This is a genomic window from Novibacillus thermophilus, assembly GCF_002005165.1.
Taxonomy (GTDB): domain Bacteria; phylum Bacillota; class Bacilli; order Thermoactinomycetales; family Novibacillaceae; genus Novibacillus; species Novibacillus thermophilus.
In genome coordinates, this window is record NZ_CP019699.1 from 1,497,358 (window position 1) to 1,555,028 (window position 57,671).

At 44.2% G+C, this 57,671-nt stretch carries 61 protein-coding genes (2 of these 61 only partly in view); 49 read left to right on the forward strand and 12 right to left on the reverse strand.

Translation table 11 applies throughout. The features are described 5' to 3' along the window. The 36 genes from B0W44_RS07505 to B0W44_RS07690 form a co-directional block, all read left to right on the forward strand. A protein-coding gene (locus tag B0W44_RS07505; protein WP_077719522.1) for a hypothetical protein crosses the window boundary here: on the forward strand, nt 1–541 show its 3' end. Its footprint begins 1,667 nt before the window's first position; only the last 541 of its 2,208 coding nucleotides appear in the window; the start codon falls outside the window, past its left edge; the stop codon is at nt 539–541. Nucleotides 542–558: 17 nt separating this feature from the next. After that, the gene (locus tag B0W44_RS07510) at nt 559–1,773 is read left to right on the forward strand and encodes a peptidoglycan DD-metalloendopeptidase family protein (protein ID WP_077719523.1); all 1,215 of its coding nucleotides are present in this window, start codon (nt 559–561) and stop codon (nt 1,771–1,773) included. After that, on the forward strand, nt 1,773–2,141 hold the full coding sequence (locus tag B0W44_RS07515; protein ID WP_077719524.1) for a hypothetical protein: 369 nt from the start codon (nt 1,773–1,775) through the stop codon (nt 2,139–2,141). Before B0W44_RS07510 ends, B0W44_RS07515 begins: the two co-directional genes overlap by 1 nt. Before the next feature lie 12 nt (nt 2,142–2,153). Further along, nucleotides 2,154–3,350 carry a hypothetical protein gene (locus B0W44_RS18070; protein ID WP_169835471.1) on the forward strand — a complete coding sequence of 399 codons (1,197 nt, stop codon included), beginning with the start codon at nt 2,154–2,156 and terminating at the stop codon, nt 3,348–3,350. Next, a complete protein-coding gene (locus B0W44_RS18075) occupies nt 3,302–4,036 on the forward strand; it encodes a CpaE/TadZ family protein (protein ID WP_169835472.1) in 735 nt (244 codons plus the stop codon). Before B0W44_RS18070 ends, B0W44_RS18075 begins: the two co-directional genes overlap by 49 nt. A gap of 239 nt (nt 4,037–4,275) precedes the next feature. Next, a complete protein-coding gene (locus B0W44_RS18325) occupies nt 4,276–4,974 on the forward strand; it encodes a hypothetical protein (RefSeq protein ID WP_179947369.1) in 699 nt (232 codons plus the stop codon). 58 nt (nt 4,975–5,032) lie between these two features. Further along, nucleotides 5,033–7,828, forward strand: a complete 2,796-nt coding sequence (locus B0W44_RS07530; RefSeq protein WP_077719526.1) for an outer membrane protein assembly factor BamB family protein — start codon at nt 5,033–5,035, stop codon at nt 7,826–7,828. A 311-nt stretch (nt 7,829–8,139) separates the two neighbouring features. Next, nucleotides 8,140–8,655 carry a hypothetical protein gene (locus B0W44_RS07535; protein WP_077719527.1) on the forward strand — a complete coding sequence of 172 codons (516 nt, stop codon included), beginning with the start codon at nt 8,140–8,142 and terminating at the stop codon, nt 8,653–8,655. 17 nt (nt 8,656–8,672) lie between these two features. Continuing rightward, nucleotides 8,673–9,071, forward strand: a complete 399-nt coding sequence (locus tag B0W44_RS07540; RefSeq protein ID WP_077719528.1) for a hypothetical protein — start codon at nt 8,673–8,675, stop codon at nt 9,069–9,071. A gap of 103 nt (nt 9,072–9,174) precedes the next feature. Continuing rightward, the gene (gene cpaB / locus B0W44_RS07545; protein WP_169835473.1) at nt 9,175–9,885 is read left to right on the forward strand and encodes a Flp pilus assembly protein CpaB; all 711 of its coding nucleotides are present in this window, start codon (nt 9,175–9,177) and stop codon (nt 9,883–9,885) included. Nucleotides 9,886–9,903: 18 nt separating this feature from the next. Further along, complete coding sequence (locus tag B0W44_RS07550) at nt 9,904–11,202, forward strand: CpaE/TadZ family protein (protein WP_077719530.1); 1,299 nt, start codon at nt 9,904–9,906, stop codon at nt 11,200–11,202. 14 nt (nt 11,203–11,216) lie between these two features. After that, nucleotides 11,217–12,578: a TadA family conjugal transfer-associated ATPase gene (locus B0W44_RS07555; RefSeq protein WP_077719531.1), complete on the forward strand. Its 1,362-nt coding sequence runs from the start codon at nt 11,217–11,219 to the stop codon at nt 12,576–12,578. Between the two features lie 4 nt (nt 12,579–12,582). After that, nucleotides 12,583–13,482: a type II secretion system F family protein gene (locus tag B0W44_RS07560; RefSeq protein WP_077719532.1), complete on the forward strand. Its 900-nt coding sequence runs from the start codon at nt 12,583–12,585 to the stop codon at nt 13,480–13,482. 23 nt (nt 13,483–13,505) lie between these two features. Then, nucleotides 13,506–14,315, forward strand: a complete 810-nt coding sequence (locus tag B0W44_RS07565; RefSeq protein WP_077719533.1) for a type II secretion system F family protein — start codon at nt 13,506–13,508, stop codon at nt 14,313–14,315. 125 nt (nt 14,316–14,440) lie between these two features. Continuing rightward, on the forward strand, nt 14,441–14,662 hold the full coding sequence (locus tag B0W44_RS07570) for a hypothetical protein (protein WP_077719534.1): 222 nt from the start codon (nt 14,441–14,443) through the stop codon (nt 14,660–14,662). A 98-nt stretch (nt 14,663–14,760) separates the two neighbouring features. Further along, nucleotides 14,761–15,168 (forward strand): DUF4320 family protein, encoded by a 408-nt coding sequence (locus B0W44_RS07575; RefSeq protein WP_077719535.1) that lies wholly within the window; start codon nt 14,761–14,763, stop codon nt 15,166–15,168. 230 nt (nt 15,169–15,398) lie between these two features. Beyond that, the gene (locus tag B0W44_RS07585; RefSeq protein ID WP_077719537.1) at nt 15,399–15,647 is read left to right on the forward strand and encodes a hypothetical protein; all 249 of its coding nucleotides are present in this window, start codon (nt 15,399–15,401) and stop codon (nt 15,645–15,647) included. 66 nt (nt 15,648–15,713) lie between these two features. After that, the gene (locus B0W44_RS07590; protein WP_077719538.1) at nt 15,714–15,941 is read left to right on the forward strand and encodes a hypothetical protein; all 228 of its coding nucleotides are present in this window, start codon (nt 15,714–15,716) and stop codon (nt 15,939–15,941) included. Next, nucleotides 15,938–16,417, forward strand: coding sequence for a DUF488 family protein, N3 subclade (locus tag B0W44_RS07595; protein ID WP_077719539.1), 480 nt, complete (start codon nt 15,938–15,940; stop codon nt 16,415–16,417). The genes B0W44_RS07590 and B0W44_RS07595 overlap by 4 nt, the downstream gene beginning before the upstream one ends. Continuing rightward, the gene (locus B0W44_RS07600) at nt 16,414–17,097 is read left to right on the forward strand and encodes a hypothetical protein (protein WP_077719540.1); all 684 of its coding nucleotides are present in this window, start codon (nt 16,414–16,416) and stop codon (nt 17,095–17,097) included. The genes B0W44_RS07595 and B0W44_RS07600 overlap by 4 nt, the downstream gene beginning before the upstream one ends. Continuing rightward, entirely contained in the window at nt 17,078–18,160 is a 1,083-nt protein-coding gene (locus B0W44_RS07605) for a ParM/StbA family protein (RefSeq protein ID WP_077719541.1), read from the forward strand. The genes B0W44_RS07600 and B0W44_RS07605 overlap by 20 nt, the downstream gene beginning before the upstream one ends. Before the next feature lie 242 nt (nt 18,161–18,402). Continuing rightward, on the forward strand, nt 18,403–18,801 hold the full coding sequence (locus tag B0W44_RS07610; protein ID WP_077719542.1) for a hypothetical protein: 399 nt from the start codon (nt 18,403–18,405) through the stop codon (nt 18,799–18,801). Between the two features lie 13 nt (nt 18,802–18,814). Continuing rightward, nucleotides 18,815–19,420, forward strand: coding sequence for a hypothetical protein (locus tag B0W44_RS07615; protein WP_077719543.1), 606 nt, complete (start codon nt 18,815–18,817; stop codon nt 19,418–19,420). A gap of 344 nt (nt 19,421–19,764) precedes the next feature. After that, nucleotides 19,765–20,787: a replication-relaxation family protein gene (locus B0W44_RS07620; RefSeq protein ID WP_077719544.1), complete on the forward strand. Its 1,023-nt coding sequence runs from the start codon at nt 19,765–19,767 to the stop codon at nt 20,785–20,787. Between the two features lie 127 nt (nt 20,788–20,914). Continuing rightward, complete coding sequence (locus B0W44_RS07625; RefSeq protein WP_077719545.1) at nt 20,915–21,127, forward strand: hypothetical protein; 213 nt, start codon at nt 20,915–20,917, stop codon at nt 21,125–21,127. Nucleotides 21,128–21,130: 3 nt separating this feature from the next. Continuing rightward, nucleotides 21,131–21,643, forward strand: a complete 513-nt coding sequence (locus B0W44_RS07630; RefSeq protein WP_077719546.1) for a hypothetical protein — start codon at nt 21,131–21,133, stop codon at nt 21,641–21,643. Nucleotides 21,644–21,652: 9 nt separating this feature from the next. Next, nucleotides 21,653–23,302, forward strand: a complete 1,650-nt coding sequence (locus B0W44_RS07635; protein WP_228441588.1) for a type IV secretory system conjugative DNA transfer family protein — start codon at nt 21,653–21,655, stop codon at nt 23,300–23,302. A 137-nt stretch (nt 23,303–23,439) separates the two neighbouring features. Continuing rightward, complete coding sequence (locus tag B0W44_RS07640) at nt 23,440–24,285, forward strand: S1 RNA-binding domain-containing protein (RefSeq protein WP_077719547.1); 846 nt, start codon at nt 23,440–23,442, stop codon at nt 24,283–24,285. A gap of 44 nt (nt 24,286–24,329) precedes the next feature. Then, on the forward strand, nt 24,330–25,121 hold the full coding sequence (locus tag B0W44_RS07645) for a hypothetical protein (RefSeq protein ID WP_077719548.1): 792 nt from the start codon (nt 24,330–24,332) through the stop codon (nt 25,119–25,121). 902 nt (nt 25,122–26,023) lie between these two features. Further along, nucleotides 26,024–26,923, forward strand: a complete 900-nt coding sequence (locus B0W44_RS07655; protein ID WP_077719550.1) for a hypothetical protein — start codon at nt 26,024–26,026, stop codon at nt 26,921–26,923. Nucleotides 26,924–27,258: 335 nt separating this feature from the next. After that, nucleotides 27,259–28,011, forward strand: a complete 753-nt coding sequence (locus B0W44_RS07665; protein ID WP_077719552.1) for a hypothetical protein — start codon at nt 27,259–27,261, stop codon at nt 28,009–28,011. Between the two features lie 53 nt (nt 28,012–28,064). Next, a complete protein-coding gene (gene ssb, locus B0W44_RS07670) occupies nt 28,065–28,481 on the forward strand; it encodes a single-stranded DNA-binding protein (protein WP_077719553.1) in 417 nt (138 codons plus the stop codon). 129 nt (nt 28,482–28,610) lie between these two features. Further along, entirely contained in the window at nt 28,611–28,874 is a 264-nt protein-coding gene (locus B0W44_RS07675; protein WP_149026955.1) for a hypothetical protein, read from the forward strand. 93 nt (nt 28,875–28,967) lie between these two features. Further along, on the forward strand, nt 28,968–29,633 hold the full coding sequence (radC, locus tag B0W44_RS07680; protein ID WP_077719555.1) for a RadC family protein: 666 nt from the start codon (nt 28,968–28,970) through the stop codon (nt 29,631–29,633). A 34-nt stretch (nt 29,634–29,667) separates the two neighbouring features. Next, nucleotides 29,668–29,991 (forward strand): hypothetical protein, encoded by a 324-nt coding sequence (locus B0W44_RS07685; RefSeq protein WP_077719556.1) that lies wholly within the window; start codon nt 29,668–29,670, stop codon nt 29,989–29,991. A 195-nt stretch (nt 29,992–30,186) separates the two neighbouring features. Beyond that, complete coding sequence (locus tag B0W44_RS07690; RefSeq protein ID WP_077719557.1) at nt 30,187–30,507, forward strand: hypothetical protein; 321 nt, start codon at nt 30,187–30,189, stop codon at nt 30,505–30,507. A gap of 17 nt (nt 30,508–30,524) precedes the next feature. Here the strand turns inward: B0W44_RS07690 and B0W44_RS07695 are convergent, their stop codons facing one another. Continuing rightward, nucleotides 30,525–31,376, reverse strand: coding sequence for an ISNCY family transposase (locus tag B0W44_RS07695; protein WP_228441654.1), 852 nt, complete (start codon nt 31,374–31,376; stop codon nt 30,525–30,527). 559 nt (nt 31,377–31,935) lie between these two features. On the opposite strand from B0W44_RS07695, the gene B0W44_RS07700 reads away from it, so the two are divergent. The 5 genes from B0W44_RS07700 to dnaN all read left to right on the forward strand — a co-directional run bounded on the left by B0W44_RS07700 (nt 31,936) and on the right by dnaN (nt 38,565). Continuing rightward, nucleotides 31,936–32,199, forward strand: coding sequence for a LysM peptidoglycan-binding domain-containing protein (locus tag B0W44_RS07700; protein ID WP_169835474.1), 264 nt, complete (start codon nt 31,936–31,938; stop codon nt 32,197–32,199). Continuing rightward, entirely contained in the window at nt 32,199–33,230 is a 1,032-nt protein-coding gene (locus B0W44_RS07705) for a DUF6094 domain-containing protein (protein ID WP_077719559.1), read from the forward strand. Before B0W44_RS07700 ends, B0W44_RS07705 begins: the two co-directional genes overlap by 1 nt. 101 nt (nt 33,231–33,331) lie before the next feature. Continuing rightward, nucleotides 33,332–36,430: a DEAD/DEAH box helicase family protein gene (locus B0W44_RS07710; protein WP_077719560.1), complete on the forward strand. Its 3,099-nt coding sequence runs from the start codon at nt 33,332–33,334 to the stop codon at nt 36,428–36,430. A gap of 91 nt (nt 36,431–36,521) precedes the next feature. After that, nucleotides 36,522–37,343, forward strand: a complete 822-nt coding sequence (locus tag B0W44_RS07715) for a hypothetical protein (RefSeq protein WP_077719561.1) — start codon at nt 36,522–36,524, stop codon at nt 37,341–37,343. 103 nt (nt 37,344–37,446) lie between these two features. Continuing rightward, a complete protein-coding gene (gene dnaN, locus B0W44_RS07720; RefSeq protein WP_077719562.1) occupies nt 37,447–38,565 on the forward strand; it encodes a DNA polymerase III subunit beta in 1,119 nt (372 codons plus the stop codon). 123 nt (nt 38,566–38,688) lie between these two features. Here dnaN and B0W44_RS18080 read toward each other — a convergent pair whose 3' ends face one another. Next, nucleotides 38,689–38,892 (reverse strand): hypothetical protein, encoded by a 204-nt coding sequence (locus B0W44_RS18080; protein ID WP_169835341.1) that lies wholly within the window; start codon nt 38,890–38,892, stop codon nt 38,689–38,691. A gap of 31 nt (nt 38,893–38,923) precedes the next feature. Here B0W44_RS18080 and B0W44_RS19200 point away from each other — a divergent pair, with 31 nt between their 5' ends. Beyond that, on the forward strand, nt 38,924–39,160 hold the full coding sequence (locus B0W44_RS19200; protein WP_169835475.1) for a helix-turn-helix domain-containing protein: 237 nt from the start codon (nt 38,924–38,926) through the stop codon (nt 39,158–39,160). Nucleotides 39,161–39,395: 235 nt separating this feature from the next. On the opposite strand, the gene B0W44_RS07730 is transcribed toward B0W44_RS19200, so the two are convergent. The 5 genes from B0W44_RS07730 to B0W44_RS07750 form a co-directional block, all read right to left on the reverse strand. After that, the gene (locus B0W44_RS07730) at nt 39,396–40,265 is read right to left on the reverse strand and encodes an IS1380 family transposase (RefSeq protein WP_077719564.1); all 870 of its coding nucleotides are present in this window, start codon (nt 40,263–40,265) and stop codon (nt 39,396–39,398) included. Between the two features lie 62 nt (nt 40,266–40,327). After that, on the reverse strand, nt 40,328–40,618 hold the full coding sequence (locus tag B0W44_RS07735) for a hypothetical protein (RefSeq protein WP_022738242.1): 291 nt from the start codon (nt 40,616–40,618) through the stop codon (nt 40,328–40,330). Continuing rightward, nucleotides 40,609–41,064: a hypothetical protein gene (locus B0W44_RS07740; protein ID WP_022738244.1), complete on the reverse strand. Its 456-nt coding sequence runs from the start codon at nt 41,062–41,064 to the stop codon at nt 40,609–40,611. Before B0W44_RS07740 ends, B0W44_RS07735 begins: the two co-directional genes overlap by 10 nt. Before the next feature lie 107 nt (nt 41,065–41,171). Then, nucleotides 41,172–43,301, reverse strand: a complete 2,130-nt coding sequence (locus tag B0W44_RS07745) for a heavy metal translocating P-type ATPase (protein ID WP_077719565.1) — start codon at nt 43,299–43,301, stop codon at nt 41,172–41,174. Then, nucleotides 43,282–43,659 carry an ArsR/SmtB family transcription factor gene (locus B0W44_RS07750; protein WP_022738247.1) on the reverse strand — a complete coding sequence of 126 codons (378 nt, stop codon included), beginning with the start codon at nt 43,657–43,659 and terminating at the stop codon, nt 43,282–43,284. The genes B0W44_RS07745 and B0W44_RS07750 overlap by 20 nt, the downstream gene beginning before the upstream one ends. Nucleotides 43,660–43,935: 276 nt before the next feature. Between B0W44_RS07750 and B0W44_RS07755 the strand changes: the two genes are divergently transcribed. Both B0W44_RS07755 and B0W44_RS07760 read left to right on the forward strand, forming a co-directional pair. Further along, nucleotides 43,936–44,877 (forward strand): tyrosine-type recombinase/integrase, encoded by a 942-nt coding sequence (locus B0W44_RS07755; protein ID WP_169835476.1) that lies wholly within the window; start codon nt 43,936–43,938, stop codon nt 44,875–44,877. 27 nt (nt 44,878–44,904) lie between these two features. Further along, nucleotides 44,905–45,219: a DUF4158 domain-containing protein gene (locus tag B0W44_RS07760; RefSeq protein ID WP_077719567.1), complete on the forward strand. Its 315-nt coding sequence runs from the start codon at nt 44,905–44,907 to the stop codon at nt 45,217–45,219. Nucleotides 45,220–45,427: 208 nt separating this feature from the next. Here B0W44_RS07760 and B0W44_RS07765 read toward each other — a convergent pair whose 3' ends face one another. Beyond that, nucleotides 45,428–46,750 (reverse strand): IS1380 family transposase, encoded by a 1,323-nt coding sequence (locus B0W44_RS07765; protein ID WP_077719568.1) that lies wholly within the window; start codon nt 46,748–46,750, stop codon nt 45,428–45,430. A 197-nt stretch (nt 46,751–46,947) separates the two neighbouring features. Between B0W44_RS07765 and istA the strand changes: the two genes are divergently transcribed. The 5 genes from istA (at nt 46,948) to B0W44_RS07790 (ending at nt 53,013) form a co-directional block, all read left to right on the forward strand. Then, nucleotides 46,948–48,189, forward strand: a complete 1,242-nt coding sequence (istA, locus tag B0W44_RS07770) for an IS21 family transposase (protein ID WP_077719569.1) — start codon at nt 46,948–46,950, stop codon at nt 48,187–48,189. Next, nucleotides 48,186–48,755, forward strand: coding sequence for an ATP-binding protein (locus B0W44_RS07775; RefSeq protein WP_077719570.1), 570 nt, complete (start codon nt 48,186–48,188; stop codon nt 48,753–48,755). The genes istA and B0W44_RS07775 overlap by 4 nt, the downstream gene beginning before the upstream one ends. Before the next feature lie 117 nt (nt 48,756–48,872). Then, nucleotides 48,873–50,156 carry an IS110 family RNA-guided transposase gene (locus B0W44_RS07780; RefSeq protein ID WP_077719571.1) on the forward strand — a complete coding sequence of 428 codons (1,284 nt, stop codon included), beginning with the start codon at nt 48,873–48,875 and terminating at the stop codon, nt 50,154–50,156. A 408-nt stretch (nt 50,157–50,564) separates the two neighbouring features. Next, nucleotides 50,565–51,167 carry a YdhK family protein gene (locus tag B0W44_RS07785; protein ID WP_418304079.1) on the forward strand — a complete coding sequence of 201 codons (603 nt, stop codon included), beginning with the start codon at nt 50,565–50,567 and terminating at the stop codon, nt 51,165–51,167. 343 nt (nt 51,168–51,510) lie between these two features. After that, nucleotides 51,511–53,013, forward strand: a complete 1,503-nt coding sequence (locus tag B0W44_RS07790) for a multicopper oxidase family protein (protein ID WP_077719573.1) — start codon at nt 51,511–51,513, stop codon at nt 53,011–53,013. Nucleotides 53,014–53,417: 404 nt separating this feature from the next. Here B0W44_RS07790 and spoIIP read toward each other — a convergent pair whose 3' ends face one another. The 4 genes from spoIIP to B0W44_RS07810 form a co-directional block, all read right to left on the reverse strand. Next, nucleotides 53,418–54,470 carry a stage II sporulation protein P gene (spoIIP, locus tag B0W44_RS07795; RefSeq protein WP_228441590.1) on the reverse strand — a complete coding sequence of 351 codons (1,053 nt, stop codon included), beginning with the start codon at nt 54,468–54,470 and terminating at the stop codon, nt 53,418–53,420. Nucleotides 54,471–54,906: 436 nt separating this feature from the next. Further along, complete coding sequence (locus tag B0W44_RS07800; RefSeq protein WP_077719575.1) at nt 54,907–55,815, reverse strand: F510_1955 family glycosylhydrolase; 909 nt, start codon at nt 55,813–55,815, stop codon at nt 54,907–54,909. Between the two features lie 28 nt (nt 55,816–55,843). Beyond that, on the reverse strand, nt 55,844–56,521 hold the full coding sequence (locus tag B0W44_RS07805) for a response regulator transcription factor (protein WP_077719576.1): 678 nt from the start codon (nt 56,519–56,521) through the stop codon (nt 55,844–55,846). Between the two features lie 3 nt (nt 56,522–56,524). After that, nucleotides 56,525–57,671: the 3' portion of a sensor histidine kinase gene (locus tag B0W44_RS07810; RefSeq protein WP_418304089.1), read on the reverse strand. 230 nt of this gene lie beyond the right edge of the window; only the last 1,147 of its 1,377 coding nucleotides appear in the window; its start codon lies beyond the right edge, outside the window; its stop codon occupies nt 56,525–56,527.

The window sequence follows — 57,671 nt, forward strand, 5'->3', positions numbered from 1 at the left end:
ACAAAAAGCCATTCAAGAATTGTTCCCAAGAGTCCAGTTCAATAACCGGTCACCGAATGCCGTCGCATCTCAGCTGGCAAGCGAATACAGAAACGCGTCACCGGACATTCAAAAACAACTGGCTCACATGATTCCGGCATTAAACGACTATGGGCAATTACCTGAAAAAACGCAATCACGTATTGCGGCTGACTTGCTCAATACAGATAGTGCCCGTGAGGATGTGGCAGATAAAGCTGTCATGTCTTTTAAAGAAATGACACCAGAGCAACAACAACGTGCGGTTCACTTGATCCCGTCATTGAAAGAACATGTAATGCCAAAGGGACAAGAAAATGCAGAAAATGTGGCGGAACCAACCCATTACCGGCCAACAGGACCTAGTGTTAAACAACAGCAAACTCAGAGAGGGGTATCGCAACGCAATCAACCGGATGTAATAGATGAGCCGCATTATAAAGACGCGCAAAAACATATTGACATACAACCACCATTTCCCGATCAGACGGTGGATCGTTCTCATCCACCTTCCAAGCGTTAGAAGGAGGTGGGTGAACGGTGGAACAAACGGATACCAAACAACGGGAGCGCGCCAAAAAAATCGCGAAAAAAGGCGCGTCGTTTGCTGTTCGGAAAGTCGGAAAAAAACTGATGGCCAAAGCAGGAGGATCTGTTCTTGCTGCGGCAGGTCCAATTATTCTGGTGATTTTGGGTGTTTTACTCCTTCTCCTGATCGTGGTCATGCTGGTGTCTGTTGCGGTGCTCTCTTTTTCTTCCCCTTTTGAGGGTGAAGAGTATGCGGGATACGAAGAGGTGATGTATCTCTATTACACCATTTATTTGGAGGCGGAAAAGGAGTACGGCATCCCGTGGACGGTTCTGGCAGGAGTGCATAAGGTAGAATCTGATTTTGGCCGGAATCGAAATGTTTCCCCTGCAGGGGCTATTGGACATATGCAATTCATGCCCTGCACGTGGGTGGGATGGAAATATCCGGGGTGTCAAGGAACAAAAGGGAGTCCGAAAGGAGGGATACCGTCACACCAATTAACTGATCCTGAGTTGATTAAACGATATGGCGGGATTGGCATGGATGCCAACGGTGACGGAAAAGCAGACCCGTGGGATGCATATGATGCAATCTTTACGGCGGCGAAATACTTAAAATCCCTTGGGTATGACCGTGATCCGTCAGGTGCTTTAGCGGCATACAACGCAGGAAGCGCAAATAGTCCAGCTGGACAGGAATACGCACAAAATGTCATGGGATATGCGACTGTATTTGCCGCGAGTATCGGGAATATGGAGGGGATACCCGTATTTGCCGGAGGAGCGATAGGGAGTTATCCAGTCCAAAATGGAGGGGATGTCATTTCATCACCTTTTGGCCGGCGGACCGATCCGGTAACGGGAGAGCCGGGAAGAATGCATCGCGGTGTGGATTTTGCTGTTCCCGTCGGGACTCCTGTTTACGTACCGGCTGACGGTGAAGTGATCTTGGTCGGGTGTGACACTCAGGGGTGTTCAAAAGGGTACGGCAAAAGAATTTATATCAAACACGACGGGTTCTATACGCTGTACGGGCATCTCTCTCATTACACCGTGAAAAAAGGGCAAAAAGTGAAGGCAGGTGACATGATCGCACTAAGCGGCAATACAGGGAAGAGTACGGGTCCGCACTTACATTGGGAAGTGCGGGTCGGAAACAATCTTGCTCAAAATGCTGTTGATCCGCTCCGGTTTTTTTCATTATTAGCGAAGGGAGAATCGTGATGACAAAAAAATGGCTGCTCTGTGCATGGATATGTGCGCTTTTTTTATGGTCTTTATCGGGTGTTGCGTTTGCTGAGGGGATAAATGTTTCGCCGCAAGACCCGAGTAAAGCGGCGGAAGGATTTCAACAAATGAGTCGAGACTTAGATACATTGAGTTCCGGTATGGCTCCAGTGTTAGCGTTTGGTGGATTTTTGATTGGGGCTGTCATGGTCATTCTAGGATTGATTTTCTCTAAACGCATGGCAAAAGGCGGATTTTTTCTTTCCATTGCATCCGGGTTTGTTTTCTTTTTACTTTCTGATCTCAGTACGGCCGTGGGGTGGACAAAAGGATTTTTTGAGCATCTAGCTTCTTATTTTAAATAGGAGGTTGATCGTGTGAGAATCGCAATGGTGTGTCATGAAAAAACGTATGAGGCTCTGATTAAAGTGGTGAAGGAGGCAGGTGGGGAGGTATCGCCGCCGCTAACAAAATGGGATCAAGCCATAGATTGGGTAGAATCAGGCGCTCAGTTGCTTGTCATAGACATGAGTATTCCATTTGCGGATACCATCTCCAGCTTGCCGCTCCCAAAAGTCGTGTATAAGGGAAGCATCCGAGACTTTAGGTCAGATTTTGAACATTGCCTAAAGGATCTTCAAGAAGAGCTCTCGAGAGCAGAAAAAGAACACGTGAAGAGCGAGCCGACAGTGGACGAAGATGAGGAAATGTTTACCATTAATGAAAATGAAATTCAACCCGTGAAAGAATTAAGTAGAGTATCTAGAGAAAAACCAGCACTCATACAAAACAAAGGGAAATTAGAAAACCGGAAAAAAGAAGGGATGGATTTTTTCGGGAAAATGAGCAAAGTCAAGGGGGTGAAAGATTGGTTCCCGAAAGAATTGAGAAGGGAGAAAAGATCGAACAGTTGGATGCTCATCCCGAACCGTCTCGTCATTTACGCACCGAAAGCGAGCACACATTCCGTCATGCTCAGTTGGACTATCGCGCAGTCAGCGGGGACGAACGGGGCTTTAGCGGAGATCACATATCCGTACAGCGAACTGGCAGCTTTTCTCCAATCCATTCCTCCTGTGACGCTTATGCCACCGGAAGAGAGGGTCAAGCAAAACCCGGTTTGGGAAATGGAGGGGGTACCGATCATCAGTTCGCCAGTCGTTTATCCCGTGCGTCAGAAGTGGAATTCGGAGGTGGTCAAGGAATGGTTGAAAATCATCGAGGACTATTTTCGGGGACGGATGATCGTGCTTCACTTGGGAAGACAAATGCCGATACCCGTACTCAAAGAAGTGATGAGCTGGTCGAGCGCAAATATTTGGATGGTACAGGATACGGAAGTGGACTTGGGGATGGCCGACGTACAGATAGAGACTTTGGTCAAGCAGGGAGTATTACTGGAGGATTCAGTCCTTTTGGTGGAGGACATACACGGGAAGAAACTTCCGTGGGAGGTACTGGACATTCCGGTACTCACGAAGATGAATATTGGAGAAATAGAGAGAACCGTCCATCAGATCGGAGCATGGCTGGAGGCGAAGTCTGGGCCGTCGTTGGTCCGAAAGGAGGTGTAGGGAAAACGACCATTGCTGCCAATTTAGCAGTGGCACTTAATCGGCCGGTTGGGCTTGTGGATTTGGATGTACCGTTTGCGAATATGGCCAGTTTATTCCGGTATAAACCGACGTTTACTTGGGAGGATTGGGATCCTGAAGACTCGATAGTGCGCAGAAGTAATCGGATTCGGGAGAATGTTTATTTGATGAGTGCACAGAACGAACCGAATATGAAACCAAAGTCTCCTTTGGTGGAGAAAGCGATTGACGGAATAGAGGCTATGCGGCGTGAATGCGGGTTTGTCATTGTGGATAACGGGTCATGGTTAAGTGACTATTTAGAGGAAGTGTGCCGATTAGCAAATCGGATTTTGCTCGTGACAACGCCTGATCAAATGAGCATCATTAACAGTTTAAACTTCTTGAAATGGATAGATAATCAAGAGGCGCAGGTGGATATTGTCTTAAACCGTTCAAGCCGAAAATTGCCGTACAAAGTATCTGAATTGGAAGAAGTGACGGGATGTCCGGTGAGTATGGTTTTGCCTGAAACACCGAAGGTGACCCGTTTATCCTGGCAAGGAAAACTCATGGTCGAGGTAAAAAAACGGCATGCGTGGAGTAAGGAAATCTATCAGTTTGTGCGGGATCAAGTTCCAAATAAGAAGCATGTCAGAGAGATGTCGCCAGTTGCGACAGTGTGAGTGAGAACTAACCCAAAAAAATGCAAAAAAAATATGGAAGAATACGGTGTGTTCGCGCACTTTTGTATTTCGAGTATATGATGCCACGTGATATGTCGATATACAAAAATAGGAAGTTTTATTCGTGTATGGCAGAGAAAGCGCTTGATTTTTGGAGAATCCGTGTTTTGATTGAATAAAAACCTTTGGAGGTGAATTTTACCAATGAAACGAAAAGAGGATAGGCAAAAGGAGAGTCTTTGGAAGAGACTATCGCCAAAGAACTGGACGCAACTGACGTATGTTGTCGTGTTTTCGGTGATCGGTGTGTTGTTTATCGGGGGACGGCATTAGTATTCGGCAATGATGACTTGGATAGAATGGGTTTTCCCGATGAGAAAGATACTGTTGAAATTGACGACAGCAAAGTAAAAGATGCCCTCAACAGTGAGGACGACGGTGTTAAAACGGGTGACGACGGAAAAAAAGACGATGGGGTTCAGTCCGTTAGTGATGACGGGGCCGATAAGGATAACAGCGGGAAGTTAGAGGACCGTGATGACACGAAGGACAAAGATGCGGCTGTAGGTAAGAAGGCCAGTGATAAGGCAAACAGTAGTGCGGTGAAGAAAGATTCTGGAAAGAGTACATCTAAACAGTCATCCTCTAAATCAACGTCATCTAAGTCGGACAGTAATACCAAATCGAAGTCAGAAAGTAAACCAAAGTCTAAACCAAAACAAGACAAGCCCAAAGATAAGAATAAAGGAACAGTGAAACCGCCGAAACCACCGAAACAACCTGAGAAACCGAAGAAGCCGGAAAAACCAAAGCCGAAGCCTCAGCCGAAGCCACCGAAGGACGATGATGTGTTAGAGCCTACGGTGCCGAAAGAGAAGGATTATCCTCTTGGGGATGATAGTGATGCACCGGTAGAATATGACGACATCGGTTTATAATAGTTACGAAGTCTCTCTAGAATGAGGGGCTTCTTTTTTATGGAAGGAGGATTGAGATTTGAAAAAAAAATCATTTTTTAGTGCCGTACTACTGTGTTTGTTTCTTTTACTTTCTACGTTACCGTTTGAAGCTTTTGCTGCGGGTACAAATTGGTACAATTTTGGACAGAGTAGAGAACGACACAGGTTGGCTGACGACGGAGTAACGAAACCCCCATTATATTTTAAATGGGCTATCAAAGCTGGGTGGAGTATCTCCCAACCGATATATCGAGATGGGTTCTTTTATCATATTGCGGGAGGTAGAGTATATAAAATACCTGAAAATATGGACTTTCATCCAGAGGGAACTTCACAATCGGTTATACGACAAGATTTGATTTCTAAAGGAGGAATCATTAAAGAAATTACATCTGCTTATGAGGGACGAAGTCAGCCCTCTCATTCTATTGCTTATGATACATTGTTTATTGGGATGGGAGATCAAAGGGTATACGCACTTGATCCAAGAACACTTAAGATAAGAGGTGCAATTCAAACAACAGGTGGACGGTTGGTATCAGCACCAACTCCATTATCAAACGAAACAGTGGCAATTGCAGATAACAATGCAAATGTGCGTATATATAAAGGATTGCACCGTGGAATAACAAATAATTATGTAATACGACGCTTAGGAGGTAGTGATCCTTCCATTACAGTTACAGGATCTCCTGCTGAAAAAAACGATCGACTTTTCGTTCCAGTTAGTTATGCTGGTAAAAATAAAGAAGGAGCAGTTGTAGCAGTTGACGTTAATACAAGCGGCGCGAGACAAACTACAAGTATTGCTTGGGTGTTTAAAACCAGAAACGGTGTTGCAACCAGTACCGTCTATCGAGACGGTGTTGTTTATTTTAGCGATAAATCAGGTGGCATGTACGCAGTAAATGCGAATAACGGTAAACTAATATGGCAAAATCAGCAACACCAAACAGGAAATAATACCGTCACGTTAGTCAATAACTCTCCGTCCATAGTAGGCAATTACATTGTCGTGCCTTATCGCTATGTGAACGGGAGGGGAAGCGGTCGAATTATTGCTTTTGATGCTCGCAATGGCAGAACCCGTTGGATTCATAATCCCGGTGTCGAAGTCGCGAACTCGCCAACGATTATTAGAGAAAGCAGGAATGACTATTATGTCCTATTTGGAACAACTGACGGTTATCTCCATGTATTAGATTTATTTACGGGTAACCGGAGAACGATTACGCATGATTATAATGGGAAACCACAACAGAAAGTGCGTGTAGTGAGTTCAAGCGGAGAAGGTTCATTCTTCCCCGGTATGGGGTTAGCGACTGAAACAATGCCTGCGGCCCAACATTTGTTAGTTGGAGGGAACTCAGGTTCACTGCCAAATTCGAGTGGTACTAACGGCTATTTGTTTGCGTATTCGGCAGGTCTTCCAAACCTTAAAATTCACGATATTCGTACTCGACCATCTGAGCCTAACAGGGAAGAGGACATCATAATCGAGGCGCAAGTAGAAAATGAATCAGGGCGTGCAATGACGACTAACATGGGATGGAGGATACAGAACGGGTCCATTCAAAAGACAGGAAACTTCACATTACAGGCGAACGAAAGGAAATGGGTACGAGGGCCAACCATAAGGGCAGGAACTTTATCAGATGACGCAACTGTCTTACAGGTATGGGCAAAAATTAATCCGGACGAAAACAAACCGGATAATGAAGAAACATACAGTGATAATGCCATGACCAAAAACTTCCCGTTATACGGTGGTATTGATCTTTATACGGATTCGGTTACGGGTGGTAAATATTTTGAGACACAAAAACTACTGACGCGGGTAAATGTCGGACGCATGAACAAAGGAGAAGCGCCGAATACTGACACAAAAGTGCGACTCACACTCCGTAACAAAGAAAACGGCAGCACCAGAACATTGGGAGAACAGTCTGTTTCACTTGTCCGTGGACAAGCACGTTCATTGTACTTTGAATGGACAGCCGATCGTGCGGGAGATTATGAGTTGATTGCGGAAATTAATCCGAGTAGAAGCATTAAAGAGACGACGTACAGCAACGATATTGCCCGTGCGCCGCTTACAGTTTGGGATAAGCAAAGCGCAGCATTGTGTGGAGTGAGCCCCAGTGGGACTTACGGTATCACGGGGACGTTCCAGTATCAAGGAAACGCCAGGTGGAATGAGGACAGAGAACGATGGGAGTATGAAACGATCACAGGTTACTATTACGAACATCTCCACGCCTCATACAAGAACAAACCGGAAGGAAGTTTTGTCGATGACGACGGAAATATTGAACGGCAAGGGACTAATGTAGTAGAAGCCGGCCAAGGATTTAACTTTGAAATCGAAAGCGAATATGTTGATGAAAGTGGTCGTTACAGCGGACCAAGAAAAGCCCATATGGAAGTGCCTGACGGAACGCGTTCCGACATGGATCACGTGTACCCTGCCGGCTCTGATTATAACGAGTGGCGTCTTTCCCAAGCATGGGTTGAACGGAACGGGTATGAAGTGAAGTATCAACAAAATAAACCACATGGAGAGTGGCTCGATGGAGGACGAGCGTTCTATACACCGATGGACACACAAGACGGTCCCTATCCGTTTACTGTCAAAGTGTACGAAGCGGGGAGAAATAATTTGGAAATGTGTATGGAGGGGGAAGTCATTGTGGACGGCATGTTGTACGATGATTTCTATGTCCGGCGTGTGTATCCGGGCAATCCGTTTCCGTTTGGTGTAACCCCCATGTGGGAAGGTCACGAACATCTCCTGACGGATCTTCTGGATTGGTATGAAGGCAGAGAAGATTAAGGACTGGAAGGAGGGAAGAAAGGGGTGATTCCTGATGGTCAAAGGGACACTCCGGTGGCGAAGGGAGGTGTATATTTCTACTTTACTTGACTTGCCCCGAATGCTACCTTTGGCACGTCGAAACTCGGCGTGTGTGAAGTTCGTTAGGCGTGGCTAAATCCATCGTGCGAGCATTTTTGTTTTGCATGATGTAGAAAGTGCATAGAAACAGCCCTTCCGACAAGGAATCGTCGGGAGGTTTTTTTTGTTTGTCTATCATGCTTCTTTTTCCCCTAGGGTAGAGGTGCTTATTTTGGAAAGGAGGTTGTCGTTTGATATGGCCGCTTCTGCTTTATAACGTGGTGAATGTTTATACCGATGTTCGCTGGCGAAGAACAAAAAACTTGTGGCATTTGCTGTTTTTTTCAATATCGTTTTTGTCTTTGATGGTGATCGGGCCGCCCTTTTGGAGTGTTGAAATGCTTCAACTTTTATTCGTAGCTATAATCGCATGGCTGCTGGTGGGGTTGTTTTTTGAAGCGTTTCACTTGTTTGCACCAGGGGACACAAAGATGCTTGTCGTCAACGCGTCTTGGGTGTCCTTTTTAGCATATCACGCCAGCGGGTGGGAAGTCTTGATCAAGGTGTTGTTGTACTTCTTCGGGGCGGCGGTACTTTCTTTTTTGATGGGAAGCATCTTACTCACGATTAGGCAATTTGGGTGGAAGGCGTTCTTTATGTCACTTTACACGCGCCAAACACTCAAGATGTCGGATGGACAAAATTTAAGCATGCCAGGTGCTGTTCCTATTTCCTTGGCCGTTTTCGTAACGACATTCATGCTTTAGAAAGGAGGTCTTTTGGATTGGATGCACCTAAAATACTGCTGTTTACTTTGGCGCTCGTTATCCTTGCGTTTTTTGGTGGAGACGTTCTCCATTTTGGGGTAAAGGCTGACCAGACAAGAAACGGAATAAGAAAAAGTGCCAACTCCGTACTGCAACAATCCGTTTATGAAGGGGATTTACGGACTAAGAAACAAATAAGGGTGAATCCGGATGAGGTTGTAGAAAACTTACCATTCTGGGTTCAATTTAATATTTCTAAACATGGAACAATTAAAATGCAAGAATTCCATCCGGATCATCCATCAATTGCTTTTATGGTGGAATCGCCGATCGAGAGTAAGGCTCTAAAAATGATGAAACAGCCACATCGAACGAAAGTGCGTGATCGTGTTGTTGTGATATGGGATCAAAAATGACTTTTTAGGAAAGGAAAGTGAAAAAATGACCAATCGGATAACTGTCGCAGCCATCCTCGCAATAGGGATAAGCCTGCTTTTGTATGGTGCGACACAGTGGAAAGTGAAGGCAGAAATGAAACCAACTCCGGTTATCGTAGCAAAAGAGGACATACCACCTCACACCGAGATTACCGAGGATATGCTGAATACGTCAGTGGTTGTACCGAGGGAGGGTGTGCCACCAAACGCCATTCTTAATAAAGAGGAACTTATTGGAAAGTACACACAGGTGGATTATGGCGTTTCCAAAAATAGCTACTTTTATCGACACAAAGTGGTAACCGCTGAAGAGTTGCTTGATGCCGAGCGCATGAAGTTAAAAGACGGTGAACGCCTTTGGACGCTGCAAGCGGATATTGTCGCCAGTGCCGCAGGAAATTTGGTGCCCGGCGTTCTCGTCGATATATGGTTCACGGGAACCGATGAAAATGGGAAAGTCGTAAGTGGAAAACTCTATGAAGATGTAAGGGTTGTCGGGGCTAAAAATAAAAAAGCGGAAGATATTGTGACGATGAATACGACGGATGTTGATGACGATAAACAAAAAAGTACAGATTTATATGCGTCTGTCATCCAGCTTGCTTTGTCAGATGAGCAGGTTCAAGTCATGCAAAAAGCGGTTGAAGTAGGGAAGTTGCGTTACATCCCAAAAAGCGGCTCGCTCATTGATATAGATTCGGAGGACTCCGATGAGACAGACGATGCCAGACAGGAGGAACTGGAGGAGAGCGAAGAACAAGCAGAGTTGCTTGAATGGATCAAGGATCAATAATAGAAAGGAGTTTCTTTAATGAATCTCACCATTGCAACGGGAGTTCCGGCACTCGATCAAAAAATTGCCGAGAAATATCCGCAATCGGTAAATGTGAAGACAGAGAACGAATTGAGAAGTGTTCAGACACAGGTTGTTGTATGGAGTTCTTTTTTGCTGGCAGGACAAAATAATAGTGAAAAGAAAGCCCGTCTCAAACAGTGGTTGACATTCTTTCGGTATGAAAACATTCAGTCTGTTTTCCTCACGCCTTATGAAGATTGGATGACGGAATTGAGGCAAGAGGGATTTGAGGGATTTGTTCCAATTACGAATAACAATGTACCGCTTAAACGGTTGTTCAACACAATCGACGGTTTACTACAAGAGCCCATACAGGACGCGAGTCCTTCCTTAACCTTCCTTGACGATGAAGGGGATGAGATGGATCGGATAAAAAAACCGACAAAGGTATGGGCGTTTTGGTCAGCCAAACCCGGGATGGGCGTATCCACCCTTGTGCAATCGCTTGCGGTTGAACTTGCAAGGGCGGGACATCGAACACTCTTAATTGAATGGGATACAGTGTACCAGTCCGTTCCGTACTCACTTGGCTTGTCCGATCCAAAACGTTGCATAGAGCAGTGGGTGACTGATGCAGAAGCCGGTTTAGACCCCCGGCTGGAAGATTACCTCTTAAATAAAACAATATGGTTGCAAGAACACAAAGATAAAGGGATTAAAAAAGCGGTTGAAGCATTACCGGATCATCTTTATGTACTTGCTCCATCCAATCAAATAAAGCCGTGGGACATGATGTCATTTGAAATAACAACGGTCAAAAAGACGCTGGATCGTTTAACTGATTTAAACTTTTCAGTTGTACTTATTGATGTCCCTTCTGAAATTACTCATGGCGCAACGGCAGCGACACTACAGAGAGCGGATACAGCATTCGTTGTGGTAGATGGTAAAGGGTCACATGGGATGATAACAAAAAAGGGCGTGGATTTTATAGAGAAGGAATTGGACATTTCTTTCGATCTGATTTTAAACAATGTGGATGATGCGGCCATTAAATATATTGAAAAAGGAATGGGGAAAAAGTCACGATTTGTTCTACCCTATGATGGCACACTAAGTGATCGATCTATGCGATTTAACCCAATAGGCGGTGAGGAATATCAAAGTGTTCTTTTAAGTTTCTTAACGGAACAAGGATATTTAGAAGAAAATAGACAAAAAAGGAAAATGTTTCGCAAGAGAAAGATTGAGAGGCCAGTAAAAAAGGTAAAGCCACGTGAAAATAAGTTAGTGAACTTTATAAACTTTTCATAGGGAGGGGATGACACTTGAAAGATTGGGATGCAATTAGAAAAGAGCTAACGAGCAACGAAGCGATGCAAGAGGAACAAAACGCAATCAATGCTCGTATCTTCAATCAATTATTAAGTGAGACAAGAGAGTATTTAAGCCGCAATCATCGGCAGTTATTTGGGGAAGCGATCATGAATCCTGAACGGCAAGACCAGCTGAGGGTGATTGTGCAACGGTTCTTGCGTGAACGACGTGGGGAGCTATCTGGGCTGGGACTGGAGACAACAGTGAGGCGCATTGTGGATGACCTTGCCGGGGTGGGTCCACTTGCGCCATTGTTTGAAGATGACACGGTTACGGACATTCTTGTCAACGGTGCTGATGAGGTGTATGTCAAGCGGAGTGGACGAACTGAGTTGGATGAAACGGTACGTTTTCAAGATGAAGAAATGCTTCTAAATATTGCTCGTAAGATGCTAAATGCCGCGGGAAAGCAAGTCACCACAGCGGAGCCGATTGCGGATGCGAGATTGCCGGGAACGCGCATTAACGCTGTCATTCCCCCCGTGGCTCGCACAGGGACGTCATTGTCAATTCGACGGTTTCCAAAAGTCAATTTAACGGAAACCAAATTGGTGGAGAGTGGTCTGTTAACAGATGAGATGATGACGTTCTTAAAATTGTTAGTCCGCGGCGGTGCAAACATCGTGACGAGCGGGGCAACCGGAAGTGGAAAAACAACACTCATTCGGAAATTAACGGAGTACATTCCGAAGGGGGAACGAATGGTAACAATTGAAGATACGGAGGAGCTTCGTGTCAAGGATCACTACACGGATAAAAACGTCGTAGCAATGGAATGCCGAATTACGGATAACGAGAGTACGACAATCACGATGTCACGTTTGGTGCGAAACGCGCTTAGGCAACAGCCAAACCGAATTATTATTGGGGAGGTTAGAGGTCCAGAAGCGTTTGACATGATTGAAGCCATGAATACGGGGCACACAGGTTCGATGACCACTCTTCATGCAAACAGCGCACAGGATGCAGTGAAACGGCTCGTACAAATGATCTTACGTGGCGGTTTGCGTCTGTCGGCTGAACTCATCAGAGAACTCGTGATGGATACGATCAACATCGTCGTATACCAAGAAGAAATGCTTGATGGTGTGCGAAGGATCACTCAAATAGCTGAAGTGACTCCAGAAGGGATTTTTGATATTTACCGTTTTGAAATCGATGGAATCCGCGACGGGAAACCATTTGGGGTGCATCGGAGAGTACCAGAACAAAGCTTAAGTAAGGCATTAGCAGAACGATTGTTCAAAAAAGGGATCTCCAAAAGAGAACTCGCTCCTTGGTTGCCTGCTCAAGAAAGAAGGGGGACTGTTTGAACGCATGATTGAAATGATGTTTGTGATCGTTGCGATAGGTTTGTTCTTGCTTGTGTTCCTACTCGTACCTCGGGATAGAAAGAATATTTGGAAGACGGTTGCGCGTCCCGAAGGGAAAAGGAATAAAAGAAATTCGCGACTTGTGTTACCCATCAGCCTTTTGCGATATGTGAATGCCGGTGAATTGATACTGGAAGCTAAAAAGGTGGGGTGGAACATCTCTATGTTCGCCCCACTTTTGTTATACGGAAGTGCATTTGCCGGAGGTTTGTTTGGTTTTATTCTGGGAAGTGCGATGGCGACTGTCATGGGTGCCTTTATAGGGTTGTCTTTTCCTTGGTTTTTGCTCAGGGAGAAACAGTACAAACATCGTGACTATATGGAACAACAGGTGGAACAACTTATTACATCTGTTGCCAGTATATACAGCTTAAATCAAAATGTTGCGATGTCGTTGTCACAAGCAAGTCATGATGTTGACGAACCGCTTAGAAGCATGGTAGAGCGGGCAGCTCTTGATTACCGCAGTGGTCGGCCATTAAACGATATTTTAGATGAGATGCAACAGGAAGTTGAAGTTAAGGGTTTTGACACATTTGCTACAGTGATGAAAATCATTGAGCGATCCGGCGGAGATGCAAGTGACGTCATAAAAAATACCGCCCATGTGATTCAACAAAACCGATTACTTCGTGCGGAAATGCGAACGGAACTTGCCGACTCAAGGCAGGAACACAAATTCTTGTTAATTGTGGCAGCTGTAGTCTTATTGCTCTTTCGGTTTACTCAACCGGATTTTTACTTGTCTTTCGCTGGAACGATTTTAGGTGAGATTGTGATAGGTGGAATGCTCTTGTATATGGCGTGGAGTGTTTACCGTGTCGATAAAATTACGCAGGTATAGGTTAAGAAAGGGGGGATGAACACATGTTTTGGATTGCCATTGTTGTGCTTCTTACCGGGCTATTGGCTCTGTATATTCAACCTAAACAAGCGGAGTCCCACAAAGAGATTTATAAATGGGTTAAAAATAGAGTTCAAGTAAAACAGAGTTTCAAAGATGAGCTAGAGTGGGAATTTGAAAGACTTGGAATAGACGATACCCCGGAGGATTTAAAAGCGCGTCAATGGTTACTCGCTGGAGTATCCCTTGTGAGTTTCATTGTATTGGCTCTTGTTTTTTGGCATCCGATTTGGTTGCTTTTTGGCGGGGGGATTGCCGGCTTCTTTTACTATTTCCCCATTCTCCATATAAACAAGGCGATTAAAGCTAAGAGGGAAGCACTGTATGAGGAATTACCCGAGTTCATTGATCTGATTATCTTGCTGTTACGTGCAGGATTGACTCCATACCAGTCCATCAAACAGGCGGTTAGTCAGACACAATTTAAGGCGTTGCAAAACGATTTGGAACGACTGTCAACAGACATTGACACGATGAACGAAGAGGCTGCCTTGGAACGATTTGCGGCATATGCGGGAATTCCCGAAGCCAAGCAATTTGTACGGGCGATGTGGCAGGCAACGGCAACGAACCCTGATCAGGCAGATGAAATATTTACAACCCAATCCAACGTGATGCGTCAGATGAGGGAGTTTCAAAATAGAAGGACGATCAAAGAAAAGCCACTCAAGGTACGTTTTATCTCGCTCGGTATCTTTGGGTTCATTTTGGCTATTCCTTTAGGTGTGTTTGTTATCAACTTTATTCAGATTTTTAGTGGGTTTTCTAGTTAAAAGGAAGGTGTATTGAAAATTGAATAAAGATATTTCGAACAGTCGTTCACCTCCGTCAATCCGGTCTGGTGTAACGGCTTTTTTTTTAGTTAGTTTGAGTATACAAAATTAAAGGAGTGACATTAATGAACAAAGTATTAGCTTGGGTGCGGGCGGAGGACTCTGTTTCCGAAGTAACCGCGACAGCGATGATGATTTTGGGAGGATTACTCGCAGCGATTGGAGTTGTGTGGTTAGTCATGACCTACACAAAACCGGCAGCTCACAACATTCTTGGCGATATGTCAGATACGTCTGAAGGCCTTGACCCCGACACACCGCCCGACATTATCGAAGGATGGGAATAAAATAATCACTGTATGATATGTGGCAGGGCAGAGAGGAGTCTTTGCCCTGTCTTTTCTATGTATAAGTGAAAGGATTTTTTTTGAAAGGAGGCGAGTGAATGCGAGCAGTGGAATACGTTGTTTTTATTACAATCCTGGCCTTTTTCTTCTTTTTGATGCCGGATATGATCCAGTTTGCGAAAATCACATTCAAAGCCAATCAAGTGGCAGACTTTGCCGTGGAACGGATGGCAATTGAGGGTGGATGGTCGGCAGATGTTGCGGATGCTATACAAAACGAATTGGCACGTCAAAAGCTAGACCCTGATCGGTGGGAAGTGGAACATACATCCGGTCGGGTAGGGGCACCGGAAACGGTATATTTGAAGATGTCACGTGATTATCACATTACCGCTTTTAATATCTTTGGAGAGTCGATGGGACGTGCGCTTGCGGATGTGTTAAGTGTGCCGATTGTGGCGCAAAAGGTACAGGCGAGTCAAGTCTATATTCGCCAGGAGGGGTGAGGTGAATCTTGTGGTCGTAAAAGAGAATATTGTCCACGTACTCAAAGATTTGCAAAACAACCGTATAACTGTATCGCAAGCTGAAAATATTTTGTACAATTTGTTAGTTGTTGAGAAGAAATCATCATTTTGGCAGGGAATCGTGCGAAGGCAATTTATGAGGAAAGTTGACAACGGCCAATTCCGTTGTACGATACCGGTACAATACAAGATAAGGAGTTGCTACACACATGTTCGATGAAAAAGTTCATTATGACGTAGAAATTGTACCGGACTTTCTTAACTTGCACGACCCATTCGTATACAACTTAGAAACGGATAAATGCCACGGTTACTTTGAAGTGAGGGAGGCAATAAAGATTATACGCGAACAATCGTTAAGCCTCGGCATGTCTCCTAAGGAAGGGATCAAGTATCTGGAAGTCCATAACGAAACATTAGAGAATGTGAAGAAAATCCTAGAGGAAATCAATAAGTAGAAATACTATCTTGCCCCGCTTCTTTTGAGGGGTTCTTTTTTATTTTATAGTGGGAGGATGTGTGTAATGATCGCAAACTTGAAAGGTATACCGTCATTGTTGTCCGATGTTGAGAAAGGTCACGTGACGCCAAAACGCGCGGAGGATATCCTTCGAGAAATGATCGAACATCACACTTATGCGGTTTACAGAGAGGGGTTCGCAGACGGTTATATCGAGGGGAAGAGAGATTGCAAGCAGACAATATTTAGCTACCTTGAACAGAAGGTAGACGGTGTGATGTTAATCCAATGAAAGGACAGTTGTACCTCTACCATGTCGATAAAGATCCGCCGGACAAGGACATTAATTTACTTGCCATAGTGACGAATAGAATTGCTCCCGGATGGGTTAGTGTCCCTCAGTTGTCGCCAAGTGAGAAACTGATAAAAAAACGCGAACAGTGGTTGTGGGAACGGAAATGGCCAAGGAAGTGGCCGGATTTTGTTAAACAGTATCGTGAAGAACTAAAGCAGCCGCTAAAGGAAACATATATCAAACACCTTCTCAAACGGCTTAACGAAGGAAATAACATTGCCTTTGCTTGCTATTGTGCAGATGAAAAGCATTGCCATAAGCAAATTATTGGGGAGTGGGTGAGTGACCGAGGGATTGCCGTTGTGCAAGGAAAAGACGAGCGGCGTCAAAGAAAAGAATTGTTATATCAAAGGGAGAATAACAACATAAAGCAATTAACAATCGAAACAGTTGCAAAGGACGGGGAACAGTGAGACGCACTCTAACAATCTGTACTATCTTTCTCTTTCTCACATTAATGACCGCCTGCAACGTAGCCAATGAAGAAGCGGGTGAAGCAGTAAAGTATATAATTAGTAAAACACTTGAGCAACCGTCCAGTTGGCACGGTTCTTTTATTGTGCGGAATGAAGGTGGCGGCAGCTTAATCCACACCACATATAACGGGGTACACAACGATGATGGATATAGGGTGGCGATTGATACCCAAGGGATGGGATTTGATTCTCAAGCGGATGTGAAGAAAGAAGGCGATAGCCTGTACGTGAAATTACCTAACTCCGCAAATTGGCAAAAGACAACATCACAGGATTTAAAAATGTTGGGTCTTGGTTTCACATATAATCCCATTGAGTTTGTGAAGTTTCTCCAAGACTTCGATGTGCATATATCGACAACGCATGCAAAAAACGTCTACAAAATTCTGGTACAAGCGAAAGGGGAAATGCCCTTTACGCCAACTGTTGCTGCAATAACAGGTACTGACCAGTTATTGCCGTTGGATGTGCCCGAAATTTACGTGGAGGTTAATCCGGAAAATCAAACGTTGCGCTCACTTGTCATGGGCGTTAACTACACAGGTGGCATATCCGTATCGTATGAGGCACAAATAACAAAAGAGAGGGGTAACAATAATGCGGAAAATAGCAATTGATCCGGGATACGGCTATTTAAAAGGGATTGATTCATATAAAAATGCGGTCTGTTTTCCTTCCCTTGTCGCACCAGCGCATGATCGTTTCATGGAGGGAGTATTAAACGGTGGGGGCGATGCGGGATCGTTAAAAAAAATAGAAATAGCGTATGAGGACAATGAAGGGGCACATACCTTGTTTGTTGGAGATTTAGCAAGGGAAAGTCGAAATGCTTCCTATTCCTTTGACAGGAATAAAGTCAATCATCTAAATACGCGCGTACTAATTGCTACAACGGCCGCTATTTTGTCCTCTGAGGGCGATAAATTGTGGGTAGGGGTTGGACTACCTTTCGAACATTTTAAGGCGCAGGGAAAGGAAATGAAGCGTCTGCTGCTCGATTTTGATGCAAGGGTACAGTTTAAAGATAGCGGATATGAAAGACGTATCACTTTTGACCGCGTTTCGATTTTTGCCCAAGGCGCAACAAGTGTTTACGATGCCCTGCTTTACCCGAATGGCGCCTTTCGTTACCCGGAATTAATGCGAAGGGGCAATTTGATTGCACTCGTTAATTGGGGTACACGGACAGCCGACGTTGTTGTGTTCAAAAGCGGCGATGGTTTTCATCTTCAGTCCGAATTATCGTTTACGTTGGATGATGTCGGGGCAATGGAAATTAGACGAATGGTACAACGGGCCTTTCAGGAAAAGGTAGGTTCGCCCATCTCAGTCATAGATGCTGAGGACATTATAAACAATGACGGCTTTGTGTTCTATGACGGCATGGAATATGACTTTTCGGAGGTGATTGAAAAAGGCAAGCGGAATATAACGCAAACGGTTTTAGATAATTTACAAAATCGGTGGGGGAATAGGGTAGGCTTTATTCGTAAAATCTTTTTTGCAGGTGGAACAACGGAAGATGTTAGACATTTGCTTGATAGGCATTCACTGTCAAAACAAATACAGATTGTAAGCGACCCGCAACTGTCAGAAGCAAGGGGAATGTTACACCTTATGGAAATACAAGAACGGCAAGAACGAAATGATAATCAAAAAACGATATCCTTTAGCGGATAGGTCTTGTTTAACAATGTAGACCGCGTGATTACAAGGTTTTTCGTACCTTTATCAATCCTTTGTTAAACAAACGTGTTTAACAGCCTAACACCTTGCTACGCTTGGGTTAAAGGGCTGTTTTTTAGTTTTTGTTAAACAACGGTTTTGTGGCACGCACCAACTTGTTAAACATAAAAACGGAAAAGAGAAGGCGAATGCTGTCATGACAACCTTAAAGCTATTAAACAATAAGGGGTGGTGATATGTACGTAGGTTTTCGCCCAAATGAGAAAGTGCAACCATATCTCGAAACGTTGACGGCGAGGGGCGAAAAGACGCGGTTTTTAAACGAAGCTGTGGAATTTACCCTTAATTATAAAAGCGCTTTTGAGAGACAGGGCCAAATGCTTGAAATGTTGTTGAATCAATACCAGGATTTGATTGATAAACTCGATGGTTACAACGGAAGGATAGACGCCGTAAATGAGGGTATAGAAGTATTATCCAAAAAATTAGATGGATTAAATCAACGAGTAGCTGCGCTAAAGGAAACAGGAATCAAGGCTGAACAATCAAAAAATAGGACTGAGGAACAGAGGCGGGATGGCTTTTCGGAAAATGTGGGTTTTCTGGGCATGTCACTTGGTGATATATCACTTTAGGGGGGATTGGCTTATGTGTTTTACGTATACAGATAAAGAAAAACAAGAACGTGTTGAGTTATTCCGCGAGATTATTATGAGACTCGAAATGGCGCGGTTCGATATGTACCGGGAGTATGCTGACTTGCAATCAAGGTTGTATGGCGATCCGATGCTCGCCCTGCAAGAACACCCTATGTGTGAAATTACAACGCATACGGTGGGCGGGAAGGAAATTTTGCAATTCTCATACCCCGGGATGTTGCCGCTCTATACGGATGAAAAGGATCGGGATAGTACGAGGTACCGGCAAAGGGTGAGGGATTACTATATTAGGTCAACCGTTCAGGCAGCGAATAGAAAAGGGCTAAAGAAACAATATATCCCTGCACGTGTGCTTATCGTTCACTGTTTTGAGGATTTAACCGTTCGCGACTTGGACAACAGGAATAGAAGCCATATTATAAACGGTTTAAGGCATGCCCAAGTGATTGGGGACGACAATTGGAAGGAATTATCCCTGATGGAAGAGGCGATTAAAACAAAGGAAAGCAGTGTAGAAGTATTCGTTGGATATTCAAAAGATATACATGAATTGATGCAATTGTTTAGGGGACTAAACACCTCAAAAACAGGCTAAAATCCATGTGAAAACTATGTCACCATTTTAAATATGAACTCATTAAATGATTTCATATCTGTTTTCACACGACACAAACGCAATGATATCAGGGGTTATGATGTTATTTATATTATTAAAATTACCCATGTAGTTTTCACATGAAATATTGTCTTTAAACCCTTGATGTTACAGCGTTTGTTGGGAAGATGATTCTTAGTACAATTTTTCCGTTAATATGGGAGGCTATCAGCGATAGACTCCCATATCTACGTCCTAACGTAACAAGAACGCAAACGTATAAGAATACAAAAAACCGTATATAAATACGGGGTCCCAGATAGCATTTAGTAGGAGGGAAGGATTTGATTGAAGAATGGGAATTTGACGATTTGCAGACAGGAATAGTGAACTTTACGGATCGGGATTTAAATATATTAAAGGACTTGTATGAGTATCGAACGTTAACTACGCAACAGGTATTAAAGTGGTATTTTGATAAGAAGCGATATGGATACCAACGTATGTATCTACTGAGGAAAGATGGACTAATCAATAGTCGCCCGTTAGTTGTAGAACATGGGCGTAAACAAACGTCTTGTTATTTTATAACAGATAAAGGAATTCGTGTTTTATTACGTGAGGGTGTTATTGAGAGACCAGTACGACAGGCGAAAAATATACAGATTAAAGGTCCGCATTTACGCTATGTGGTAGAAACGAACGATATTTATCTGCAACTACGTGATTATGGTTGGACAGTATTGGGTGGAAGAGAAGTAAAAAATGAATTTAAACTAAATCGAGCCGACTTGATACAGGGGATGCTCATAAGTGGAGATGGAGAAAAGTTTGGTATATATATCGTCTCCGATAACCCTGCTGAACATACCGCGTCCAAAATAGTAACGGAGATAGGGAATAGCCGCTTGCCATCCCATATTGTCTTTTGTAGAGGTAAATCGGGTTATGAAATGGTGAGGGACCGCGCGAGAAAAATGAACGTGTTTGTAGGGGGTTCACTGAATGTGTTGCCTTTTGCCAACGGGGTGAAAATATTGCGATCACTAAGAACAAAGGCTTCCCTTGTGAGATTGTACACAATGTTTGGTGAGGTAAGACAAGTAGAAGGTGGCCGTTTACCCTATCAGTACGTTATTCGGCATAAAGGCGAGGATAAGTATGTGGCACAACTTCTTACAGGGGATCTGATGACACATTTCTCACTTACGAAATACAACCGGGACATTTATATCCGCGATGGCAAAAAAGTGCTTGTATTTGCATGGTCCGCCCAAAGGGGTGAAATTGAGCAGGCGTACCGTGCATATCCGCATATTGAATTTGAATGGCTGGAAATGGGGGTTTTGGACACATTGCCTGATTGAGAATGAATATCATTATTATTTATTCGCCATGTTATCTTGACATTTACGATTTCCCCGTAACGATACAAAGGGATGTCCTCTTTTTTGTTTGTCTAATTGATAGCTACATGATAAGGAGGTGCATGGGGTGGGTGTGGTAAGAATGCTCTTGATCATATCACTCGTTGTTGGTGTAATTGGAGCTTTTATTGCCATATGGACAGAGATTGGGGAAACATTTGCAGCTATCGCTATTGCGAGCGCAGCGTTGTGGGTGGGGATACGCTACGGAATAATTGGAAAGACCAAAAAAACCGAAAAGGAGGGGAGGATATCAATCTCCAAGAACGGAGGTGAATGAAGGTTGAAGATCGCAAGTCGCATTGGTTGGCCTTTGGCACTGATCGGAAACGTGATTATACTATCCGGCTTTGCAAACATCCCATATTGGATACCCGTCAGTCTTGCAATCCTAAGCATAATCCTGTTCTTTGCCCAGGCGAGTATCGAAAAGGTACCGGCATATGGCTTTTTGGTGGCCACACTGCTTTTTTTTAACTGGACGTTCGGGGAATGGGTATACCGTACATGGGAGGCGCATTCCCTGTTTATCGAACCCATCGTCGTCACCCGAATTTTCATCGTAATAGGTTTTAGCATGACGGTTTTTATCATATTTGCCTATCACCGCCATTTTTACAGTTTCAAACGATCTAAAGGCCGTACCCGTGAAGTGCGGAAAATGGAAGTATTTGCACCGTATGCCGAGGTGTGGAAGCGGTTGCTAGGACGCCTTAAAAACGTGTCGGAGGATAATAACAATGAACAGGAGACAATTTATTTCACATTAGGGGAGGTGGTGCAAGAAGATGAGTGAAGCGATACGTTGGGGGGAGACGATGCGTTCACGCACATGCTCATTGTCGGTCCTTCGCGCTGCGGCAAAACAGCGACGATACTCAAGCCCATGATCTATCAAATGCTGCTTGAAAAGGCGCGCGGGAAAAAGCTAGGATTGTCCGTCATAGAGCCGAAAGGCGACGTTGCTGAGATGGTCGCGGAAATGTCCAAAGGAATGGGTATTCCCTATGTATATATTGACCCTTTAAAGGAAAACGGCCACAAATTAAACGTTATGCAAGGGGAAACAGATGATGTGGCAGAAGCGACGGTCGCAGTACTCAAGTCCATGTTTGGTCGGCAGGAAGCATTTTTTTCCCATGTACAGGAGCTCTCTGCTAGAAACATTACTAAACTGCTAAAAGAGTTATATGGGGATAACATCGACTTGCTTGATCTAGTCCGTACTTTGCGCGACCCGAAACTGTTAAGGCGTGAAGTCGAAAAAATTAAGGCCGAGCAAGGATTCACCGACTTGGTGGACTTCTTCGAGAATGAATTGCTTGGGCAATATCAGGAAAAATATCAGCAGTTTGTCATTGGTCTTCGCGCACAGCTAGAAAACATATCAAGTAATAAATACTTGAAACGGGTTATTAGCGGTAAATCGGACATTGATTTGGATGAACATATGGAAAAGGGCGGCGTCCTTGCCGTCAACACAGAAATGGGACGCTTGGGAACTGCGGGAGATGCGTTTGGAAGATTTGTGATTATGCATCTACAAAACGCTACATTTCGCCGTCCAGGTACTGAGAGAACACGTGTGCCGCATTTCTTAATTTGTGATGAGTACGGGAGATATATCAATCCCGATGTGGAACGATTTTTATCGGCAGCGGCTGAGTATCGCACTGCAGGTATTTTTGCGATTCAATCCTTGGGTCAACTTGAGGTTGAGTCCGGCAATATTTCATCACGCGCGATGAAACAGGCGATCATGACATCATGTCGAAATAAAATTGCATTTGGCGGGTTATCTGCAAACGACGCAAAAGAGTTTGCCGAAGAGTTTGGGAAAGATCGGGTGGTGCAGAGACAATCGACTTATAAACACCGCGTTCTCGTTCCCCCGATTTTTCCTGATTCGTATCGGGATACAGAGAAGGAAGAGTACAGGTATTACTACACGCGGCTCATGGATGGAATGCCGCGTTTTCATTTTATTTATAAATTGCTCCAAAACGGAACGCCAACAGAGCCCAGGATGGGAAAGGGCGATTTTGTCCCAAGAGATTGGAAGGAACGGTTGAATGGCAATTCGACAGTGGAAAAAGAAGGGGCGCGGGCATATGTGAAAAGGAGATTAAAGGGATTGCAGGAACTTCTCTTCCAAAAACGACCGGTAGCAGATGAGGAGGATGATGACCACGTAGAGGAGGTGGAAAAGGAATCCGTTTGGGCGATGTACGATGAACCGGGTGAGACAAATGAAGTATCCACAGAACCGGAAGGAGAGATGGGGAATGAGACATTTTCGATCAAAGACGTTCAACCGGAAATACCCCAGGCCGAATATGAAAGAGTGGCCACACAAGAACAATCCGATGACGCACCTACACCGTTAGATGAACAGACGGAACCGAAGAAGAGAGAGCCGGTTGTAGCTGCAGAGGAAGATTCGTTTTGGACTTAACTAGATAGGGAGGGGATTATTCACCACGAAAATTAAAATGCTGATCGTACTAACAATCATCACTGCTTTACCAAGGCCAGCCGTAAAACCCCCGGATTTATCCGTGGGGAGTATCAAACTAAAAAAGGAGCGAATGAATGATGACAACGAAGGTATTACAAGAAACAGACGTAACGTTAAAAGTTGTACACGAGAGTGATGAGGATGTTCGCGAACAACAACTAAAAGAAGCATGGGAAAAGGTGTATGGTGCGCGTCAAAATAACTCCGTTCTGATTAATCCGTTAAGCGGGATTGAGCAAGTTCAGGGTAAGACCGTTGGTGTGGTCATGATCGACAATCTCATTAAAGGAATCATTCCATTAGAACACTCTGGATGTGAGAACGCCAGGCAGCTTAGCCGTTTAATTGGACAAGATGTTTATTTTAAGGTCACTGCTTTGGATAGGGAAAGTCGTCAGTTTGCTGCCTCCATTCAAGCCGGCGTAGAACACGTGCAGGGATTGACGTGGGATCAATTGCAGGAAGGGATGAAGGTTGAAGCGCGAATTACGGATGTGTATATGAAAAGGATGGTGTTGGACATAGGCGCCATTCCAGTCACACTTCCCGCCGAGGAGGTCAGTCATGGATGGATTGATGATTTAAGGGGCGAATTCAAACGAGGGGAACGAATACAGGTGCGCGTAACGGAGCTTGACAAGGAGGAGAAAAAGCTAACTGTCAGCCGAAAAGCCGCCCTTCCAAGCCCGTGGCCGGATTGTATGCAACGGTACGTTGAGGGGGGGATTTATCCGGGGACCGTTTCAGGGAAAGAAGAATACGGGACATTTGTCAACTTGGAACCAGGTGTGGATTGTCTTGCTCCCCATACACATCCACGGGTAGGAACCGTCGGCAAAGGCGATAACGTCTTTGTTAGAGTACGACATGTGGATCCGATGAAGCAAAGGATAAGCGGAAGAATTGTTCGCAGGCTCTGATCCCCGAATCCCGGGGATTTCCTAGGAAAAGGAGGGTGTATGTATTGGATGGACAACCACAAGGGTATCAGTCCCCGTTCTCGATAACCCATGATTATAGAATTGTGTGGCGTAAACGCCCGGATGAACGGCTAAACCTCCGCTTGATGGAAACTAGAAAGTTGCTTATTCAACAACTGTATCAACTTCGGTGTGCAACAAAGGTTCAGCTGGCCAAACTATTGAAGCCGCACAATATTCGGGTGGGAAAAAAGCTTGTGACTGTTTTGAAGTACGAGAACGTGATTACTCAGCATTTTCTTTACGATCAAAAAACAGATCGCATAATTCCGTTTTACACATTAAGTCCTCCCATTGTTGAACGAAAAGGGTTTAAGCCTCTCGAAAAAGACAAAGTAGACAAAGAATTCGTGTTGAAACGGCTGGTGATGGCGCAGTTTCTTTCACGGTTTCATGAATTAGGGATGCAGGTATCCTTGCTCCCTTTTCCTTTTCCGTTTGACGGTGCACTGTCGTTTCCAAGTATGTCGTCAGACTTTCGAGTAGCAATTGTTCGCCGATCCATACAACCAGTGATCCATCATTTTCGCTATCATGATGAAAAAATGCGTACACTAATTGTCGTTGAAAGGCTCTCACATGCCGCTGAACTTGCAGAGTTAGAAACAGATGTGCCGATTCGGGTGACAGTGGACTACCACCTGTTGAAAACGGATTTAAGTGAAAGTTTTTATTCGTATCGCAAGGGAGAGGGATGGATCCGTGAGATTAATCCGTCTTTTCGAAGAGACATGCAGTCGGAGAAAACAGGAAGAGGAGGGAGGTTAATTGGTTAGCAGTTCTTCGAAAAAAATCTCTCTTGACGCAATAAAAAAAGTGGCGTAATCTAAATGTAGATTGTGTTATATTGTTAACTTTGCAACCGTACAAAGTTACGGGAGTTGCTATTAATGCAAGGTTAAGGCCATGTACGCCCCAGTCCATATTGGACTGAGCAGACGAGGATGGCACAAAGGTCATTGAACGCGACATGTTCAGTGATGGTTTCCCCTTAGTCCCGGCCGTGATTGGTTAGCAGGACATAGAGGGGAATGGTGTAGTTCTGGAAAAGATCCATTTAATCTATGCTTAGTTGAGCATGGGGAAAAATGGGTTTCAGTATCTTAACGAAAAAGGCGTATTGATTCCCTTAAAGGGGATTAATGCGCTTTTTTTGTTTTTCAAAAAAACCTTTAGAGGAGGAGATTTACATGTCTAAAGTACAAGTGCTTTTAAACGAGTAGCACACACTTCTGCCTGATCAGGAGCGTGTGCTGAACGAAAAATTTCAGGAGGGTTGGATTACTCGTCCCATCCCCCAACATGGGTGGACCTTGGACGAGCAGAAGAGGATAGCAGACGAATATGAGGGTTCAGATGTATCATCCCTCGTATTCGCTAGTCCGGTTCCCGTGCTATTAGGGCTGTTGGCCAGCAAGTCTGGATATAGCGAGTTGGCTGACAGGCACAACACGGGCCGGGTTATCCAGACTCCGGCGGTTTACATTTTTCATAACGACCGCCGCGAAAAAAAGGAGCTACCGAATGGGAGAATTATCCATAAGGTAGCCGAGAAAGGATGGGAGATCGTTCCGGTTTAAGGGCGGTCTCTTCAGTTTCAAAAAAAAGACGTATTTACCCAAAAGGGTGAGTGCGTCTTTTTTATATAAAACTTTTTAAAAAAGAAGGAGGATGCCAAATGGCATACCAAGAGTATGAACAAACCCCAGATTTCGTCCTTGAACGAGCGAAGGAGGAACATGATCGAGCTGAAACCCTGTACAAACAGGCAAAGGCACGCATTCCTGAGAAATACCATGATTTTTTGATGCGACTTGAACAAGGTGTAAAGTTGTTCTCGAAAAACATGATTGGGAATGATAAAAAGGCCCGCGAGCTACGTCTCTGGGGGACTGATAAGGGGACATATGTCACCATCTCTCTCCCGTATGTCACAGTAGACGGAAGAGTGCAGATGGCGCGTGATGAACACAGAAAGGCGGGAAAGAAACTCAACATTCTTCCTGCTGAGATATCCGACAACGGTAAGTATTTATCAGTCACCGTCGAATCCGAATTGCTCGGATCAGCGACAGGCTCGGTGATGATTAACGTTGGAGGAAAAGGGGTGGATCGAACGAATCCGCTCGAAAATGCAGAAACGTCTGCGGTTGGCCGGGCACTCAGCTTTCTAGGCTACGGTCTTGTCGGCACCGGCATCGCCAGTGCTGAAGAGATTGAAAATGCCAAGAAAGCACAAAACGAATTAAATAAAAAAGAAAAGTCGGATTCCGATAATGTGGTTGATTTCAAACAAAAGGACAACCAATCATCCACTCAAAAGGATGAGAGTGAATTAAAGCCCAATTCCCAATTCGTTGATATGAAAGCTATAGCGACGAAGGCAGGAGACCCATGCTACGAACTAATATTCAAAGCAGGGGAACGCGAGGCAAAGGTTTATGCCATTGGCGATATGTTCGATTACATTGACCAAGTTGCTGAAAGTCTGGTGGAGAACGCACATTGCTACATCGAGACCGAGAAAAAGGAAGGTAAACTCGTCCTTCAAGAACTGAAGGTGGTACACAGTGCCTAGAATTCTCGCCGCCTTCAAAAAGAAAGAAGACGAGCGGACACTTTTTTTGTCCATCTCGTCTTCATCACATACGGGGGAATACCTCATAGGTATTTCCCTGTTTAAAGACAAAGTTATTATCGCACACGATTGTCCCCAGATCAAGTTCAGAAAACGGTCTTGTAAGCATGCATACCTTGCTTATAAGGCGTTTCAGAAGCATTTGTGGTGGATTGATTTAAGCGATAAGAACTTTGTCATCAAACGGAAAGACGTTGTCCTTTCCCCCGAATGGATACAAATTCCCATCCCTGGTACCCCTCCTGATTTTGGAGAGAATGAAGGGGGTAAGGAACATGTCCATTCTGCCTAACATCGTCCATGTGGCACTCGAGAAGGGCCTTACCGTTGACGAAAAAACGTTAGGCAAAGATGAGGTTCGTTTCATCTGCCCGTGGTGTGGAGATGAAACGAACAAAGGGAGACGACGGCGTAAATACCATCTTTCCCTTAATCCGAATCCCGGAAAGAACATCTACAAATGCTGGTACTGTCACGAAAATGGCGGTGTGGTAGACTTTATCGCCAAACTTGAAGGCAGAACGGCGGAAGATGTACTTGATGGGATAAAAAAGGAAAAAGGCATTTCAACTAAAAAACGTCCGCCTCGTCATCCATTTGAAACATTGTCGTACAACCAATTAAAGCTGATTGGTTATGACCCGGATATACGAGGACGAATGATAGAGTTCCGCAAAGTTGATCCGTATCTCGCACGAAAAAAGTGCGACGAGATATGGGAAGATTGGCAAGCCTTTCAGGAGCAAGAAAAACGAAAGGCCTTCAAGCGGCTTCTTGCCGGTATTAAAACCGGGAAATACGCCGCAGCCATTCACGACATTGAGGAACGTTCAAGAGACATCGGACACGATTTGCTGCCCGATGTTTTTCATATATATGGGCAGCCTAACCCGCCGGAATGGTCGGTGGCTGCTCGTCAACTTGTCGATCGAATCGCAAATCTCACCCCTTCTGAGACAAAAGCCGTCTTGGATGTATTTAAGGAGATTGCGATTTCGGTCGAAGAAAGAACACAAAAAAAAGCTTAACCGTCGGGCAAAAAAGACGGTCACCCGCTAAGGGTGGAAAGGAGACGAAAAAGATGATAAACCGCATTGTAATAGTCGGACGTTTGACAAAGGACCCGGAACTACGTTACACGCCGAATGGGGTAGCAACTACTACTTTTACACTGGCGGTGGAACGCCCGTTTACCAATCGTGATGGAAACCGTGAGGCTGATTTCATCCGTATCGTAACGTGGAGAAATTTGGCCGAAGCTTGTGCGAACTACTTAAAAAAGGGTCGCTTAGCCGGAGTAGATGGTCGTTTACAAATTCGTTCTTTTGACGGGAATGATGGAAACCGAGTAACCTTATCGGAAGTTGTCGCTGATAATGTTCGGTTCTTGGAGCCGAAAGATGGCAATAAGAAGTCGAACACATCGGATGAATACAACGATCCGTTTGGTGGCCAAACAGAGTCGTTAGACATTTCAGACGATGAACTCCCCTTCTGATGGGGTGTAATTATTAATATCAAAAGCGCCACGGGCAAAAGAAACCCAAAACTTTGAGACAAAATGGGGAGGTTTGAGAAAATGTGTGGAAACCCTTTTCGTATATGGGATGAGGTTGATGGGGAATTTGTGGTAGAAAGGATCATGACAGAAATAATTGGATATGACAAAGATGACTTAGTTTGGGATGAGAACGAGGGGCACGAATACCTAACACTCAACCAAATACTCGGTCAGGTCATGGAAAAAAATAAAACCGAACTGAACGGGACGATGCCCTTTTTGAGGGTTGAGTACGAAAGTGGTTTGTGGGGCGTCATATTTGAGGTTGGCAACCATCCTGAAAAAGAAAGGCAATGGGTTGTTCACGGAATTACCAAAGGATACGCCTAAAGCACTTTTTGTTGATACTGTATAACAACACGCCTTCCACCGGGCAGATAAACGAGTGGCACATATAGGTACGTGCCACTCGGCACTGCCTGTATGTGGAAAGGGAAAACAATGAGCCAAAAATATACGGATAGAGTTAGAGAGCAGTTGTCCTTTTACTCAGCGAACCAAACGGAACTATCGGACTTATTCGCAGTTCTCATTGGTGGCAAAGGGGCTACTCCTGAAAGATGCCAAAAACTCGCTGGAATCGGACTCGAGGAACTAGCAGAAATGTCCTTAGAGGAATTGGGCGAATACGTCCCAAAAACAGCAGCAGAACGTATTTACGCTGCTTTTGAACTGGGTTGGCGTACTATCAAAGTGAGAAGTAGAGGGCAACGAACAATCCTTCGTTCCCCACAGGATGCAGCCGACTTTGTGCGATCCGAAATCGCACATGAGAAACAGGAACACTTTGTCGTCCTGCTCCTTGATGTAAAAAACCATCTAATCGGGCAAGAAACGGTGTTTATCGGTAGCTTAAATGCATCCATTGCACACCCAAGGGAAATTTTTAAAACTGCAATCAGGAGAAGTGCGGCTGCTATTATTTGCCTACACAACCACCCAAGCGGTGATCCGCAACCATCTGCTGAAGATCGAAATGTGACTAGACGATTAAAAGAGGCTGGTGAGGTGGTTGGCATCGAGTTGCTGGATCACATCATTATTGGCGAAGAAAGATTCTATAGTTTTCGAGAACACGATCTTTTGTGATAAACTATCAGTAGGAGCTTTCGGAGGGATATCAATGGAAGATATGCTAAAACAAATTCTTACTGAAGTTCGTTCAATGAATGAACGGTTAGAAAATGTTGAGAAAGAGACAAGCAAGATACCGTCAATTGAAAAAGACGTTTCAGAATTGAAACAAGACGTTGGCAGCTTAAAACAAGACCTTCAAAACCTTAAAAAGGGCCAAGAAAGCATCCCTGCGATGCAACAGGCCATCTTTGAAACGAACGAAACCGTCAAAGACATTGCTAAAAATACTAACGAAAAAGTAAACGAACACGATTTGGCTATCCAAGCCTTGAACCGGCGTCTTCTGTACGTCGAAGCGAAGGTTGAGTAAGCGTAGGTAAAAAAAGCCGGAAAATCATCCAGCTATAAAAGGTGTATATAACCAAGGACCCACGATTCGCTGATGCGGCTCGTGGGTTTTTTTATGTTTTTTTCTATTATTCATTTCCTTTTCGCTTGACAAAATACATATATATGTAATAATAATATATAAATATGTAACTATGAAAGAGAGGAGATGACTAAAGTGGCAGTTGTACAGAATGTCAAAACATTTGAGCAGATAGCCATTCCTATCGACTTTCTGCCACCAAAACCGGACAGAATCATTCGGTCTTGCCCGAACAACCCAAAGCACGAGGTATATGGCGATTGTGCCCACCTTGGGGGTAGAATGTGGCTCTGTGCTGATTGTGGCATCGAATGGCGCATTGATCGAAAGAAGGAAAACATGGTGTACTATCAGATTGACGAGGAGGGGAATGCGGAAATAATTCGGAAGGTACCATTGAGGATGTTTCCGGGACTTAAGTTGCGCGATGGAGAAGAAGTGCGAAAGGTTGGATAATAACAAACGCAGCAACTTCACCGTGTCAAGCGTCTGTGTGCTTGGGTCAACTCCGGCAGCACCTTATTGGCTGTCTCAATGGTGTCTATACCCCGCAAGCGCAACTCGGGAATCCAGCGGTCCTGCAGCGTTTGGAACAGCCGTTCAACACGCCCCTTGGCTTGAGGTGTGAAAGCCTTGATGTGCGTAATGCCTAATTCTGCAAGGGCTTGCCCGAATTGCGACAAAGGCACAGGTTCTCCTGCCAGCTCCTCTTCAATCGTCTGCTTTTCGTTTGGAGAACGAAAAATCATATGGCGGTCCGAATACACAGACATCGGAATCCCCTCTTTCTCAATCATTTGCTGTGTGAGCCTGAAATAGCCTTCGGTATCCTCTTGTGGGCGGAATATCGCCGCGAGTATCTTTCCCGTCGCATCATCAATGGCGGCAAGAAGCGACATCGGTTTTGCCCGATCCTCTAACCAAGCGTGAGGGCTACCGTCCATCTGAACTAACATACCTGCCTGTGGTTTGCGTTCCCGTGGGCGATGCACCTTTGCCGGACGCCGTTTGCGTTTTGGTGGAATGCCGGCATCGGAGCGAATACGCCGCACCGTGGAGGGACTAACCCGAATCCCTTCATTCTTGGCTAACAATTCAGCAAAATGCACATCATTGCAGCCTCTATACGCATCACTCTGGTGTAGCGCAAGAGAATCATTTGGCGCGTCTCGTCGGAAAAGGCATGTGCCGGTTTGCGTCCTTTGTTTTTGTGGATGATGCCTATTTCTCCCTCCTCCAGCACGCGTTTTTTTGAGACGGATAACCTGGCGGTAACTTAAACGGAGCAATTCGGCAGCTTCACCTCCTGTGATCAGACCTTGGATCCATCTTTAAAATATTCTCTCCCATAATAGGACATTTTCACTGAAGCGTTACGATATGACAATATCACTGACGAACAACAATTAGTCAATAATTTCCTTGCACCTAAACGTCTCCTGTTGTATCCTTATAGTAGTTTCCTTATACATGGCATTGTCCTGCTTAAAATTAGAATGACCTATTACCTAATTAGATTAGTAAGTAGGGCAGTGGGTCGTGTACGTCCCGGTTGGTTTACCCAATTGAGCAGACGAGGGCGACACAATACGTTTTAACATAGCATGTTTAGTGTTGAAACGCATATTCTTCCGTACACCGGTGCCGTTGTGCATTAGCAGTGAGGGGGAGAATTAGAGTAGCATCCTTAGCAAAGAAAGTCCGCAAGACACCTAGGATAGCTGTGTCTAAAACGGGCTTTTAATATTTTAAGACGAAAAAGGCGTATTGATTCCCTAAAGGGGGTTAATGCGCCTTTTTTTATTTCCAAAAAACGAAAGGAGGGCATGGCCCATAATTGTGGTCATGCCCTTTGGCGTGGCTGCAGTTATGTGGCCGCACCAAATGAAGCTAAAGATTATTGGGATCGCGGTAGTTGCTATTTCCCTGTTAACCGCTATTGTCGGTTGGGGAAGTGATAAACCGCCTATCGAAAAAGAGCCTTACACCGTTCAAGAGGGTGATACTCTCTGGCACATTGCGAGTGAGCGGTGGGAAGGAGATCCCCGGGAAGGTGTGAGGTGGATACGGGAGAAGAATTCTCTCGAATCACCTATTATTCATCCGGGAGAAACAATTTTAGTACCAAAAAAGGAGGAAACGGAGTAATGGCGAGGCTTGAATCCGAAAGCAAAGGCGGCTACTATCCGACGCCGAGTAAAGAAATGGCCCACATTTTGAAACGTGTCGTCGCGGACTATGGTGCGCGTGTCACATTACTCGACCCGTGTGCGGGAAAAGGTGAAGCCCTCAGGCAAGCGCAAAATCACTTGCTGAAAATAGGTGCTGGTCCCGTCTCTTATGGGATTGAAATCGAAAAAAACCGCGCGGAAGCAGCGGCAGGACTGCTGGACCACACAATTTCGTGTGGTTATGAAGATGCGAGAATGAGCCACAAGGCATTCTCGTTTCTTTATCTCAATCCCCCTTTTATGCAAGTAGGAAGGGAGCGAAGTGAAACAATTTTCTTTCGTGACCTTACACAAGCAGACAGTTATTTGACCGATGGGGCGTTGGTTATCCTGAACATTCCGCAGTACGTTTTGGCGGATGTGGCAAGACTGATCGCCATTCGGTTAGAAAATGTCAAAGTGTACCGGTTCACGGACGAAAATTATCCGTTATACAAGCAGATCATTGTATACGGGTATCGCAAAAAGGCTGGTACAGGGTGTGATACCGCGCTTCATCAAGAGCTGGTATGGCTGTCGCGCAGCTCGGGTAACGCACTTTCTGTTCTTGATGAAGAGGACGGGGTGCAATACAAAGTCCCGGAGCCGATGCGGACAGTGGAGTTGTTTCAATCGGGAATCGTCGAGCTTGATGACATTTTCCAGTCCTTGTCTGAATGTGACTTTCTTAACAAGGTTACAGACAAGATCAAGGCCGTCAAATTGGAGAATGCCAAAGCACAAAACCCGGCGATGCCGCTCAAATTGTCGCATTACGCGACGGCGATTGCAGCAGGTGCACTCCCAGAAAAAATGGGGGATCACATGCTCGTTGGGGTCACTAAAAGAGTGCAAACAGAACGCACGGAAGTGGACAATGAAACAGGTAAGGAGAAAGAAACCGTTACCTTTAGACCAAAGTCACTCGTCCGTGTGTTCTCAAAACAAGGGATTTTTGACCTTGAATAGAGACTTCTAAAAACCAAAACAAAGGAGGGTAAGCCCTCTTGCATTGCAAGTAAATGCGGGAGGGCGGTCGCCCCTCGCATCTTCTTTGCAAGGGGCGACTGATGCTTAAAATTCGAGTAGAGGAAGATGGAAAATCATTCGAGGCGTTTGTCAAAATGCTCATGATTAAACCTAAGCAGTTTGAATGGGAAGAGGAACGAATCGTCGGCATGGCCATTGCCGGGAATACAACGGCTTGCCGTGCGATACATGCCTCGGCGTATAGCCATTCACCATTCGTTGTTTTTGATGATGAAACGGGTGAAGAAAAGTCATACCGACCGACGGGTCATTACCGACGGGTTGAGGAAATAAACGGCAAAGTCTGTCATATGTTTCTCTTGCCTCGCTTAGCTATACAAGATGAGTATAATCAAGAACTCATCCAAGCGGAGCAAGAGGAAAAACCAAAACCGGATCGGGTGATTATCGCCCCGGATGGAGAAGTCGAAAAGGCTGCTGGGCGTTTCCTCGCTCACACCTACGGACTACCGCGATCGGAGGAATGGGTGGCGAAGTACCTTTCCATTCTTCCGGAAGAGAAGTGGTCCGAAATCAGGTGTGAGACAACACCTCTTATGAGAGATTGGCAAAACGTCCGCGCTGTTCACATCCATTCAATGGAAGAGCAGGAAGTCTTAGATGCTGTTCAACAGGCGATACACAATAACGTGCTTAACGTCTACAGCAGCATCGGAGGCGAAGCCGTCTTCCGGAAAGGGATGAGTACCGAGAATTATCTTCGGGAAAACGCCGAAACCCTTGCCGGTCACTTAGACCGGTACATGACACCGCAGTATGACGGAAGTCACTTTGACCGTTATATTGGAGAAACAAAACGGGTGAGCGTTCCTGCCCAAGCAAGAGTGATTATGGGAGCTCTAACCGTTCTCAAAAAACAAAACTCCGTTTTTATCGTCGGAGATATGGGCACAGGTAAAACACAGATATCCCTAACAGTCATTTATTCCATGATGAAACAACGAACGGATAGTGGGGCTAAAGACGGTTTGCGTGTCCTTATTGTCGCACCGGCGATTACGATCCCAAAGTGGGCAACCTCTGAAATTCCCACAGTACTGGGACAATACCGGCAGACAACAATCGTTTTGAGCACAACGGAAGATGCGCTGACCTACGTTCGTAAGGTAAGAAACGGTCATAAGCCACCAAAAAACACGATAGAGTTTGTCCTCGTCTCAACTGACCGAATGAAGCTTGGGGCGAGCAGACATGTGTTAGGGGCAAGATGGAACAATCGGGATCACACATGGCGCTGCCCCGATTGCGGAAATCCGATCATGACCCCGGACGCGAAAGCAGAAGATGAATTCGCGGGATGGAGAGATGCCGTCAGTGACCCAAAAAATCCACCAACAGAGGCTGAATTTTCGGCGGCAAGACGTACGGGCAATTTGGAAGCAAACGGTTTGCCTAAAAGTTACGTCAAAAAGTGGAACAATAAGATCCGCCGATTTCAGTGTAATAATTGCACACCGGAAGGTAAGCAGAACCGTTCGTTGACACGTCCTGCCTTAAAACAACGCGGCGAGGATAAAATGAAAAATCGTTGGATGATCGCGCAGATTTTCCAGCGAATGCTGCCTAACCATTTCCATGTTGGTATTTTTGACGAAATCCAACAAATGAAGGCGAGCGATAGCGGACGTGGCGTCGCTTTTCACAAGATACTAAAGTCTTGTCGGAAGGCCGTGTTTCTAACCGGGACGCTCACGAACGGTGCAGCAAGCTCCATCCAAGCGACGTTATGGCGCAGTGATCCTAAATCTTTGTTGGACGAAGGGTTCACACATGCCACCACTGCTGAGAAATGGGCGTATAAATACGGTGTTTTGGAACGTGTGACACACCGGGATGATGAAGGTGTCACCGGTGTGACAACAAACCGACGCAAAGAACGTGTCATTATCAAGGAAAAACCGGGGATCGCACCACAGCTTACGGCGAATCACTTACTCCACAAATCAGTGTTTATTGAGTTGAGTGATTTGGGACTGCCGTTAGTGAAGTTAAAAGAGATTCCCGTCATCGTAGACCTTGAGGAAGAACACGCTGAGGCGTACCAAACATTTCATCGGGATTTGTATAACACCTGTCGCGATATGCAGCAGGAATTGGGAACGGTAGCATGGTCACGGTTTAATCCGGCTACTCTGAATTATGCGGATCAGCCGCAATTGGGGCAGGAAATTGAGTTCAGAGCCAGGGATGGTGGGCTCTTACGCTCGGTGACTGCTCCGGATTTCTCGGAGGATTATCTGACTTCCAAAGATAAAAAGATGGTGGAAATTGTCCAGAGAGAATTGGCAGAAGGTCGTGGTTGTCTGATCTTCACCAATTTCACAGGTTATTACCGAACCAACGAACGGGTCCAAAAGGTACTTTATCGTCACGGGATTTCATCTGAAATACTCGATACGAAAACAACACCTTTGAGACGATTCGAGTGGTTGGAAGAGCAAAGGCGCAAAGGTACAAAGGTTCTTATTATGAATATGAGCCTTGTGCAAGTCGGATTGGATATAGTCAACTGGCCAACGATTTTGTATTACCAGTTGAACGACGATATTAATGTTATTCGGCAGTCCTCGCGGCGAGGATGGCGGCTGGGGCAGTCCAAAGAATGCCGTGTTTACTTCCTTGTCAATGGAGGGACACAGCAATTTAACCAGTTCCAACGTCTTATGAGTCGCCGCATTAACGCCATGCTCGTGGAAGGACGTATTGAACGTTCCGATAGCCTTGCGAAATACGCGCAAGACGACATGAGCCACTTGGAACGGGATCTTTCCAAGAGTCTTGCTGCTAGTGAATTAGCAGACAAGTGGAGATCCGCTGCCGAAAAGGATGTCGATAAAGAACTTGAGATGGTAGAGGAATCCGAGTTGAAGGCTCGGATCAAAGAAGCCTTTACCGAATTGACCGCTGAAACAAAGCGGCTGTGCGGTATCCCTGTAGATACGGCGAAGCTGAAAGAAGCCAAAGAAGTGGAAGTTGCTGCAGAACCGGCTTCCGTATCGACTGCCATGGAACAAATTGATCTGTTCGATTACTTGGAACAGTTCACCGTTGAAAAAGTACAGATAAAACGCAGAGGAAAACCTGTGCAAGAAGTTGAGCAGATGACCATCGCGCTCTAAATAACCTTTGTTTACGTCCCCTTCCTAGCGGGGGAGTTAAATCAAACTCCCCCAGTGCTAGGTGGGGAGTGAATAAAGGAGATATGTTCAAATGTTAAACGCTGTATCACTCTTGGAGGAATTTGTCGAAAGTGGAGATTATCGGGAGTGGAAACAAGCGGAACACGAATTATCCATTGTAAGAAACGAATTTAAACGTTTTTTGAAAGAGGATGAAATGCGAAGGGATTTTTCGCAAATGGGGATTAACCTCGTCGCTAAGTACCGACGAATCCCCGTGTATGAAGTAGATCATGAAGGGCTTAATCGTTATCTCCACGAAAATTACGGATTACTGATTCCTGTTTCTACATTAGACACGGGGATTAGAAAGGACAATCCGGAATTGTGGGAGGCGTTAGGGGATTATCAGCTTCCCAACGAATGGTACGTTCGGTTCACCCCGAACAAGGCCGGGCGTGCGGAAAAGGAAGATGTTGATTACTCTTTAAACCTTCGTGAGTTGAGTAATGCTTTTTACGATTTAAGCGAACGTGTAGAGAGCTACAAAAAGACTTACGAAGATATTCGGGAAAAGTTGATGAAAGACAAAGAACTTCAGTTAAGTCGAAAGGTCCAAACAAAGTTTGGTTCAGTGTCCATGCAGGCGAAACGACCGGAATTCGATATGAAAAGGATTCTGCAAGAGTATGGCGAGGATTTTCTGATACATCATGCTCGGGTACGAATGAAGGAACTCGACCATTTCATTGAACGTGGTTATATACGCAAACACGAAACAGATCAGTTCCGAAAAGTTACGGACATCCGTTTAGCCTTTATTGTGCAGAAGTTGGATGCTGAGCAGAGGCAACTTGAAATGCTCGATCGGAGGACAAACCGAATGGTCGAAGCATTGCGAGGTATTGGCTAAAAATCAGGGAAAACACACTTGTGTTTACAAAAAAACGCACTGATCCCCTTTAGGATTGGTGCGTCTCTTTACTCTTAAAAAACATTTCAAAGGAGAGGTTTCCATGTTTGTAACTGTCCAAAAATCTGTATTGGCGGAAGCTTTGGCAAAAGCGGCTCGTATGGTAGCGAAAGGGGATACCATACCAATCCTTAACTGCATCAAATTCACTGCGACAGACGAGGGTATCCGCTTAGTTGGCGGGAATACGGCACACACCATCGAAGTTCACATTCCGGCAGACAACGACAGCGTCATCATCGAAAAAACCGGAAGTATCGTGTTGCCGGCGTTGCTTCGTGAAATTGTCCGGAAGTTGGAGCAAGAGGATGTCACCATTCAGACGAATGGTGATTTGATCACAACCATCAAGTCCGGGGAAGCAACTTTTCAGCTCAATGGGATTGATCCCGAAGAATATCCATCCCAGACTCTTAAGAATGCGGGACGCGGAGCGTTCACTTTAACGGGTGAAAAGCTGAAAGATTTCGTCGCCAAAACTGCACACTCCGCAAGCAAATCTGGCACAAGACCGGTTTTGGAAGGGGTGTTCGTACAGACAGGTGAAGGAAAATTAAAATTCACTGCCACAGATTCCCACCGCCTGTCATTGATCGAACGGTTGGAAAAAACAAAAGAACCCTTGGAAGCTATTGTACACCGAGACTCTTTCGTCGAACTCGTTCGGGTTGTGGACGAGCAAGATGAGGTGGAAATCACCCTGGCGGACAACTGGCTTGTTGCTGAGACCAAGGGAATGATTTTTCGCTCCCGTCTTCTTGAGGGAAATTATCCCAATGTGGATCGAGTTATCCCTCAAGATTATACAACAAAGGTAGGTCTAAACCGATCAGAACTTCTCTCTGCTCTGGATCGCCTTTCAATTTTAACGTCTAACAAGGTTGTTAAAATGTCTGTGAAAGAAATAGACATTAGTCATGTCGTCGAATTAGAAACCGCAGAAGCAGAGAAAGGTTCAGCTCAAGAAATGTTATTCGTTGAAGGTTTTGAGGGCGAGTTGCTGGAAATTTCCTTCAACGCCGGATATGCGATTGAGGCATTAAAAGCGTTAGAGGATACAGACGTTATTTTCGGCTTTACCGGTGAGCATTCGCCATTTACGATAATGCCAAAAAATGAAGCAGGTGAACTACAACTCATCTTGCCGGTGAGGGCAAGCTAAAAAGGCAAAAAAGGGGCAGCTGGCTAATCCGGCTGCCTTTTTTATTACACAATCGCGCCCCGTTAGTTAAATAATTTCCCCGCATATGCAAAAAGAAACGGCTAGGCTTATCTTGCTGTTTCACTATTTGAATAAGTTTCGCAGTGCCTTGCCAGTTGCCCGCCCTGCTGCCCTTCGGGCAATCCTCTTTCCGATCTTGCCTTTTTTCACAGCATTCACATCGCCCAAAAGACGGGCGAGCGTATACAAAAAGCCGCGCGTTTTGTTCAGCGACATCTTAATCCCCCCAGATATATTCGTCTCCGATTTGTACTCTTTGGAACTCATTGTATAATAAAATTACACAAATTAGAAGTTGGTGGTTTGGTTGGCAATTTCGTTTAAACCTCTGTGGGTCACTTTGGCCCATAAAGGATTAACTAAAAAAGACTTAATGGAAAAATGCAAGATATATCCAAGTACCGTCTCGCGCATGACACACAATCAGTCTGTGTCATTGCGTGTCATCGAACGTATTTGTACCGGGCTTAATTGCCGGATAGAGCATGTAGTAGAAATTACTCCTGATCAACCGGAAGAGAAACAGTATACATAAAACAATATTCTCCCTGAATTATTCATAACCGCGTCTCAAATGTTTTAAAAACCAGTTTCAAGCCTGATTTTTGTAAGTTTTTGGTTTCCCTAGATGTTTTCTCAAATAATTACCTAATCTACTGGAAAAACAGCAGGAAGTCATACGCTAACTTTCAAAATCGGCTGTAAAAGGGCACACTGATCCTGTGGTCAATGTGAATGCTATGAGATTGACTTTTCTAATATCATCTCATTCAACCAAGCCGTGGGAGGTGATGGATGGTTCGTAAAGTCTGCCAATAAGCCTTTTGATACAGACAACTGCTGCACAGTTTAAATGTCAGATATCTGCCTGAACGAACCAGCTTTCCCGCGATCTTAAGCAACTTCAAACGGATGTTGTCGATACGATTTTTGTTCATCGTTCTAGGTAGACACAGTCGACGAAACCAGTTGTTGAAGTTATAGGCGAGCACCATGAGTTGCAGCTTTGTGGCGTTGCTGTAAAACGATGGACTGCTCATCTGATCGAAAGCAAAGCCGTTCTTGGCTTCTTTGATAAAGTTTTCCATCGTGCCACGGTTCGCATAAAGCTTGACGATGTTTTTGGGTGAGAGCCCCATGTTGGTCACGATGAAGGTGTAGGTGAAGAAAAGCTCACCTTCCGGTTTCTCCATCTTGACCACCACACGACGTGGCTTATCCCAAGCACGTGCCTGGTAGTCAAATGATGTGTAAAACACCTTGGCTTCTGTCGTGTTCAGATCAAACCGTTTCCAGAGTTCATCTTCAAATGGCTGTGCTTTTTGTTTCAACACGTTGTTTGCTTTTAAACGGATCACATAGTGGACATCATGTGTTTCCGCCAATTGATAGAGAGCCGGGATGGCAAAACCGCTGTCCCCGCGTATGCATAGCGTTGCCCATGGACTTTGCTTCCGATATCGCTTGATTTCAGGGCCGACAAAGCGGACGACTTGCCGGGATGTGTACACATGACCAGCGCGCAGTTCTGCTTTGAGACAATCTCCAGTCAGTCCATCAAACATCATCAGGGGATGGTAACCCTGGGCTTGATAATGCGTGTTAAAGGCGGATCCATGCTGTTCACCATAGGTGGCCAAGTTGGGGTTCCGCCGTCAAAACGCGGATTTTCCCCGCTAAGCGATCAAGTAATATAAAATCCCTATAACTGTTCTCCACCACAAAGGATCGCCACGGGATGAATATTCAACCGACCTGCTTTTTGTTCTTCTGCTAATATATCCATCACGGTTGGATAACCTCCCATCACAGTCGGTTGGTATTCATTCAGTTCTTTGACCAGTGTGGAAAGAGGGGATTGAATCGAAAAAACTCTGATTTTCTCATTTGAAGGCTGTTTTAAGCGCATGCGTTCAGCCGTGCTGTATGCTGTGAAATGTCCCGCTGTCGAACATACTGCCGCATTTCGTCCGCCTTTAACCCCTATTTCCACAAGTCACTCCATTTCAATTTTGTTGTTCCGCGAATAGCCATCAATATTTTCATAATCGTATCTGAACCTTTATCTTGAATAAAGATCCCAGGCACTCCAGTTGACCCCGAAGTGGTCGAAACCATATAGCGTCCTAAATAAAGCTGTCCGATTAACGACATATCTGACACGAATTCTTTTACACTTTCTATGGTTACAGCCGGGTCCGTCACCCATTCATTAAAATGGGCCATGAGTTCTGATTTGGTGACGGTAGGGGTTTGCTGTAAGTTGGTGATGTTTTCTGGTAACTCTCTGTATTTTTTTGCATAATATCGGGAGTTCAATCTCGCAAAACGGATGAGGTCAGCCAAACGAGATTGTTGTCGGGAAAGAATGTCTTCTGGTTTGCCACTCTTCATCCTCCAGATATCTATAGCCGTTTTCAACGGTGTAAGATTCTCCATCGTGGTATCCTCCATCTCTCTTCTGTTAAAACTCCATTGTCAGTAAGTGATCTGAGGGTGAAAACAGCCGATTGCCTTTTATTTCTGGAAATCGGCTGTTTTCAGTTTTACTCCTTCACCTTTAACAATCTCAGTCCATTTAAGGTTACAATCAAGGTCGCTCCCATATCAGCGAAGATCGCCATCCAGAGAGTGAGCCACCCTGGAACAATGAGTAATAGGGCTACTGCTTTAATCGCTAAAGAGAATGTAATGTTTTGCTTAATAATGCGTAGCGCTTGACGGCTTAATTTGATGGTAAATGGTAGTTTTCGTAGATCATCTGCCATGAGAGCGATATCCGCTGTTTCCAAGGCAGTGTCTGTACCAGCTCCACCCATGGCAATTCCTACGGTTGATGATGCGAGAGCTGGAGCATCATTGACTCCGTCACCGACCATCGCAACTCTGGAACCATCTGAGCGAAGTTGCTTGATAAACTCTAACTTTTGATGCGGAAGAAGATCAGCTTGAATTTCTCCGACTCCTAAACGCTCCCCAATCGCCTTTGCAGTTGCTTCGTTATCACCCGTCAACATCACGGTTTTCTTAATTCCTAATTGGTGAAGTTGTTGAATCACGTCTTTACTGCTTTCACGAACTTCATCTGCCACCGCAATCAGAGCAAGAGCCTCCATTTCAGTTCCCAAAACCATGACCGTTTTTCCTTGAGTTTGGAGTTGAAGAATCAAGTCAGACTGATCCTCAGACAACCCGTTAGGTAATAACTCATTGAACAAAGCTGGACTTCCCACATAATAAAGGGTTCCTTGGACTTTGGCTTGAACCCCTTTACCCGTAATGGAGGTAAAGTCTTCTACTGCCAATGATTGAATATCCATTCCTTTTTCTTCTGCTTTTCGAACAATCGCGGAAGCAAGAGGATGTTGGGAGTTTTTCTCGATGGCAGCTGTAATCGCTAAGTATTCATCCTCTTTTTCTTTCACAAATGCCACGATGTCTGTTACCGCAGGGACACCTTTCGTTAAGGTTCCTGTCTTATCGAAGGCGATGGCAGAGAGTGCTCCTGCCTCTTCTAAATGAATCCCACCTTTAATGAGAACTCCATTTCGAGCCGCATTTCCAATCGCTGTCACAATCGAAACAGGTGTTGAAATGACTAAGGCACAAGGACATCCAACCACTAGCAGAGCTAGCCCACGATAAATCCAATCACTCCAATCTGCATTGAAGAGAAGAGGCGGGACAACCGCTAGTAGCAAACCAGCCACTAAGATCGCAGGAGTATAGATTTTCGCAAATCGATCCACAAACGCTTGAGAAGGAGCCCGTTCCGCTTGTGCTTCTTCAACCAAATGAATGATCTTTGCGATCGTAGTATCCTCAACCCGCTTCGTTACTTTCACTTCCAATAGACCTTCTTCATTCAACGTTCCGGCAAAAACCTCATCATCAACTGTTTTGGCAACGGGGATCGACTCACCTGTAATGGCTGCCTGATTGATGGAAGAGGTTCCTTTCACCACAACCCCATCCATAGCTAACTTCTGCCCAGGCTTGACGATCATGATATCCCCAATTTGAATCTCGTCCACTGGAACCGTTAATTCTTCGTCTCCACGTCGGATCAGAGCTTGTTTAGGAGCAATGTCCATCAGAGAGCGAATGGATTGACGGGCTTTGTCCATCGAATATCGTTCTAAGGCTTCACTAATGGCAAACAGGATGACAACGGTGGCTCCTTCTCCCCATTCACCAATCGCCGCTGCTCCTATAATGGCAATCGTCATCAACGTACCCATATCAAACTGGAGACGGAATAAGTTTTGGATTCCTTTGATAAAAAGTCGGTATCCACCAATGAGAATCGAGGAAGCATAAAGAAGAATCGTAAGTAAGCCCTCTTCGCCATAAAACTCGCTGGCTCCCCAACCTGCTAACAGAAAAGCAAGGGAAAAAAGGAGTCGGATGTTCTCTTGGTTTTTCCAGAAAGGAACACGTTCCACTTGGATTTCTTGATTCTCAGGAACGACTTTCAGATTCTCAAAAGACCCTGCTTTCTCTAATTGCTCAATCGTGGGTTCAGCCCCATATACCGAGATTTTAGAGGCTCCAAAGTTGACCTTTGCATCTGTCACACCGGGTATGTCTTTTACGTTTTTCTCAAACTGCGCTGCACAGTTCGCACAAGTAAAACCTTGAACCCGATATACTTTTTTATCTTGTGCTTGCTCCATTGCTAGTCATCTCCTTCTGATGTTCAAACGCCAACTGAACAAATTGCCTTACATGATCATCATCAAGGGAATAAAAGACTAATTTCCCTTCTTTCCGATACTTTGCCAATCCCATATTTCGTAGCAAACGTAAATGATGGGAAGCCGTAGCCAACGTGGAATCAATGATATTCGCTACGTCACAGACACAAAGCTCATCCTCTTGTACTAAGGCATATGCAATTTTTAAACGAGTTGGATCTGCGAGTGCTTTAAACAGTTGGGCTGTATCTACAGGATCAACCGTTTCTAAGGAAGTTTGAACTCGCTTGACCTTTTCTTCGTCATAACAATATATTTCACAGCGTTCTTCACTCAATGATAGACACCTCACTCTAACAATCAAATATTTATTTGATTATAGTGTAATCGAATGATAATATCATAGTCAAATCATTATTTGATTGTTTCCTAAGGCACTTAGGTTTATACCAAACTCTAGGAGGGATCTAGATAGCTCAGAATACTCATCATGTTCGCTATCAGAATATGACGAGTTTCGGTATGATGAAGATATCCAACGCTGTTTTTTGGGATATTTAACTGCATTGAATCTCGTCATGTTCTACATGAGTGGATGGAGGGTGCTTGTAGAATGAGCAAACAAATCACACTGACCGATTATTATGCCTATTTGGAGAAGAAAGGATTGAGTAAATCGACTGTCGCAACTTATAGATCATCCATCAACCGTTTCGTTGCTTGGTTGGAACAGAAAGAGGCTCACGAAATGGCAGATGGAGGGCTGACTGCCTTGCAAAAGGCGTTTCAAAAACATATCCAACTGTTCAAAAAAACAGCAGGAAAAGATCTGAAATTAAAAGCAGGAACTATCAACCTTACCATTCGTCATTTAAAGCAGTGCTTCTCATGGATGTTAGCAAATAAGCTGGTTCCAGATAATCCAGCCCAGGAAATCAAGTATATCCCAGAGGATCGATTAAAGACAAAATGGATCACAGAACAACAGGAGCGCAAATTATTTGCAGAATTACGGTTACTCCTAGGCAATCCGAAACAGTATCGGAAAGTGATTCGTGAATATGCCATGATCGCACTGATGTATTTCACCAGCGCGCGAGTAGAAGAATTATGCAATATTAAATTGGTCGACATTCAAATCAATGAGAGATCTGGCTGGGTTTACTTATATGGAAAAGACAACAAGCAGCGCAAAGTAGACCTAAACAAATCCATCCGCAAATTATTGACACAATATTTAAACGAGTATGAAGGTAGCTTAAAAAGTGGATATCTCTTTGATTCACAACGGTCAGGTCAAGTGACCACTAGGGCGGTTCAGTATATCGTCGAAAATTACGCCAAACGACTCAATATGTCAAATCTCACTTGTCATGCATTACGGCATACCTGTTTACACAATCTTGTAAAGGCTGGAGTCCCTCTTTCAACCGTTGCGGAGATCGCTGGTCATTTGAAAGCAGATGGTACGCCTAATATTGATATGACTTTACGTTATATCAAACCTGGAGAAGAAGAAAAAGCTGATGCAATGGAAATGATTAGTTGGGATTAATCCATCCTAGAAGGAGAGAAGGAAACATTGAGAGGAAAGGAACTTCTAACACCTGAGCAAAGACTTGAATTGATGCAGGTTCCTATGGACATTGATGAAAGAGATTTAGGCATTTATTATACGCTTACCTCACAGGATTTAATGTTTATTAAGAGTAGAAGAAGAGACGTTAACCGGCTTGGAACAGCTATTCAAATTTGTGTCCTCCGTCATTTAGGTTGGTCACTCCCCAACATCAAAGTAATTCCAGACAAAGTGATTGAGTACGTTGCTCGCCAACTTCAAGTGGATTCAAGCGTTTTTTCCAAATACGGCCAAAGAGAAAACCTGAATTATTCATAACCGCGTCTCAAATGTTTTAAAAACCAGTTTCAAGCCTGATTTTTGTAAGTTTTTGGTTTCCCTAGATGTTTTCTCAAATATATTACCTAATCTACTGGAAAAACAGCAGGAAGTCATACGCTAGCTTTCATAATCGGCTGTAAAAGGGCATACTGATCCTGTGGTCAATGTGAATGCTATGAGATTGACTTTTCTAATATCATCTCATTCAACCAAACCGTGGGAGGTGATGGATGGTTCGTAAAGTCTGCCAATAAGCCTTTTGATACAGACAACTGCTGCACAGTTTAAATGTCAGATATCTGCCTGAACGAACCAGCTTTCCCGCGATCTTAAGCAACTTCAAACGGATGTTGTCGATACGATTTTTGTTCATCGTTCTAGGTAGACACAGTCGACGAAACCAGTTGTTGAAGTTATAGGCGAGCACCATGAGTTGCAGCTTTGTGGCGTTGCTGTAAAACGATGGACTGCTCATCTGATCGAAAGCAAAGCCGTTCTTGGCTTCTTTGATAAAGTTTTCCATCGTGCCACGGTTCGCATAAAGCTTGACGATGTTTTTGGGTGAGAGCCCCATGTTGGTCACGATGAAGGTGTAGGTGAAGAAAAGCTCACCTTCCGGTTTCTCCATCTTGACCACCACACGACGCGGCTTATCCCAAGCACGTGCCTGGTAGTCAAATGATGTGTAAAACACCTTGGCTTCTGTCGTGTTCAGATCAAACCGTTTCCAGAGTTCATCTTCAAATGGCTGTGCTTTTTGTTTCAACACGTTGTTTGCTTTTAAACGGATCACATAGTGGACATCATGTGTTTCCGCCAATTGATAGAGAGCCGGGATGGCAAAACCGCTGTCCCCGCGTATGCATAGCGTTGCCCATGGACTTTGCTTCCGATATCGCTTGATTTCAGGGCCGACAAAGCGGACGACTTGCCGGGATGTGTACACATGACCAGCGCGCAGTTCTGCTTTGAGACAATCTCCAGTCAGTCCATCAAACATCATCAGGGGATGGTAACCCTGGGCTTGATAATGCGTGTTAAAGGCGGATCCATGCTGTTCACCATAGGTGGCCAAGTTGGTCGAGTCCAGATCCATCATGATGTTTTCCTTGGGTTGGATGATATCGACTCGTTTTTGCATCAGTGAATTGACCGATTGCAACTGCTTCATCGTTTCCTTATCCAATTTCTGATTTAGCCGGGAAATGGTCGGTTGAGAAGCCAGGACTTCTTTACCCAAAATGGTGGTCAACACAGGTTCATGACGTAATTCATCGGCATGATCATCCGCATGATACCCGGCAATGTGCTGATAGATCTTTTGGATGATGACGTCATCGTTAAAATGGATGTGATGACTGTTTGGATCATTCACATTGAGGTGATCCGTGATCGCTTGACTGAGCCCGATTTTTTCATCAAATTCTTTATACAGTAACCAACCGGCATCTGAGGTCAGGTTTCCACCTTCAAAATTGACTTTCACACTTTTGTTGAAATGCATGGTCTGCTCGTTTACACTATGCATAAGGGAGCCTCCTTGGTTTGTATTGGTTTTGGTCACTTTTACAATACCAAAGGTTGGGCTCCATTTCTATTTTTCACCCATTGGGTGAAAAGGTGGAATGCTTTTAATTGTAAATAACGGTGGTAAAATCCCCAATAGTAACAGTTGAAAATTCCCCACCAAAAACGGACAATCTCTCCGGGAGGAGAGAAACGTCCATGATCAAGAATGGGGAGTTTTTTATGATCAAAGACATGAAGCAAAAGGGGATGAACATTACCCAAATCGCTAATGAACTGGGGCGCGATCGCAAAACAATTCGGCGCTGGCTGGAGGAAGATGCCCCACGGAGCTATCACCGAATAAAGAAACAGCCAAGTAAGTTGGATCCGTACAAAGACTACATTCGTCAGCGGATGGAGGAGGGATGCCTGAACGGTGCCGTAATTCTCGATGAAATCCGCGCCAATGGTTACACAGGTGGCGCGACCTTGCTACGAGACTTCATGCGCCCGCTTCGCCCGGTCATCGGGGAAAAGGCCACCGTTCGCTTTGAAACACCGCCCGGCGAACAAGCCCAAGTGGATTGGGGGCGTGTCAGCGTCGACTGGAACGGCCGAAAAAAACGGTTGTACATCTTTACCATGGTCCTGTGCTACTCGCGGATGCTATACGTCGAATTTACGGAAGACGAGAAACTGGAAACCCTCATGGGTTGCCATCTACGCGCGATGCAGTATTTTAACGGGATCACACGAACGGTTCTGTACGACAACATGAAAACGGTGGTGACCGGTCAGGATGAGAACGGGGGAGTCATTTGGAACGAGCGGTTTGCGGCCTTTGCCGCACATCACGGCTTCATCCTCAAACGCTGTCAACCTTACCGCGCCCGAACAAAAGGGAAAGTGGAAAACGGCGTGAAATACGTCAAACACAACTTCTGGCCGCGTGTGCGGGAATTCGAGGGCCTTCACGACCTGAACCTACAGGCACGGCGCTGGATGGATACCGTGGCAAACGTGCGGGTGCACGGCACGACCCATGAAGTCCCGCTGGAACGTTGGCGCAAAGAGGGACTGAAACGTTTTAACTTCGTGCCGTTTGAAACCGTCGAACGCCATCGCCGCAAAGTGAGCGCCGACAGTTTAGTCTCGTACCAGGCGAATCGTTATTCCGTTCCGTTTGAATGGGTCGGGCAAACCGTGTCTCTTCAAGATGACAAAAACGGCTGGATCCGGATTTACGCAGGTGGGACACTCATCGCGGAGCACATGAAAGCGAGCGGCCGCCATCAAGTCGTCTTCCATCTTGAACATATAAAAGGGCTCCGGCAACATCCCACAAGGCGGCCTGCCGAATACCAACCGCGCCTTGTGTCGTCACCGGTGCCGGAAGTGAGCGAACGATCCCTTGAAGATTACGATCAGTTCGCGGAAGAGGCGGCGATCCTGTCATGAATGAGGATCGCCTGCAAGCGGCGTTCAAACAACTGGGTTGGGTGAGAATTCCGGAAATCCTCCACCAACACGCTGAAGAAGCCGCCAAGCACAATATAGCGTATACCGAGTTCCTTGACAATCTCATACAGGAAGAATTAATGGCGAAACAGGATCGACTCATCCAAACAAGGAAACGCCTTGCCCGCCTCCCGTTTCATAAAACCCTTGAGGACTTTGAGTTTTCCTTTCAGCCCTCGATTGACGAAAAAAGGGTGCGGGAACTCGCTACCTTACGGTTTATGGGCCATCAAGAGAACCTCGTGTTTCTCGGCCCGCCGGGTGTTGGAAAGACCCACCTAGCGGTAGCGATCGGTCTTGAAGCAATTAAAGCGCGTCATACCGTCTACTTCACCACGGCTCATGACATGATCCAGGTGTTGGAAGAGGCGCACCATCGCAACCAAATCCACAAGAAGTTACAGGTATATACCAAGCCGGATCTATTGATCATCGACGAAATGGGTTACCGTCGGATGGATGAAACAGCGGCCCACTTCTTTTTTCAAATCATATCCGAACGCTAGAGAGGGAGCATTCCTGTAATGAAGAAAATTGAGGTTTAACAAAAAAGAGCCTCCTTGGTATAGTACGGGATGTCGATGACATCGACTCCTAAATTCAAAACCCAAGGAGGATTCGAAGTGAATTATAACCGGAATAAGAAATTGAAGCAAATCACACCGGAGACATTAGTTGTAGGGATTGACATTGCGAAAGAAAAGCACGTCGCCCGAGCAGTCGATGACCGAGGGTATGAGTTTGGTAAGCGATTGGTTTTTGAAAACAACATAACGGGCTTTGAGCGATTATTAGCTTGGGTGTCCGAGAAGCAACAGGCATATGAAAAAACACATGTGATCCTCGGTTGTGAACCGACCGGACACTATTGGTTCAATCTCGCCTATTTCGCCAAGGCGAAAGAAATCCCGTTTGTCGTCGTCAATCCGATGCATGTGAAAAAAGCGAAGGAGCTCGATGACAATTCGCCATCTAAAACAGATACAAAAGACGCCCACGTCATCGCCCAATTGATCACAGACGGCCGATACGCCGTACCGAACCTGCAAGAGGGTGTATATGCCGAACTGCGGGAAGGCCTTAAAATTCGCGATCAGCTGTCGAAAGATTTGCAGATCATCACCGGTCGGATTGACAACTGGCTCGATCGTTATTTTCCGGAATTCCGGAGAGTGTTTAAAGATTGGGATGGCAAAGCCGCTTGGTACACCCTGAGCCATTTCCCATTGCCGGCAGAGATCACTGCCATATCGGCAGAAGACCTGGTGAGGGAGTGGAAACAGGTCGCCCAGCGAGGCATCGGAATCAAACGGGCCCATACACTGCGGCAAGCAGCTGAGCGTTCCATCGGATTAACCGTCGGAACGCGGATGGCCAAACGTGCCCTGCAAAGTTTGCTCAAACAATACGAGCATCTTCAAGAAAGCATCGCAAGCATCGATGAAGAGATGGAGCAGCTGGTCAAAGTGATTCCAGGAACTGAAGAGATGATCGCCATGAAGGGCGTTAACGTTTTGACCGTGGCCACCTTTTTCGGCGAGGTTGGAGACATCGCCCACTATGAACATCCACGCCAGATCCAACGCCTTGCCGGGCTGAGCTTAACCGTACACCAATCGGGGAAATGCAAAGGTCAGACCCACATCACCAAGCGTGGACGCAGGCGACTGCGCAAAGCCTTATATCTCGTGGTTCGTCCGCTCGTTGTGCATAATGCGGCCTTTAAAGCCTTGCACGAATACTATACAACGCGGCAAGAACACCCGCTTAAGAAACAAGAATCGCTCATTGCCCTGAGTTGTAAACTCATCCGCGTGTTTTTTGCAATGGCCAAGAAACGATACCGGTTTGACGGCGAGAAAATGCTGCGAGACATGCCTCAGTTTTCCATACAGGAAGCAGCTTAAAAGAAAAAGTTAGGGAGTAGGCAACCTTTCGTTTGACACTCAAGGACGGTGGGAACACAATCGAAGCGCAGAGCCGAACCATATTTTCACCATCAGGGCCCAGACCCCGTAAAGGAGCAAAGTCGGCCTCCACCTCATGGATATGCCGGACGAAGGAATGTGAGGAGAAAATCCCGTGAGCCATGGGAGGGTAAGCGACCATGAGCTGAGTGGAGAAGAGATGCGCGATCATAAATAATTTTGAAAATTCCATTACAGGAGTTTTAGGGCATTACTCTTCACTCTATCGGAATATTCCGAAAAGAGGACTTTCTGGTAAAAGCCATGAAAAAGCTTCGAAATAAGTTCCTATGAAAATTTGAGAATGAACGAGCATGTTAAAGAAAATTATTTATTTCAAGAGGGAGGATGAACATGGCATTATTTAAAAGTAAAATGATGATAGCATCAGGGATTCTTACACTCTTATTGGCTGGTTGCCAAAGCGGAGGAGAAACAGAGGATCAAACACAACAGGACTCCAAAGTGGAAGAAAACACTGAGCAAAAGGCCCAAGAAGAAGAGCATAATATGCATGAGATGCATAGTAGTTCCGGAGAGGTCCCGGAAGGACTTCAGGAAGCTGAAGATCCTAAATTCCCTGTCGGGAGTACAGCAATGATGCACGCTGATCATATGCCCGGCATGAACGGTGTGGAGGCAACAATTAGTGGAGCCTTTGATACGACTGCCTATGCAGTCACCTATACTCCGACTACCGGCGGTGAACCAGTGGAAAACCATAAATGGGTCATCCATGAGGAGCTAGTTGATCCGGGAGAAGCCCCCCTTGAACCGGGAACAGAAGTAACAATGAATGCTGACCATATGGAAGGCATGGACGGAGCTACCGCAACGATTGACTCCGCCGAACAGACAACTGTTTATATGGTCGACTTCACGCCAAAAGACAGCGATCAGGAAGTGAAGAACCATAAATGGGTAACTGAAAATGAACTTTCAGCTGAATGACAATTTAAACAAATGACTCAATAGACAGTGATTAATCTGGAGACCAAATGAATATTTTGGAAAAACAAGAAAAAGTAACCTTTCACATCTATGATTGGAAGGTTACTTTTTCTTGTATCGTCTACTTTCCTATTTAACAAGAGATTCATCTATGTAAACACGGTTAGCTCAGGACGACAAAAAGGTCTGATCAAGGGCAAATTCCCCACCATATAAACATCTTTTCCTTAGGGTCCCCATAAAAGTTTCAAAACAACTATGTTTTTTCAATTTAAATGCATAAATTCTTCATATTTTTTTGTTAATCTACAAGAGAATCATCTAGAGAAGAGGGAAATAATTGATGGGAATAAAAACTAAGATCACCGCATTTATGATTAGTTTACTAGTCATTAGCGGGTGCAGTAGTAATAGCTCACAGTCTGTCGAAGAAGTAGATCATTCTAATATGAATGAAGAAATGGATCATTCTACTATGAATCAAGACGAGATGGAAAATGAACATATGAGTCATGATGAGGTGGTAAGTTTAAACGACTCTACCGGGGAAAATGAATTGAAAATCCCTTCCGTGCTAGAACATGATGATGAAAAAGGGTCCGTGTACACTGTTCGGGCACAAAAAGGAAAAACGGAAATATTCGATGGAACTGAAACGGTAACATATGGATACAACGGGTCGTTTTTAGGACCGATGATTCGTTTAGAGAAAGGTGATACTGTTAAAATTAAAACGGTCAATGAACTAGATGAGGAGACAACTTTTCATTGGCACGGGCTGGAAGTAGCGGGGAGCGCAGATGGTGGACCACATGAATCCCTAAAACCCGGAGAAGAAAAGGTGATCGAGTTTAAAGTGGAACAAGAAGCGTCAACGCTATGGTTCCATCCCCATCCAGAAGGAAAAACCGCTGAACAGGTATATAATGGACTCGCGGGATTGATTTATATCGAAGATGATAATTCAAAGAGTCTTGGATTGCCAAATGAGTATGGGAAAAATGATATTCCCTTGATTTTTCAAGATAGAACATTTGATGATAAGAAACAATTGAATTTCAGCGCTGCAATGAATGATGACGGAACAATCGGCGATACATTATTGATCAATGGAACGTTGAATCCGAAGTTGGCTGTAAACAAAGAGAAAGTACGTCTCCGTTTATTAAATGGATCTAATGCAAGAAATTACACATTTAAATTGAATACTGGAGATTCCTTTGTTCAAATCGCAACGGATGGGGGGTTCTTAAATAAACCGGTAACACTAAAAGAAATTACACTGACCCCATCTGAACGAGCAGAGATAGTTATAGACTTTTCACAGCTTGATACAGAAAATGAGTTGGCGTTAATAAATGAGGATGGATCTATTCTTTTACCATTTGAGGTTTCTGATCAGAATGGAAAGGTTAGCGAGATTCCAGGTGAAATGAATAATTTTTCAATTACTGAAGAAGAGAAGAGCTTGCCAGTTACAAAAAAGTTGGAACTCTTTGGGATGATGGACCAGGTTACGATAAATGGAAAGAAATTTGACCCAGAAAGAATTGATTTCACACAACAGCAAGGGGAAACTGAAGTATGGGAAATATACAATAAACCGGACGAGATGGGCGGAATGATACATCCGTTCCACATTCACGGCGCTCAATTTAAAATACTTTCCAGAAATGGAGAAGAACCACCGGAAAATGAACGGGGCTGGAAAGACAGTATTTCTATTCACCCAGATGAGACAGTTAAAATAGCTATACAATTTAAGCATAAGGGTGTGTATATGTTCCATTGTCATATTCTTGAACACGAAGACAATGGCATGATGGGACAGGTAAAAGTGGAATAATATTGAATCTAATCATGTGGTGAAGTCAATAAAAATTACGATTGAAGCAAATGGAAAAATGACGTAAATCATTATTAAAACAGCCAGTATCGTAACCTACACTGGCTGTTTTTAAAATTTAGCTTAGAGAACAACTCCGAAGCATTGAGTATCCGATTTTTTACGTTGCGGATTCCGAAGAAGGAGGGCTGTAATACATTTGGTAAAGCTTGTTCACATTCACATGTAGTTTTAATTTAGAATACATTTAGATATTAGGTAATGCTTCCTCAATCAATTTGCCTTGCTAAGCAAAACCGGATCAGGATCTGTATGGGATATTTTTGGTGTTCTTACTTGAATTAATTTATATAAAGCCTAATTTTTAAAAGGTTTTATCTGTATTTCTTTGCTAGTGGTGTTAATTAGATTTCAGAGTTTCCCCAATAGTAACCACTAAATATATCTGCAAAGGCTTCAATGGAATTATATAACTCCGTGAGATCATTATCCACTCCACCAAATTCTAGAAGCAAAGCTCGTTCAGTTAGATCCTGGTTATATACTCCATTACCTTCGCTTTTCCCTTTAATGAAAACTCCTCTGCTTATACCAGGATATTTTTTCTCGAGTTCGGAGTTCAATTTTTTGGCAAATTCAAGATTCTTTTCAAAATTTTTGTGTTCCTTTCCCACAACGAAAAATAATCTAGCATATTTCTTTTGATTAATAGTAATAGTTGTTATGTTTTTAGGCTGGGAATCCCTGTGTATATCAATTAGGAACTTAAGGTTATTATTACTAGTCATTGCCTCTTGGACAGTCTCTCTTGAGAGAATATATGATTGATTGTAGTTCCAATTTCGGGATTTTAATGCCTTCGTTACATTCTGTTTTGAATGCACTACACCGATTCCCTTATCCTCTAAGTCTTGCTTTAATTTATCTCCTACTGTAATTACATTTGCTTTTTCATTCATACTTGAGCTTGAATTAGCACTCTTTTGATCCTGTAACAAGGGCTTAAAGGCTTCCCAACTATGGGAATGATAAATATACACAGCCATATTTTTATTATTAGTTTTTGGGGTTGGTTTATCGTATTCTTCTTCGTAATCATCGATTTCTTCTATAAACTCAATCGGGGGTGGGGATTCTATAGGCAGATTTGTAATATTTGTTCCTTGTCCCGCTACTGCAATTTCCGTATGATAAAGTGATAAGCCCGGAATTTCATTGCCTAAGTATGTTCTTACATCCTTTGGTTTAATATTTAATAAAAGGTCCAATGAAAGTTCGGTAATGGAAGGTAAATTATCTATAGCAGGTAGGGCATGGACTTCCGATCTAATCATTTGAACTAAAATGCTTTGTATATTAACTTCTTTTAGTAATGATTTTACGGAGGTGGATGAAAAGATAGAATTGAATGAGAAAGAGACAGCAACAAAAAATGTAAGTATAGTTATCAGAGTCATGCGGACGAATAGTTTAAACAAAGACATGGTTGGGTTGCTAGATCTAAACAATAGAAAACCCCCTGATTACTCATAGTTACATAAAAGATATGAATGAATCAGGGGAGATAGACTAATTTTATTGAATTGGTAGATAGAATCCATCTAACTGAAATCTATACACTTTTTAAATTAACTTTATTGAAGTCGTTATTCTAATTAACCCTAAATTGCCCCATCATGCCATTGTCTTCGTGTTCAGTGGTACATGAACAATCCATCTTTTTTAAAGTGGCAATCGTTTTTATTTTTTACCCGGCGCTACCAGAATGGTCTCTATCCAACCCCGTTCATTTTCCGATGGCTTCTTCCCGTTTACAATTTTGTTTGTAAGAATATAAAGAGATACAAAAAGCCCCCTAGCGTTAGAGGGCCAATTGTTGGTTTTTATATTGGTTTATTGTAGTTTTCCTTCCTTGGCAATCTTTGTCCAGTTTTCACCTTTATCTTTAGTGATAAATATATCATTGGCATAAGTGATGATTGCTATTTGTTCGGGGTTTTCATGGTTTGCTGTAACAAACAAAATAGGATTATTTGCTGAAACATCTGGAATAGATATCTCGGTCGCAGTTCCATCGTTCAAGGTTTGGCTAAACAGGTGAACGCCTTTGTCATCTAAGGTGGAGTAAATTATGCTATCATCAAGCATTAATACAGCAGGTACCATGAAAGGATCTGTGATAAGTTCAAAATTGTTTCCGTAATCTTTTGAAAGGTAGAGTCCATCCTTAGTAGAAACTGCAATTATTTCATCCTTTTTGGGATGAGCGGAAATGTTGCCGATAGAGTCGGATTCTATCCCAGAAAATTTGCTGGATTCCCATGTTTTTCCTTCATCCAATGTGTAATACATTCCGGTTTTAAGCTCCGAATTTGGTTCTTGATTAATGACATAGATGGCGTTGGAGTCGAATCCGGCAGTTAAGTAATGAAAATCGGATTCACCATAAAAAGCAAGTTTATCTAGCGTCTTGCCGTTATCGGTACTTTTGATCAGCCCAAGGGGATTTTTTAAATTTGAACCTTCTATTGGATGACCACTTGAGTAAAAGCCCTCTTTCGTCATGCTGAAGCCCATATAATCATGGTTGTTTGCAGATGTCGCATACCAGTTTTTGCCCTCATGTTTCATAAGTCCGGTATGAGTAGCGATATACAAATTGCTATCTTTAATCCCAAGACCATGGATATGGTCTACGGTTTTATTTGTCTTTTCGTAAGTGAATTCTTTTTTTTGTTGTGAGCAGCCGGCAATAAGAATCAATGATGTCATTGCAAGCACGATTAGTTTTGTTAATTTCATAGTATTTCCTCCTAGATTTTACAACATGTTATTCGTTTTCCCATTTATACCCTACACCCCAAACGGTTATAAGGTGGTCGTCAATAGGAAAACCTGCATTTCTTAATTTGTCCCGGATGTTACGGATATGGGAATCGATCGTTCTGTCCTCCGTTCCCGCTTCAAGACCCCAAATGATGGTGAGAAGCTGCTCCCTTGTGAATACACGGTTCGGATATTTTAATAATAAGCCAATAAGAGAAAACTCTTTTGGAGTTACTTGAATGGGTTTATCGGTATAGCTTAAAGAGTAAGAATCCGGATTCCAACTAAGGCCATTGAAGTTAAGCGTTGTATCTTCATTCATTTTTGTTCGTCTAAAAACGGCTTCTATCCGGGCAAGAAGCTCACCCGAATCAAAGGGCTTTGTAATATAATCGTCTGCCCCTGTACTTAACCCTTTAACTACATCGGTTTTATCTGTCCTGGCTGTCAGCATAATGATTGGGACATCAGAGAATTCCCTGATCTTCCTACATGTTTCCCAACCGTCCAAGTCAGGCATCATCACATCAAGAATGACCAATTCGCATGACTTTTTCGATAGGTATTCTAAAGCCTCGGCACCTGAAGAGACAGGAACACAGTCAAACCCGGCTGGAGATAAATAAAGTGAAATCAGGTTCCGCATCCGTTCTTCGTCATCTACAATTAAAATTTTTCGCATGGTCTACTCACCTCGGGCTATTATCGTAATAGTAGTACCTTTATTCACCTCACTGGAAACTTCAATCTCCCAGTGATGGGCTTTGATTAACTCTTTCACAATAGCTAACCCCAGTCCGGTACCACCTAAGTCCCTTGAGCGGGATTTATCAACTCGATAAAACCGTTCAAAAATAAATGGAAGATCTTTACTTGGAATGCCTTTTCCACTATCACGGATAAAAATCCTTAAGTCTGAGTTTTCTTGTTCAACTTCTACGGTAGTAACAGTTCCTCGTGGGGAATATTTTCGGGCATTATCTAACAAGTTCAATAAGATTTGCTCAAAGCGGATCGGATCTGCTGAAATTTTATAGTTCTTAGGACAAATAAAAACTAATTTAATACCGGCTTCCTGGAAAGAAGGCATTATTGTTTTTGAAATCTTTTTCAAAGAGTCACATATTGGAAACCATTCTTTGTGAATAGTAAAGGTATTGTTATCCAACTGGGCAAGATTCATTAATTCAGTTACTAACGTGGTTAACTTTGTTGCTTCTTCGATGATGATGTTTAAGTAATTGACTCGGTCTGAGACGCTAAGATGATCTCTTTTAGCAACATCCGCATATCCCTGGATATAGGTTAAGGGTGTTCTTAGTTCATGGGATATACTAGCTAAAAACTCATTCCGTTCGGTTTTGAGATGATTTAGTTCGTTTGCAAGCCGTTGAATGGAGTCTGAAAGTTCCCCTAACTCGTCATTGCTTTTATTTTCTAACTGAATGGAAAAATTCCCTTTACTTAGCTTCTTTGTGGCTTCCTTCATTTTAATCAGAGGCCTTGCGACAATTCTTGAAAGAATTAGAATAATAATGGCTGTAACAATGGCAGTGGCGATTCCTGCAATAAGAAAGTGTCTATTTAGCTGTTTAATTAATTGTTTTACTTGACTTGTGTCTTTAAACATATAAACATAGCCGGTATCTAACCCTGTTTCAAAAGGTGTAACGGATGCAATATATGGCTTAGATTTCCAATCATTTTCAATTACTTGCCCGTTTCGGTGGATTTCCTTTTTATCTGTATTTATTAACCGACGGATTTCATTCGTTATGTCTGTCGAGGAAATGATAATCTCCCCTTGATAGTTTGTGATCACTACCTCCGTG

Bases quoted from the DNA above. Each gene is read 5' to 3' on its own strand.
- B0W44_RS07560 (WP_077719532.1), top strand. From the start codon at position 12,583: ATGATTGAAATGATGTTTGTGATCGTTGCGATAGGTTTGTTCTTGCTT.
- B0W44_RS07570 (WP_077719534.1), top strand. From the start codon at position 14,441: ATGAACAAAGTATTAGCTTGGGTGCGGGCGGAGGACTCTGTTTCCGAA.
- B0W44_RS07785 (WP_418304079.1), top strand. From the start codon at position 50,565: ATGAACATGGCATTATTTAAAAGTAAAATGATGATAGCATCAGGGATT.
- B0W44_RS07715 (WP_077719561.1), top strand. From the start codon at position 36,522: ATGTTAAACGCTGTATCACTCTTGGAGGAATTTGTCGAAAGTGGAGAT.
- B0W44_RS07575 (WP_077719535.1), top strand. From the start codon at position 14,761: ATGCGAGCAGTGGAATACGTTGTTTTTATTACAATCCTGGCCTTTTTC.
- B0W44_RS07765 (WP_077719568.1), bottom strand. From the start codon at position 46,750: ATGCATAGTGTAAACGAGCAGACCATGCATTTCAACAAAAGTGTGAAA.
- istA (WP_077719569.1), top strand. From the start codon at position 46,948: ATGATCAAGAATGGGGAGTTTTTTATGATCAAAGACATGAAGCAAAAG.
- B0W44_RS07665 (WP_077719552.1), top strand. From the start codon at position 27,259: ATGTCCATTCTGCCTAACATCGTCCATGTGGCACTCGAGAAGGGCCTT.
- B0W44_RS07590 (WP_077719538.1), top strand. From the start codon at position 15,714: ATGATCGCAAACTTGAAAGGTATACCGTCATTGTTGTCCGATGTTGAG.
- B0W44_RS07565 (WP_077719533.1), top strand. From the start codon at position 13,506: ATGTTTTGGATTGCCATTGTTGTGCTTCTTACCGGGCTATTGGCTCTG.
- B0W44_RS07605 (WP_077719541.1), top strand. From the start codon at position 17,078: ATGCGGAAAATAGCAATTGATCCGGGATACGGCTATTTAAAAGGGATT.
- B0W44_RS07550 (WP_077719530.1), top strand. From the start codon at position 9,904: ATGAATCTCACCATTGCAACGGGAGTTCCGGCACTCGATCAAAAAATT.
- B0W44_RS07610 (WP_077719542.1), top strand. From the start codon at position 18,403: ATGTACGTAGGTTTTCGCCCAAATGAGAAAGTGCAACCATATCTCGAA.
- B0W44_RS07805 (WP_077719576.1), bottom strand. From the start codon at position 56,521: ATGCGAAAAATTTTAATTGTAGATGACGAAGAACGGATGCGGAACCTG.
- B0W44_RS07655 (WP_077719550.1), top strand. From the start codon at position 26,024: ATGGCATACCAAGAGTATGAACAAACCCCAGATTTCGTCCTTGAACGA.
- B0W44_RS07755 (WP_169835476.1), top strand. From the start codon at position 43,936: ATGAGCAAACAAATCACACTGACCGATTATTATGCCTATTTGGAGAAG.
- dnaN (WP_077719562.1), top strand. From the start codon at position 37,447: ATGTTTGTAACTGTCCAAAAATCTGTATTGGCGGAAGCTTTGGCAAAA.
- B0W44_RS07710 (WP_077719560.1), top strand. From the start codon at position 33,332: ATGCTTAAAATTCGAGTAGAGGAAGATGGAAAATCATTCGAGGCGTTT.
- B0W44_RS07740 (WP_022738244.1), bottom strand. From the start codon at position 41,064: ATGGAGAATCTTACACCGTTGAAAACGGCTATAGATATCTGGAGGATG.
- B0W44_RS18080 (WP_169835341.1), bottom strand. From the start codon at position 38,892: ATGAGTTCCAAAGAGTACAAATCGGAGACGAATATATCTGGGGGGATT.
- spoIIP (WP_228441590.1), bottom strand. From the start codon at position 54,470: ATGACTCTGATAACTATACTTACATTTTTTGTTGCTGTCTCTTTCTCA.
- B0W44_RS07615 (WP_077719543.1), top strand. From the start codon at position 18,815: ATGTGTTTTACGTATACAGATAAAGAAAAACAAGAACGTGTTGAGTTA.
- B0W44_RS07800 (WP_077719575.1), bottom strand. From the start codon at position 55,815: ATGAAATTAACAAAACTAATCGTGCTTGCAATGACATCATTGATTCTT.
- B0W44_RS07595 (WP_077719539.1), top strand. From the start codon at position 15,938: ATGAAAGGACAGTTGTACCTCTACCATGTCGATAAAGATCCGCCGGAC.
- B0W44_RS18075 (WP_169835472.1), top strand. From the start codon at position 3,302: ATGGCTGGAGGCGAAGTCTGGGCCGTCGTTGGTCCGAAAGGAGGTGTA.
- B0W44_RS07515 (WP_077719524.1), top strand. From the start codon at position 1,773: ATGACAAAAAAATGGCTGCTCTGTGCATGGATATGTGCGCTTTTTTTA.
- B0W44_RS07585 (WP_077719537.1), top strand. From the start codon at position 15,399: ATGTTCGATGAAAAAGTTCATTATGACGTAGAAATTGTACCGGACTTT.
- B0W44_RS07705 (WP_077719559.1), top strand. From the start codon at position 32,199: ATGGCGAGGCTTGAATCCGAAAGCAAAGGCGGCTACTATCCGACGCCG.
- ssb (WP_077719553.1), top strand. From the start codon at position 28,065: ATGATAAACCGCATTGTAATAGTCGGACGTTTGACAAAGGACCCGGAA.
- B0W44_RS07640 (WP_077719547.1), top strand. From the start codon at position 23,440: ATGATGACAACGAAGGTATTACAAGAAACAGACGTAACGTTAAAAGTT.
- B0W44_RS07745 (WP_077719565.1), bottom strand. From the start codon at position 43,301: ATGGAGCAAGCACAAGATAAAAAAGTATATCGGGTTCAAGGTTTTACT.
- radC (WP_077719555.1), top strand. From the start codon at position 28,968: ATGTGGAAAGGGAAAACAATGAGCCAAAAATATACGGATAGAGTTAGA.
- B0W44_RS07685 (WP_077719556.1), top strand. From the start codon at position 29,668: ATGGAAGATATGCTAAAACAAATTCTTACTGAAGTTCGTTCAATGAAT.
- B0W44_RS07775 (WP_077719570.1), top strand. From the start codon at position 48,186: ATGAATGAGGATCGCCTGCAAGCGGCGTTCAAACAACTGGGTTGGGTG.
- B0W44_RS07790 (WP_077719573.1), top strand. From the start codon at position 51,511: ATGGGAATAAAAACTAAGATCACCGCATTTATGATTAGTTTACTAGTC.
- B0W44_RS07700 (WP_169835474.1), top strand. From the start codon at position 31,936: ATGAAGCTAAAGATTATTGGGATCGCGGTAGTTGCTATTTCCCTGTTA.